The organism is Actinomadura sp. NPDC048021 (assembly GCF_040653135.1).
GTDB lineage: Bacteria > Actinomycetota > Actinomycetes > Streptosporangiales > Streptosporangiaceae > Spirillospora > Spirillospora verrucosospora.
In genome coordinates, this window is the sequence record NZ_JBEZJQ010000002.1 from 444,170 (window position 1) to 496,294 (window position 52,125).

A 52,125-nucleotide genomic window follows, 5' to 3' on the forward strand; every position below is an offset into this window, starting at 1 on the left:
GGAGCGACGTCCCGGACGACCCGAACACCGGCTACCTCCAGGACCGCGTCATCAACGAGCTGAAGTCGCTCGGCATCGACGAGCAGATGCTGGAGACCGGCGGCCTGAAGATCACCACCACGTTCCGCAAGGACCTGCAGGACTACACCAACAAGGCCGTCTCGCAGATCCGCAAGCAGAACGGGCTGAAGAACGACATCCAGTTCGGCCTCGCGGCGATCGACCCGAAGACGGGCGGCGTAGTGGCCGCCTACGGCGGACCCGACTACCGCAAGCAGCAGTTCGACAACTCCTTCCAGGGCAAGGTGCAGCCCGGTTCGTCGTTCAAGCCGATCGTGCTCGCCACGGCGCTCGACCAGGGCATCAGCCTGCGGACGACGATGGACGGCAGCTACAAGCGCACGATCAACGGCGCGTCCTTCACCAACGACAGCCGCTCGGAGAACGGGGTCTACAACCTCAAGCAGATGACGGCGATGTCGATCAACACGGCGTACGTCGACCTGGGGCAGAAGGTCCAGCTGGCCAACGTCGTGGACATGGCCAAGAAGATGGGCATCCCGGACGACACCCCGAACCTCTCGAACACCATCACGTCGCTGCCGCTGGGCGTCATCGACGCGAGCCCGGTCACGATGGCGTCGGTCTACTCGACGTTCGCGGCGGGGGGCAAGCACCGGGAGGCCCACGTGATCGCCAAGATCACCGACAACCGGGGCCGCTCCATCGTGAACAACAAGCAGAAGCCGCTGGAGAAGCTGCCCTGGCAGAAGCCCACGACGGCCTTCGACGAGGGTGTCGCGGCCGACGCCACGAACGCGATGCAGGCGGTCGTCACCAGCGGTACCGGTAAGCGCGCGAGCCTCGGGGCCCGCCCGGTCGCCGGCAAGACCGGTACCACCGACGAGAACAAGTCGGCCTGGTTCGTCGGCTACACGCCGGAACTCGTGACGTCGGCGGCGATGTGGCGGCAGGACAAGAACGGCAACCGCAAGTCGCTGATCGGCGTGGGAAGTTACAGCCAGGTCTACGGTGGTACGGTCCCGGCCGACCTCTTCAAGACCTTCATGCTGAAGGCCCTGGAGGGCAGGGACATCACGCCGTTCCCGCCGCCGGTCAACGGCGGCGAGGTCGCCCCGTGGGCGAAGGCGAAGCCGACTCCGACGGTGTCCTCGACCCCGACGCCGACCAACACCCCGACCTGCCAGCCGGGGCAGGGGCAGGGCCAGGGGCGCGGGCAGCGGCCGCCGGCCGGCTGCCAGTCGGAGACGCCCAAGCCGACGGAGACGCCGACCATCACCCCGCCGACGTCGGGCGACGTGCCGTGCAACCAGTACAACATGCCGCTCGGCTGCAACCCCGACCTGCCTCCGACCGGCGACAAGACCTGGTGGTGCGCGAAACCCGAGCACAAGAACGACCCGGCCTGCCGGAAGCAGGACCCCGCCACCAACAACTAGCGGCGCGTCCGCGACGCGACGGCCCGGAGCCCCACGGCTCCGGGCCGTTCCCGTTCTTGATCGCCCGCGCTCCCGGGCGAATAGGCTGCTGTCCATGTCGTCGTCCACGGAGAGGCTCACGATGTCCGCCGACAGCGACCGGGCGGACGCTCCCGGACGGCTGAAGCGGCTCGCGCCGGTGCTGACCGGGCTCACCGCCCTGACGTGCCTTCTCGGCTGGCTGCAGAAGCAGCCCTGCGCGTCGGCGCGGTTCGACTTCCTCAAGACGACGGCGAACGCCTGCTACACCGACGTCTATCCGCTCTACTACGTGCGCGGGCTCAGCGACGGGAAGCTCCCGTACTTCGACACGTTCACCGGTTCCGACATCCGGTACGTGGAGTACCCGGTGCTGAGCGGCGGCTTCATGCAACTGGTCGCGTGGCTGGTCAAGCCGTTCGGTGTGGACGGGCGCGGCCTCGCGTTCTACAACGTCACCGTCCTGCTCCTCGCCGTCCTCGCGGTCGTCGCGGTCCTCGCCACCGCGTACGCGGCCGGGCGCCGGTCCCTGCGCGCCGGACTGATGATCGCGCTGTCCCCCGCGCTCCTCCTCACCGCCTACATCAACTGGGACCTGCTGGCGGTCGCGCTGTCGGCGCTGGCACTGGCCGCCTGGTCGGCGCGCCGCCCGGCCCTGGCGGGCGTCCTCCTCGGCCTGGCGATCGCGGCGAAGTTCTATCCGCTGCTGTTCCTCGGGCCGCTCGTCCTGCTGTGCGTCCGGGCCGGGCAGTGGCGCCCCATGGGCCGCGCGCTCGCCGGAACCGCCGCCGGATGGCTGGCCGTGAACGTGCCGGTGATGCTCTTCGCGTGGGACGGGTGGAAGGAGTTCTACACCTTCAGCCAGAAGCGCGGCATCGACTGGGGCTCGATCTTCTTCGTCCTGCAGGACCACGGGCTGGACAAGCCCGCCTCCGACACCGGCCTCCTCAACCTGTACGGCACGGGGACGTTCCTCGTCCTCGCGGCCGGGATCGCCGTCCTCGCCCTGGCCGCCCCGCGCCGCCCGCGCCTGCCGCAGCTGATGTTCCTCGTGCTGGTCGCGTTCATGCTGCCGAACAAGGTCTGGTCGCCGCAGTACGTCCTGTGGCTGCTGCCGCTGGCGGTGCTCGCGCGGCCGAAGCTGCCGGCGTTCGTCGCCTGGCAGCTCGGCGAGATCGCCTACTTCTTCGGCATCTGGTGGTTCCTGCTGTCGGTGTCCGCCCAGACGCAGGGCGCCGACCTGGCCGGAACGCTGTCGGCGGTGCTGAGCCTGGACGCTCCGGACGGCGGGATCAGCAAGGACGTCTACACGCTGGCGCTGCTCGCCCGGTTCGTGACCGTCCTCCTCCTGGCGGTGCTGGTGGTGCGCGACGTCCTGGTCCCGTCCGCCGACATCGTCCGGTCGGACGGGGACGACGACCCGGCGGGCGGCGTCCTCGACGGCGCACCCGACGTGGTGGCGCTGGCACGCCGGCGCGGCGACCACCACGCCGGCGTGTCCCTGCCCACCTGAGTCAGCCGCGGGAGCGCAGCGCGTCGATGAACCACTGGTAGAGCGGCGTCAGCGTCGGCGGGACGGGCCAGCCGTTGATGAGGGCGAGCAACTGCCAGTACCGCTCGGTGCGCGGGTCGGTGCCGATCTCCAGCCGCCGCAGCAGATCGCGCCTGAAGGCGGCGTCGTCGGCGGCGTCCCAAGCGTCGGCGTAGGCGCGGACCAGTTCGTCGACGACGGGGCGGGCCGCCTCCGAGCCGGGCTCGATCCCGTCTGCGATGGCCTGTTCCGCCTTCTTCTGGGTCAGGTCGGCGAGGGCCGCGAACTGGTCCGGGACGGCTCCCTTCGCGACCTCGGCCGCCTGGAACTCGGCCATCCGGCGCACCGAGGCCCGGAATCCGGGGTCGCCGACCAGTTCGGCCAGCTCGACCCAGGCGTCGACCTGCTCGGGTTCGGGCTCGTCGGGCAGCTCCGGCAGCGCGGCGCGCATCTTCTCCGCGAAGCCGGGGTGCAGGTCGAGCCCGGCGAAGGACTCGTCGATGAAGTCGGTGATGATCCGGCGCCGCTCCTCGTCGGACAGCCGGGCGAGCTTGTGCATGAGTTCGATCTCCTCGGGGGTCGATCCGCGTCTGGCCACCGCCCGCAGCACGGCCCTGCGCAGCCTGAGCGTGCGTATCTGCACGTCCAGCGCGTCCGCGTGCGCCGCCGCGACCTGCCCGACGTCGACCTCCCGGTCCAGCAGGCGCCGGACGGTGGCGAGGTCGACGCCGAGGTCCCGCAGCGTCCGCACGAGGTCGAGGCGCGAGGCGGCGTCCGCGTCGTACAGCCGGTAACCGGCCTCGGTGCGGCGGGTGGGCGGGACGACACCGGCGTCGGAGTAGAACCGGATCGTCCGCACCGGCAGCCCGGTGCGGCGCGCCAGTTCGCCGATCGTGTACGTGGTGTCGCCGTCCATGCCCCTCACCCTGCGGCCTCCATCCGCTGGAGACTCAACCCGGAATCGCACGCTCTCACATCGGGCAGGGAAAGGGCCCGTCCGGGGATCGCCGGACGGGCCCGTGACGCTGCTGGGACCGGCTCAGTCCTCGTGGGCCGGATCGGCGACGGTGGGGGTGGTGCCCTCGCGGCGGGCGCGGCGGACGTCCTGGACGAACTCGCGGGAGAACATCGCCGACAGGGTGGCGACGCCGCCGCGGTGGACGCGGATCTCCCCGTGCCGGACCTCGCCGGTGACGCGGATCGCGCGGCCGTCGCCGTTCTCGCCGGTCCAGTCCTTGACGCGGCCGCGGCCGGTGTAGCGCAGGTCCCAGTGGTCGATCCGGGCGTCCTGCGGGACGAGCAGCTTCACCATCGCGTGGTCGAGGTCGACCTCGATCTCGATGTCGCCGTCCGGGATCCGCGGCGAGCGCAGGTCCAGCACGACCAGGCCGCGGCGGGCGCGGACCTCGAAGCGGCGGCCGGTCGTCCAGTGGCCGAGCTTCTTGACGTTCTCGTAGTGGGCCTGGACGCGGGTCGGCGTGCCGGTGGTGGTGGGCTTGGTGGTGGGCGTGGCGGTGGGCGTGGTGTCCATCTCTGTGTTCCTCTCGGAATCGGGCAACTACCTCGCTCCAAGAGTTGCTCGTTATCTGAGCATCTCTCTGTTCGAGAGAATAGGAGTCGGCGGAACCCCTGTCAAGACACGTGGATGCGCCACGGGCAGGCCTCGCCCGTCCCGCGGGAAGAAGGAGGGCAGGGGGGAGGGACGCGCGGTATAGCCGGAATCTTCCGGTTATGACGGGTTCCGTGGTGAGGGTGGGGGAACGGAACGCGGCGGACGGGGCGGCTCGCCCCGGGCCCCGCGCATCGGCGGGGAGCGGGAACTGCCGGGAGATGACGTGAACGCGGACCGAGCACTGACCGAGCTGCTCGCCGGGCGGCTGAGACCGGGCGTCTACCAGTGGCGGACGCCTCCCGTGCCGGGCGCCGTCGGCGACACGAGCTGGCTGGAGCGTGCCGACGAGGCCGGCTGGCGCGGCTTCTACCTCGACGGGCGCCGCGCCAGGGACAGGGACTCGTTCCTGCGGCTGTGCGGCGGCGTGTTCGAACTGCCCGAGGGCGCGGGCGCCGACTGGGACGATCTCGGCGAATGCCTCAAGGACCTGTCATGGACGCCCGCGAAGCACGGCTACCTGGTGCTCTACGAATCGTGGGCGGAACTGGCCGACACCGACCCGGCCTCGCTGCGCGCCGTCCTCGACGTGTTCGGGCGCGCGGTGAAGAACTGGCGGGACACCCCCACCCCCATGACGGTGCTGATGTCGAGCGTCGGTGTGGAAGTGGCGGGCGTCCCCCGGCTCCCCTGAGGAAGCCCGGATCAGTAGGTGCTGGTGGAGCCGGCGCTCGCCGCGAACATCGCGATCCCGAGGATGTAGAAGAGCAGGATCAGGAGCCAGCCCGCGGAGATCAGGTACCCGAGGATCAGGCCGGTGACGGCCATGCCGTGCCCGCCCTCGCCCGTCCGCTTGATCTGGCCGAGCGAGACGTGCCCGAAGATCACCGCGAGGACGGACGTCACGCCGCAGGCGAAGAAGCCGATCAGACCGCACACCAGCGACGCGGTGGCCATCCCGTTGGTCGGCGGGGCGACCGGCATCGACTGCCCGTAGTAGTGGTGCTGCACGGCCGGGGGCTGGGAGTAGGACTGGGCGTAGGGGTCCTGGGCTCCGTAGCCGTAGGGGTCGTAAGGGGGCTGTGCCATGTGCTTCCCGATCGATTCGCGCGCCCGCCGCCGGAGAGCACGCGTGCGCTGAGGGCTGGTTCCGGATTATGCCAGTGTGACGTGACCTTCGAAGTTTGTCGTCAGGCTGGGTCTACGCGCAGTTAGATGCCGCTCTCGCCACCGCGGTTCCCGGACACAGGCGACGATCCCGACTCTGCTTCGTCAGAGCTTGGAACGCAACCACGAGATGTCGTCGGCCTGGCCCGCCGCGGGCGTCTCCACCACGACCGGGGCGCCCGCCGCCCTCACCACGCCGAGGATGAGCTCCGGGTCGATGCTGCCGCTGCCCAGGTTGGCGTGCCGGTCGGCCCCCGACCCGAACGAGTCCCGGCTGTCGTTGCAGTGCACCAGGTCGATGCGGCCGGTTATGGCCTTGATCCGGTCGACGGCGTCGACGAGCTCCTCCCCCGCCGCGTGCGCGTGGCAGGTGTCGAGGCAGAAACCGAGCTTGGACTCCAGGCCCGGCACCCCGGAGAGCACCTCCCACAGCCGCGAGATCCGGTCGAACCTGCGCGCCATCGCGTTCCCGCCGCCCGCGGTGTTCTCGATGTAGACCGGGATCGGGCATTCGACCCGCTCGAACACCTTGCGCCAGTTCTCGAAGCCGGTCTCCGGGTCGTCGTCCTTCAGCACGTGACCGCCGTGCACGATCAGCGCCTTCGCCCCGATCGACGCGGCCGCCTCCAGCTGCTGGGTGAGGTTCTTGCGGCTCGGGATCCGGATCCGGTTGTTGGACGTCGCCACATTGATCGTGTACGGGGCGTGCACGTACACGTCCACGCCGGAACCCGCCAGCGCCCCCACGCCCTCGGGCAGCACAGGCTTCTTCCACCCCTGCGGATCGCCGAGGAAGAACTGGACGACGTCGGCGCCGACCGCGCGGGCGTTGTCGAGCGGGTTGTTCTGGTCGACGTGGGCTCCGATGCGCATGCCAACGAGACTAGCCGCGCCCTGCGACAGGCCGCGCGGTCACGCCGGCCCCCCGTCAGATCGAGAAGCCTCCGTGGCTCAGCGCGAAGCCGGCGCCGACGAACGAGGTGACCATCCCGATCACGTTCAGCCACCGCTCGTTCGTCGTCGCGGAGACCATCTGGGAGTACAGGGCGACGGGCAGGCCGATGACGCCGAGCAGCGTCCCGGCGAAGTGGGCCGCGGGGATCCAGCCGAGGACCAGCGCCGCGATCCCGATCGTCACCGCGGTTACCGCCAGCACGTCCTTCCGCCGATGGGGCTCGGCCTCGCTCTGGGCGCGGACGGCGCGCTTCGGAGCGCCGGCGCCGGTCGCCTGCTGGGACATCGGGATCCCTCCTCCAGCTCGAACTCCCGCGCCAGTGGCCGCACGGCGAGCGCGGGACCGAACGGACCATGCGGGTAAAGCAATTCCCAGCTGAGCCGGGGATCAACCGGTGGGCGGCGCGGAATGTCGGCGGCACCCGGTACGGTCGAACACGGATTCGAGAACACCGGCTCGGGTCCGTCCCCCGAGGGGAAGCGGGGGAAGAGCAGGAGGTGCACACCGTGAAACAAGCGGAGCTGGGGCTCATCGGTGACGCGGAGCTCGTCGAGGAGCTGTCGATGCTGACCACGCAGGCCGCCCGCATGCGCGCCCGCATGGCGGACATCATGGCCGAACTGGAACGCCGCCGCTGTAGCCGCCCCACCCAGTCCCAAGCAAGGCGCTAGGCCCGCCCATGCCGCACGCCTGGCCCGCACCTGCGCTCCGCACCGGAAACCGGCGTCCCTCGTGCCGGGGAGACCCCTGAACCCGGGTTCCCTCCACTCCGCCGGCGCTCAGCTCGGGGAACCGGCGTGTGCGCCTCCCAGTGTTGGTAGCCTGTATCGGTCTCGTGGCAGGTCCGCCCGGCGATCCGGGTCCGGCGCCGCCGCGACGGACGCAAGAGCCCTCCTGTCACGGAGAGACCGTGACCGCACCAGTCCAGAGGAGGTAGGGACACAGCATGCGTCGTTACGAACTCATGACCATTCTCGACCCCGCCATCGACGAGCGCACCGCGGGCGCGGCGCTCGACCCGTTCCTGAAGGTCGTCAAGGACGACGGCGGCAGCGTGGAGAAGGTCGACGTCTGGGGCCGCCGGCGCCTGGCGTACGACATCCAGAAGAAGTCCGAAGGCATCTACGCGGTGGTCGACCTGTCGGCTGAGCCTGCCACGGTCAAGGAGCTCGACCGGCAGCTCAACCTGAGCGAGTCGATCCTCCGTACCAAGGTCATCCGCCCCGAGGTCCACTGAGCCAGGCTCAGCCCTCACAGCAGCCGGAGCGAGCCCCATGGCAGGCGACACCGTAATCACGATCGTCGGGAACCTCGTCGAGGACCCGAATCTGCGCTTCACCCCGAGCGGCCAGGCGGTCGCCTCCTTCCGCATGGCCTCGACCCCGCGGTTCTTCGACCGCCAGGCGGGCGACTGGAAGGACGGCGAGGCGCTCTTCCTGACCTGCAACGTCTGGCGGCAGGCCGCCGAGAACGTGGCCGAGACCCTGCAGCGCGGCATGCGGGTGATCGTGCAGGGACGCCTCAAGCAGCGCTCCTACGAGACCCGCGAGGGTGAGAAGCGCACCGTCTTCGAGGTCGAGGTCGACGAGGTCGGCCCGTCGCTGCGCAACGCCACCGCCAAGGTCAACAAGACCCAGCGGCAGGGCGGCGGCGGTGGTGGCGGCGGCTTCGGCGGCGGCGGCCAGGGCGGCGGCGGCTTCGGCGGCGGCGGCCAGCAGGGCGGCGGCGGTTTCGGCGGCGGTCAGCAGGGCGGCGGCTTCGGCGGCGGCCAGCAGGGCGGCGCCCCGGCCGACGACCCCTGGGCCACCGGCGGCGGTGGCGGCGGCGGGTTCTCCGACGACCCGCCCTTCTAGGCCCGCCGCTCCGGCGCGACAAAGAGACAACGAGTACACGTCCATTCCCGCGTGAGCGGGGCTCTCCCAAAGGAGCACCACGATGGCGAAGCCACCTCCCCGCAAGCCGAAGAAGAAGGTTTGCGTTTTCTGTCAGGAGAAGATCTCCTACGTCGACTACAAGGACACGGGCCTGCTGCGGAAGTTCATCTCCGACCGCGGCAAGATCCGTGCCCGGCGGGTGACCGGCAACTGCACCCAGCACCAGCGGGACGTCGCCACGGCGATCAAGAACGCCCGCGAGATGGCGCTGCTGCCGTACACCAGCACCGCGCGCTGAGGCAGGGGGTAAAGAACATGAAGCTCATCCTGACCCAGCAGGTCTCCGGGCTCGGCGAGCCCGGTGACGTCATCGACGTCCGCGACGGCTACGGCCGCAACTACCTCGTCCCCCGCGGGTTCGCGATCAAGTGGACCCGGGGAGCCGAGAAGCAGGTCGACTCGATCAAGAAGGCGCGTTCGGCCCGCGAGATCGCGACCGTCGAGCACGCCCGCGAGGTCGCCGACCGGCTCGGCGGGCTGCGCGTGACGCTGCGCACCCGCACCGGCAGCAACGGCCGCCTGTTCGGCGCCGTCACGGCCGCCGACATCGCCGAGGCGGTCCGCGCCGCCAACGGCCCCGACCTGGACCGCCGCCGCATCGAGATCGGGAACCCGATCAAGACCGTCGGCACCCACCGGGTCAGCGTGCGACTGCACAGCGACGTCAACGCCACGATCGACGTCAACGTCGTCGAGGCCTGACGCACGACCGTTCGACGACCCCCGGACCCGCTCAGGGCCGGGGGTCGTCGGCGTTGGTGCTCAAACCGAAACCCGTTTTCGGCCTGGTCGCAAGGGCCGGGGATGCGGGGTCTGCCGGCGTTTGCCAGGCCGTGGATGTGCGGACTTCCCGTGAAACGCCCGTGAATCGCCGTGTGTTTGAGTGATCAGCTTTGCGGTGATTACGTTCCGTGATCATAGTGTCGCGGGACGAAGGGGGGCGGTGGTGATCGCGCATTCGGGGGAGGGCGCGCACGACCGGCGGAGCACGGGCAGGGCAGTGACACGCAGGGCGGCCATCGGCGGCGTCGTGGGCGCCGGGCTGCTGGAGATGCTGCCCCTGGGGACGTCCCGCCAGAATGAGGCCATGGCGGCAGATCTTACGGCGGGGGCCGACCGGGGGGCCGGCGACCGCGTGCTGTTCACGGCCGACGCCCCGCAGGTGTACACGCGGGCGCAGTGGAACGCCAGGGCGCCGAGGCGCGGGGCGGAGGTGGTCGACCGGCCGCCGGACCACATCATCGTGCACCACACGGCGACGGCGAACGCGCGGGACCGCTCGCTCGCGCACGCGTTCGCGCTGTCGCGGTCCATCCAGAACATCCACATGAACAAGAACGGCTGGGACGACGCGGGCCAGCAGCTCACGATCAGCCGCGGCGGCATCGTGATGGAGGGCCGCAACCGGAGCCTCAAAGCCATCCGGTCCGGCACCCTCGCCATCGGCGCGCAGGTCCTGCACCACAACCAGCACACCATCGGCATCGAGAACGAGGGCACCTACATGTCCGCGGCGGTGCCGGGCGCCCTGTGGAAATCGCTGACGGAGGTGTGCGTCTGGCTCTGCCAGAAGTACGACCTCGATCCGTCCGAGGCCATCGTGGGGCACCGCGACTACAACAACACCTCGTGCCCCGGGGACGTCCTCTACGCGCGGCTGCCCCAGTTGCGGCGCTCGGTGGCCGAACGTCTGGAGGGCGCGCCGAGCCAGAGTTCCACGAGCCAGAGCGGTGGTTCCGACGGCGGGTCGATCCTGTCGCCGCTGCTGCCGTCTCTCGACGACCTGGGCTGAGCCGCTACGTCTCGGGCGTCGTGTAGCGGGTGCGGCGGCGGGCGATCTCGGGATCGATGCCCTCGACGAGCGACCAGATGCCCGCCACCCGTTCGACCAGGGTCTCGGGGGGCAGGCCGGCGAGGCCCTCCGCCGCCAGGTCGTCGATCGCCTGAGTCAGCCGGGCCATCCGCTCGCCATGTGTGGAACACATGTTCGAATAGTAGCGGGAGTGACTGGCGGTGCGGCGGCAATCCGAGAATCGGGCCGGCCGGGCGCGTCCGTACCCACCGGGGTGGAGCCGGGGGCTGACCCTGTCGACCCCTGGGCTCCTGCGTCGATCTAGGTCCACAAGGGGCCGCGCGTATGGCCACACCTCCATGTGGAGGCTTACACTTCGGTGTATGACTCAAGAAACATCCTTCTGGGGGAGGCTCGGAAAGGCCGAGCGGGCGGCTCTGCTGGAGTACACGACCCGCGACGTCCTCCCGCCGGGTGACAGGCTGATCCGCCAGCGGGGCCGGTCCCGCTCGGTGATGATCATCCTGCGCGGGTGGGCGGCCGTCGTCTCCGAGCCCGACCCCAGGCCGGGAGACCCCCCCGCTCCCGGGGCCAACGGCAGGCTGCTGGCCTTCCGCGGAGAGGGCGACATCGTCGGGGACATGGCGGGCCTGCTCAACAGGCCGCGCTCCGCGTCCCTGCGCGCCCTGGACGAGGTCGAGGTGCTGGAGCTGGAGGACACCCAGTTCAAGGATTTCCTCTGGAACCACAAGGAGGCGTGGTGGGCCTACACGGAGATCCTCGCGGAGCGGGTCGACGAGCAGACCGCCAACATCCACTTCCAGAAGCACAAGACCTCCATGCAGATCCCGGAGATCCTGGTGAGCCTGGTCGAGAAGGTCGGCCGGAGCAACCGGGACGGCATCTGGCTCCCCTATCCGCGCACCCAGACCGAGTTGGGCAGCCTCATCGGCATCTCCCGGGAGTCGGTGTCCACCACCTGGTCCAGGCTCCGTGACGACGGCCTGGTGGCGACCCGCAACGGCAGGATGCTCGTCCTCGACCTCGAGGGCCTTCGCAAGATCTACTCCACTGACTCCTAAGTACGATCCCACTTGTATATGTGGAGAGCTTCACAAATGAATGTGGATGCTTTACCTTCAGGGTGTAGCGACCCGGAAGGAAGGTAGCCACCATGTCGCTGGACGTCGTTGGAGCGGTGTGCATCGCCATCGGTCTCGTAGGGGGGAACATGCAGATCGGGGGACTCCTGAACGTCCCCACACTGTCGAAGGTCAAGGTCATCGCACTGGTGACCATCGGGGCCGTGTTCATCGCGACGAGCGTGGCCCAGCACCTGATCGCTCCCGCCGAGGGCAAGAGAGCGGCTCAGGTCCAGGCGGAGTAGGAGGAGACGTGAGCACCAGGCCCGGAGAGGCAGATCTCGAAGCGTCGGAGTTCGAAGCGGCGTTCCTGTTGGTGGACATCCGAGGCTTCAGCCGGATCGTGTACGAACTGGGGCCGCACAACCCCAGGCGCGCCGGAGTCCTGGCCCGGAGCTTCTGGTCGAAGGTGGAGCCGATCGCCAAGTCCCTCGGTGGTGACATCTACGCGTGGCAGGGCGACTGCCTCCTGGTCGCCTACCGGGGGACCCCCCGCGAACGGGCTCTCCGCGCGCTCAAGACCGCGCAGGAGGCTCACGCGGTGGCATGGCAAGACCTGGTGCCCCAGTGCTGGGAACTGCTCACGGAGGCCGCACACGAAGTCCAGTACGCCGGCACGGGTCAGCCGCCCAGCCGGGCCACGGGGTTCGCCGTGTCCAGCGCCATCTCCGACGGTTCCGTGATCGCCGTCCCCCGGTCGGACGGGAAGCGGTACACCGAGGAACTGACCGGCGACACCGTCAACCTGGTCTTCTCCATCACGAAGGCGGTCGCGCCCTGGCACATCGGCGTGACGAAGCCGGTGTACGAGCGGCTGAAGGGGGACGAGTTCACCAAGGCCCTGGTGGACCAGTGGGAGGAGCGCTCCCTCGTCCTGTGCGGCGCGCCCAGGAACATCGCGTCGGTCAAGCTGCCGATGCTCGACAGTCCCGTGCCGGACATCAAGGCTTCGACCGCCTCCGCCTCCGCCTCCCCGCCGTCCGTCTCCTCGGTGCCCGCCTGACCTTCATGAGGGCCCCTCGCCGGGGTCAGCGGGCGGCGCCGGTGACCATCCAGCGGTCGCCGCGGGCCCGCAGGCTCAGCGTGATCATCCGGGTCAGCATCCACAGGCCGATCGCGGTCCAGAGGCCGACCAGGCCCGCGTCCGCACGGTGGGCGACGAGGGCGGCGGGCAGGAAGACGGCCGTGGCGACGAGCGTCGTCACGGCGAGGTAGGCGCCGTCGCCCGCCCCGATCAGGATGCCGTCCAGGACGAACACCACCCCGGCGATCGGCTGCAGCGCCGCCACGAGGAGCAGTGAGGCGAGCAGGAGGTTCCGGACGTCGCCGTCGGAGGTGAACAGGGCGGGCAGCCACGGCCGGACCACGAGCAGGGCCAGGCCGAACACGACGCCGCAGCCGACGCCCCACCACACCATCCGCCGCATGACGGCCCGCGTGGCGGCGGTGTCGGACGCGCCCAGATAGCGCCCTGTGATGGCCTGCCCGGCGATCGCGATGGCGTCCAGCGCGAACGCCAGCAGCGTCCACACCTGGAACCCGACCTGGTACGCGGCGATCTCCGGGTCGCCCATGCGCGCGGCGATCGACGTCCCGACGATGAGGACGACGCGCAGGGCGGCCGTCCGAACCAGCAATCCGAAACCGGTCGTGGCGGACGTCCGCAACCCGGCCCAGTCGGGGCGGAACGAGGCGCCGTGACGCCGGGCCGCCCGCAGCACCACGGCCACGTAGACGACGGCACTGCCGGTCTGGGCGAGGACGGTGCCCCACGCGGATCCGGCGATCCCCCACCCCAGCACGATGACGAACACCACGTTGAGCAGCAGGTTCAGCGAGAAGCCGCCGATCGACACGAGGAGGGGCGTGCGCGTGTCCTGAAGGCCGCGCAGCACACCGGTCCCGGCCAGCACGACCAGCATCGACGGGATCCCGAACAGGCTCACCCGCAGGTACGTCACGGCATAGGGCGCCACGTCCGGGGACGCTCCGAACGCGTCCACGATCCAGGGGATCAGCGGCCAGCCGGTCGCGATCAGAACCGCCCCGATCGCGACCGCGAGCCACATGCCGTCGATGCCCTGCCTGATCGCTCCCGGCAGGTCTCCCGCGCCGACCTGGCGGGCCACCCCGGCGGTCGTCCCGTAGGCGAGGAAGACGCAGAGGTAGACGAGCGTGTTGAGGGCCTGCCCGGCGACCCCGAGCCCGCCCAGCTGCGCGGTGCCGAGATGCCCGACGATGGCCGAGTCCGACAGCAGGAAGAGGGGTTCGGCGACGAGCGCGCCGAAGGCCGGCACGGCGAGGCGCAGGATCTCGCGGTCGTGCGCGCTCGCGAGCCGCCGGGGGGACGTCATCGCGCCGAGGCTATCAGGGTGTAACTCTCAAATGAAATAAAAGCCTTACAAGGCGTCCGGCGGGGCACTTTCTTTCCCGCACACCCGGTGGACGAGGTTATCCCAGCTCAGCACCCTGGATCTGGGGGTCGTCCCCGGAGAATCCACAGAGTTGTCCACAGGTCGTGCACAACCTGTACCGCGTGTCTGCACAGGTCGTCCACAGGCTTGTCCACAGGACGCTTTGCCCGCGGGGGCGCGCCCTCGCGAGAATGTCGGACGCGACAGGTAGACGTGGGGTGAACGGTCGGCGATGGGCGGACGGGGCGCCGGCGGGCCAGGACGAAGGGGGTGTGGCGGTGAGCGTTGCGGATATCGGGCCGCAGGAGCATGAGTTCGAGCGCACCCCCCCGCACGACATCTCGGCCGAGCAGGGCGTGCTCGGCGGCATGCTGCTCTCCCAGGACGCCATCGCCGAGGTCGTGGAGATGCTGCGCACCCCCGACTTCTACCGGCCCGCCCACCAGATCATCTACGACGTCATCCTCGACCTCTACGGCCGGGGCGACCCCGCCGACGCCGTCACCGTCGCCGGCGAGCTCACCAAGAACGGCGAGATCGGCCGCATCGGCGGCGCCCCCTACCTGCACACCCTGATCTCCCTGGTGCCCACCGCGGCCAACGCCGGGTACTACGCCAAGATCGTCCACGAGCGCGCGGTCCTGCGCCGCCTGGTCGAGGCGGGCACCCGCATCGTCCAGATGGGCTACGCCGCCGACGGCGCCGACGCCGACGAGGTCCTCGACCGGGCCCAGGCCGAGGTCTTCGCCATCGCCGAGAAGCGCGCCGGCGAGGACTACGTCGCGCTGAGCGAGATCATGCCCGGCGCCCTCGACGAGATCGAGGCGATCGGCAGCCGCGGCGGCCAGATGGTCGGCTGCCCCACCGGCTTCGCCGACCTGGACGCCCTCACCAACGGCCTGCATCCCGGCCAGATGATCGTCGTCGCCGCGCGGCCCGCCATGGGCAAGGCGCTGCACGTCGCCACGCCGCTCCCGACCCCGGCCGGCTGGACGACGATGGGCGAGGTCAGGCCCGGAGACCACCTGATCGGAGCCGACGGGAGACCGACCCGCGTGGTCGCGGCGACCGAGGTGATGCACGGCCGCCCCTGCTACGAGATCGAGTTCTCCGACGGCGAGGTCATCGTCGCCGACGCCCAGCACCAGTGGCGCACCACCGAGACCGGCGCCTCCCGAGACGCCTCCTCCCTTCCCGGCCGGCGTCCGATCGCGGGTGAGGCCCGGCACTCCGTTCCCACCGTCGCCGAAGCCGCCTGCCGCGTCCCTCTCGCAGGTCAGGGGAGCGCCCGCGTCCGCGCGACCGCGGGCGTGGGCGGAGGGCCGTACGCACACCGCCCGACCGCCGAAGCACGCCCCGCCCTGGCGCAGCAGCCCGGCTCCCGCCACGCCGAGCTCGTCCACGCCGCCAACCGCCGATCCTCGGCGACCGGCATCGGCGGCGGAACGCCTTCGGGCTCACCGGCCGGCGCTACGGAAGGCCCCGCCACCGCCTCGCCGCACGTGACCGCGCCCCGGATCGAGACCACCGAGCAGATCTTCGCGGCCCTGAACGGAGGCGCTCGCCGCGCGGTGGAGTTCGCCGCCGCGTTCGACCTCCCCGAGGCCGACCTGCCGCTCGACCCCTACGTCCTCGGTGCGTGGCTCGGCGCGGGTGACGATGACGAGGCTCGCGTCACCTGCCTGGACGGCGCGGTCATCACCCAGATCGCGGCCACCGGCCAGGAGGTCGCCGCAGAGGCCGTCTTCGGGTGCCACCTCCTGCCCGGCCTACGCGAGGGGCTCGCCTCGCTCGGCCTGCTCGACGGCAAGCACATCCCCTCCCGGTATCTGCGGGCTTCCGCCGATCAGCGCCGGGCGCTCCTGGCCGGGCTGCTCGACGTCTGCGGGCACATCTCCCTCGACGGCCGCGTCGACGTCGCCGTCCCGTCCGCGCGCCTCGCGGCTGACATCCGCGAGCTCTTCCTCAGCCTCGGTCACGATGCCGCCTTGGCCGCCGACCCCGCCGGAGAAGACCTCTGGCAGATCGGCCTCGTCCCTGCCGAGACGGTTTTCCGGCTGCCGCGCAAAGCGTCCCGGCAACGTGCGGCGGTCCGCACGCCCGTGCGGCACATCGTGGACGTCCGGCCCGTCGAGAGCGTGCCCGTCCGGTGCGTCCAGGTCGACAACGACGACCACCTGTACCTGGCGGGCCGTTCCTGCGTTCCGACGCACAACTCGACGCTCGCCCTCGACTTCGCCCGCGCCGCGTCCATCAAGCACGGGCTGACCTCGGCGTTCTTCAGCCTGGAGATGGGCCGCAACGAGATCACGATGCGCCTGCTGTCCGCGGAGGCGCGGGTGGCGCTGCACGCGATGCGGTCCGGCACCATGCAGGACGAGGACTGGACCCGCCTCGCCCGGCGCATGAGCGAGGTCGCCGAGGCGCCGCTGTTCATCGACGACTCCCCGAACATGTCGATGATGGAGATCCGCGCGAAGTGCCGCCGCCTGAAGCAGCAGCACGACCTGCGCCTCGTGATCATCGACTACCTGCAGCTGATGACGTCCGGCAAGCGCGTCGAGAGCCGCCAGGTCGAGGTCTCGGAGTTCTCCCGCTCGCTGAAGCTCCTCGCCAAGGAACTGGGCGTCCCGGTCATCGCGCTCTCCCAGCTCAACCGAGGCCCCGAACAGCGAACCGACAAGAAGCCCATGGTGTCCGACCTTCGCGAATCGGGCAGCATCGAGCAGGACGCGGACATGGTGATCCTGCTGCACCGGGAGGACGCCTACGAGAAGGAGTCGCCGCGCGCCGGTGAGGCCGACCTGATCGTCGCCAAGCACCGCAACGGCCCGACCGCCACCGTGACGGTCGCCTTCCAGGGCCACTACAGCCGCTTCGTCGACATGGCCCAGTAACCTCCCGCGGCGCGGGCCTGCCTCGTCGAAGACGCGTCATCGGGGCGTGCCCGGCTCTGACGGCCCGGACGTCCGAGGTGCTCGCTACGGTTCCCGCATGATCACCCGTCCTACCGAGGGCTGGCGGCGGCTCGGCACCTTCCCCGAGGTGTTCCTGGAGCGGGTCGACAGGGCGCTGCTCGCTTTCGAAGCCGAGGTGACGGCCCTGGGCGTCGCCTCTGACCAGGCCGTCATGGCCGCCGTCGAACACGTGGTCGTCGCGCTGAACCAGATCGACGGCACCGACGACCACGACATCGACACCGTCGACCGCGAAGAACTCTGCGAGTACATCGACGACGTGCTCACTCACGCCGGAACCGACGTCGAGGCGCTGGCGCGCCGGCGGGGCATCGACCCCGCCGAGCTCACGGACGAGTGGCGAGAGTGGTGACACGAGCCCCGGTTCTGCGTGGGTATACCTCCTGAAGTTGTGAGCGCGGTGCGTTCTGGCATCGCCGGAAGTTCTCCGTGGACGGGGGCGTCGGTTGATCGGATCTGTGCCTCAGGACGAGCCGTTCGGAGTGGCGGTGATCCTCACCGATCGCCTCGGGCGGGTCCTGATGCATCTGCGGGACGATCTCCCCGGCATCGCATGGCCGGGGTACTGGTCGCTGCCGAGCGGCCTGGCCGAACCGGGCGAGACCCCGGCGGAAGCGATGGCGAGGGAGCTTCGCGAGGAGACGGGCCTCCGCCTCCCCCTGACCCAACGGCTGGACTCTCCCCCGGGGCCTGACGGTGATCGTGTGGTGTTCTTCACCGGGTCCTGGCATGGGGATCCCGTGACGCTCCCGCTGACCGAGGGCGTGAAGCTGGAGTTCTATTCGCTCTCCGGTCTGGCGGGCCTGCGGGTGCCGCCGTTCGTCACCGAAGCTCTCCAGCAGCTCCGAGCCTCGGGGCTGCTCGGCGGCGCGGCGGACTAGGCCCAGACCGGAACGTCACGCGGCACCGGCAGGCCTTTCGCGCCTGCCCCGGGCGCGCTCTCGCGACGCGGTCATTCCGGGGTGGCGGGGTTGCGGAACTCGTCGATCAGGACCGGGTACTGCTCCGCTCCGTGCCCGGCGGCGATCGCGCGGTCGGCCATCGCCTTGAACAGCTTCGGCAGCGCGGCGTCGACGCCCGCCGCCTCGCTCTCCTCGACGAGGTGCGCCATCGCCCGCGCGTCGGTCTCCAGGGCCGAGACCTCGGCCGGGTAGGAGCCGCGGTCGATCTGCTCGGCGTATCCCGGCAGCCATCCGGCCACCACGCCGGCGATCTGCTGCGCGAACGGCGCATAGGTCGCGGCGTCGACACCGGCCGTCCCGAGCAGGGCGGTGCCCTGGAGCCAGGCGTTCAGGATGCTCCACATCATGGCCAGGCCCGCCACGTCGTAGAGGGACGCCAGTCCGGGGTCCTCGCCGAGGTGGGTGATGGTGCCGAGCGCGCCGAGCGTCGACTCGTGCTCCTCGAAGTCCCGTCGCGGCCCGCTGTGCAGGATCACCGCCTCGGCGGTGCCGATCGCCGGCGGGACGGCCATGATGGCGCCGTCCAGGTAGCGGGCGCCGCGCCGCTCGGCCCACCGGGCGGCTTCCCGTGCCTGCGCCGAGCTGCCGGAGGTGAGGTTGACCAGCGTCGTGCCGTCCGGCTCGCTCGCGTCGAGCACCTCCCGCACGGCCGGGTAGTCGGTGAGGCAGATGATCGCCAGCGGACCGCTCCTGAGCGCGTCGCCGGCCGTCGGCGCCGGCCGCGCGCCCGCGGCCACCAGCGGGTCGGCCTTGGATGCCGTGCGGTTCCACACGGTCACGGGATGCCCGGCCTTCAGGAACGCGCCGGCCAGTGCCTGGCCCATCAGGCCGAGTCCGAGGACCGTTACGGGGATGTCGCTGTTGTCGTCCATGGCAGCATCGTTAACGTTGATACCGGTGTGAAGGTCAAGTGGGGATGCGATGCGGATCGGGGAGTTGAGCCGTCGAACGGGCGTCAAGGCCCATCAGCTGCGCTATTACGAGGCGCAGGGCCTGCTGGAGGCGGATCGTGGGGCGAACGGTTACCGCGAGTACGGCGACGCGGCGGTCGTGCGGGTGAGGCAGATCAGGCACCTGCTCGGCGCCGGTCTGTCCTCCGAGGACATCGCGTACCTGCTGCCCTGCGCGGCCGGGGAGGCCCCGGACCTGCTCGGATGTCCCGAGCTGCTGGCCGCGATGCGGACACGGCTGCGGCGGCTGGACGATCAGATGGAGAGGCTCGCCCGGTCCCGCGACGCCCTCGCCGGGTACATCGACGCCGCTGAGCGGACGGACGGCGGGAGCCCGCCGGCGTTCGCCTGTGCAGAGCCCCTTCCCGCCTGAGACGGGCGGGACGCCGTGCCGCCGCCGAAGAGGCGGTCAGCCCTTCAGGGGGTGGCCGGCGGTGCGGCGGTCGAGGATGGTCAGGGTCTCCTCGCACCAGCGGAGGTTCTCGCGCTCGAACGCGAGGCCGCGCCTGAGGGTGAGGTAGGGGCCGATCCGGTCGGCGGTGGCCAGGTAGTCCTCTTCGGTGCGGCCGTTCAGGAAGCGGGCCTGGAGCCGCTCGAACCGGGCGATCTTGGATTCGGCCCAGGCCCGGCGCTCCCGGAGGGCGGCCATCACGGCCTCGACGTCCCCCGCGTCCACCGCCTGGACCTGCACCATCAGTTCCTCGCGCATCGCGCCGGGGCGCGGGGGCCGGGCGGTGAACTCGTGCAGGGCGCGGCGGCCCGCCTCGGTGAGGGAGAACAGGCGCTTGTTGGGACGGCGCTCCTGCTGGACGACGCGCGCCTGGATCAGCCCGTCGGCGGCCATCTTGTCCAGCTCCCGGTAGAGCTGCTGGGGTGTGGCCATCCAGAAGTTGGCCACGCCGGCGTCGAAGCTTTTGGACAAGTCGTACCCGGACGCCTCGCCCTCCAGAAGGGTCGCCAGGACCGCGTTCCGCAACGACATGGTTCCGAGCGTAGCGGCCCGTGATCGTCGCCACGCCGCCGCCCGGTGGACGGCCTCCGACCTCCCGGCTAGTGTAATTTGCACCTATTCAACAAGTTGGATATCTCGGGGGTGTGGCATGCATCCGTTCAGGCGGGCGGTGGAGGCCGGGGACACGGCGGCGATCGCGGGGCTGCTGGCCGACGACGCGGTGTTCACCAGCCCGGTCGTCTTCAAGCCGTACCACGGCAAGGCGATCACGGCGGCGATCGTGCGGGCCGCGGCGCGGGTGTTCGAGGACATCCGCTACGTGCGGGAGATCGTCGGCGCGGACGGCCGCGACCACGCGCTCGTCTTCCAGGCGACCGTGAACGGCCGCGAGGTGCACGGATGCGACTTCCTCCACGTCGACGAGGACGGCCTGATCGACGAGCTGACGGTCATGGTGCGCCCGCTGTCGGGGGCCACCGCGCTGGCCGAGGCGATGGGCGCGCAGTTCGAGCAGATCGAGCGCGAGCTCCTCGGCTCCTGACCGCCTCCCGACACCGGCGGGCGGCGGGCCCGGCCCGTGGGGCCCGAGGCCGCCGCCCTGGTCGCCTCCGGAGCTCACGAATGGACGGTGTCCTGGTCGGCGTGCCCGGTCGCCGTGCCCGTTGGGGCCGGTCCCGGGCGCGGGGCGCCGGCCCATCGGATGATCACGGTGGAGAGCCGCGGCATGACCACGTTCACCATGACCGTGACGAGCACCCCGCTGATGACCGCCGCGCGGGCGGCCATCGGCAGCGCGGCGAGCAGGTCGCCGAAGACCGCCAACAGCGCCATCACTACGGCGAACGCCGCCAGCCACGCCATGAGGGTCATCGCGAGCCTGACCCGCATCGGGGCGCTCACCGCTGCCCGCCGCCGTTGACCAGGATGTCGCCGCTCGTCTCCGGCGCCTCGATCACGCCGTTCAGGGTCATGAACTCCGGCACCACCAGCTCGCCCATGGTCAGGCCTCCCGCGTTCCGTTCGGTTCGACGGTTCGACGCTAAGCTGGCCCAGCATGATAAGTCCAAGACAGGTTTGCGCTCTCCGTAATAGCGTTTGTTTATGGAACTCCGGCAGCTCGGATACTTCGTCGCCGTCGCCGAGGAACGCCACTTCACCCGCGCGGCCGAGCGCGTCCAGGTGGCGCAGCCGGCGGTCAGCCAGCAGATCCGCCGCCTGGAGGCCGAGGTCGGCGAGCCTCTGTTCCGGCGCGATCGGCGCTCCGTCGCCCTGACGGCCGCGGGGGAGGCGCTGCTGCCCCATGCCCGCGCCATGCTCGCCGAGGCCGCCAACGCGAAGGAGTCGATCGCCGCGCTGTCCGGGCTGCTCACCGGGAGCCTCGCGGTCGGTCTGGTCCAGCCGCTGCCCGACCGGCGGGTGCTCGCACTGCTGGGCGCCTTTCACCGCCGCCATCCGCGGATCCGCCTCACCCTGCGCGAGGACGAGACCGACGGCCTGATCGCCGCCCTGGCCACCGGGGAGCTCGACGCGGCCATCGTCGGCCAGGGCCCGGCCGACACCCCGCTCGCCGCCGAGATGACCCCGCACGTGATCGCCCGGGAGGACGTCGTGGTCGCCCTGCATCCCGACCACCCCCTCGCCGCGCGGGACTCGCTCACCCTCGACGACCTGCGGGACGAACCCCTCGTCACCGCGCCCCGCACGAGCAAGCTCCGCACCAACATCGAGGCCGCCTGCGCCCGCTTCGGCTTCGTCCCGAACGTCGTCGCCGAGACCCGCGACCTCACCCTCGTCCGGCAGCTCGTCCTCCAGCGGATCGGCGTCGCCGTCCTCCCCGAATCCGCGCTCCAGGGGCCGCCCGCGCTCGCCCGGGTCCCGCTGGCCCGTCCGTCGCTGGAACGCCGGATCGTGCTCGCCGCCCGTCCCCATCACGCCAGCCCAGCCGGCCGCGCCTTCCTCGCCATGGCCCACCGCCGCCTCTTGCCCGACGACGCGAACGCACGGTGACGTAATGCGAGGCAAATGGTCGCCCCGACCTGGTGGCGTTCTAGCCCCATAGCCGACGAGCGTGGCGCCCGATCAAAGGAACATAATCGTCTGCATGACGCGGAAGCCGCGTGACAATGATCAGGACGACGGAGGCGCGCACGTGAGGGGCGGCGGGTGGATCGCGGCACGCTGATCGCGGGCAGGTACGAGCTGGTCGAGCGCCTCGGGCGCGGCGGAATGGGCGAGGTGTGGGCGGGACGCGACCGCGACCTGCACCGGGACGTGGCCGTGAAGTTCCTCCTCGACGGCGCCGACACCCCGCCGGACCTGCTGCGCCGCTTCGAGCGGGAGGCGGTGGCCGCCGCGCAGCCGGACGCCCCATGGAGCCGGAGCGGGCGCTCGACATCGCGCAGGCGATCTGCGAGGCCCTGGTCGCGGCGCACGGCGCGAAGGTCGTCCACTACGACATCAAACCGTCGAACGTGATGCTCACTTCCGATGGCCGCGTCAAGGTGGTCGACTTCGGGATCGCGGGCTTCTCCCACGCCCACACCTACACCGTCGCCCCGACCGCCATGCTCGCGCCCGCGGGCACGGCCTCCTACGGTGCGCCGGAGCAGTTCCTCGACCAGCGCGGCGACGAACGCTCCGACCTCTACGCCCTGGGCAGCGTCCTGTTCGCGCTGCTGGCCGGCGAGCCGCCGTTCACCGGCGCCAACGACCTCTCCGTCATCCGGCGCAAGACCGACGGCGAGGCGCCCCGGCTGAACGTCCTGCGGCCCGACGTCCCGCCGCACCTCGCCGATCTGGTGTCGGAGCTCCTGCAACGCGACCCGGACCGGCGTCCCCGCAGCGCGCGGGCCGTTCACGAACGCCTGCAGCGGGCGCGGTTCGCGACCGTTCCGGACCATGGTGAAGCACGCGCGGAGGCTGGCGGGCAGGGCCCGTCGACGCCGCCGATGCGGAACGTCCCGTCGGACGCCGGGGAACCGTTCGAGATCACTTGGTCCGGACAGGAGGCTCCCTCCACCTACACGGAAACGCTCAGAAAACCCCTGGTCGTTCGCTGGAGCGCCGTAGGGGCGATCGTCATCGTCGCGCTGCCGGTCGTTTGGCTGGGAGCGCGCTGGGGGGACGACTCGACGAGCGATCCGGTGGGCTTCGCGGCTCTCATCGCCATGTGGCCGGCGTTCCTCTGCGGCGTGGCCGCCCTGGTGTACGGGGTCCGTCTCGCCTTCATCACTCCGGCCTGGCTCCGCCATTCCCGCGGGCTGCCTCACCGGCGCCCATGGTCCCTCCACGTCGGGCCGCGCGGCATCGCCACCTGGGACCCGCGATGCGCCACCCCCTCCACGGGCCCCGCCGGACAGCGCGTCTTTCCCTGGGACGAGATCCAGACGGTGTCGCTGGAACGCACGGCAGCGGGCCGGACTCACCGCTGCGACACCCTCCGCGTCCGCTTCCGCGACACGGACCCGAACTCCAGCCGGTTCCGCCCCGCCGGATGGATCGCCCGTGACGTGGTGATCCCCGACCTGGAGGAAGACCAGAGCGAACGCAGACCCATCTGCGTTCTCGGCCCCATGAACGAGCAGCAGCACGCCGCCCTCATCGCGGCCCTCGTCAAGCACGCGGGACCGCGCTGGAGCCCCCGCATCGGCCCCTGACCCGCGCAGACAGACCATCCGCCATTTGCCGGGTCTTTCCTGCCAACCATCCGGGCTCGCTGCGGCGTTCAATGGGCGTGAGTGAACCGACGCAGGAAGCCGCGTACGCCACGTTCGCGGCCGCGGCGTGGAAACGCCACTACGGCCTGGCCACGCTGCTGACCGGCGACCCCCACCGCGCCGAAGAGCTCCTCCAGGACTGCCTGGTGAAGCTGTACGTGCGGTGGCGTCGGGTGGCCGACGGCGATCCGGACGCCTACCTCAAACGGATGCTGGTCAACGGCAACGTCAGCTGGTGGCGGCGCAGGCGGCGCGAGTTGCTGACCGAGGCCCCCGAACGCCTCGACGCGCGCTCCGACTCCCCGCGGGAACCGGACGACGAGCTGCGCCGGGCACTGCTCGCCCTGCCCCGCCAGCAGCGCGCCGTCGTCGTGCTGCGGCACTACGCCGACATGACGGAGGCGGCGACCGCCGGCCTTCTCGGATGTTCCGTCGGCACCGTCAAGAGCCAGCACTCCCGGGCGATGAAACGGCTCCGTTCGACGCTCGCCCTTCCGCAGACCGAGGAGATCACACGATGAGCGATGAGCAGCTGACCCGGATGCTGCGGTCGGCGGCCGGGGGGCACCCGATCCCCAGCGCGCCGATCGAGGCCGTGGTGCACCGCGGCCGGCGCGCCAGGCGCAGCCGCCGCACGGCCGCCGGCGCCCTCGGCACCGGCGCGATCGCGCTGGTCGCGGCCGCCGCCACCCTCGGCGGGAACCTCGTCTCCGGCGGCGGCGACGGTGATCGAGTGATCACCCCCGGACGCGGCGGCGACGTCACCCTGGCCGCGGCCACCGAGGCGACGGCGGGCACGACGTTCCACGTGAAACTGACCTGGACGCTGAGCTCGCGCGGGCGCCGCGAAACGGTGGAGACCTATCAGGGCGCCTTCGACGCCCCCCACCGGCGCGGCTACCTGCGCGGCCCCGGATCGGTGCCGATGGAACAGCGTTTCATCGGCGACGACCGCTATGTGCTGCGCGGCAAGGCATGGCGCAAGCTCGACCACGGGCTGAACGGGCTGACGCGCGGCACCACCGGCCCGCAGGAGCTGACCGCCGATCCCGGCCGGATGCTGCGGATGCTGGCCACGTTCGGGACGCTGACGCCCCAGGGCCGGTCCGGCAGCGGGGCGACGGCGGTGCAGACCTACGCGTTCTCCCACGCGGCCCGTCCCGCCGAGGGGTCGCCCGCCGGGACGCGGATCACGGGCACGGTGACGATCGGGATCGCGACGCGCAAGATCCAGAAGATCGTGCAGACCACCGTCATCACGACCGCGACCCCGGAGATCGCCGACCGGGACCCCGTCCGCTTCACCTCCGTCACCGAGTTCTCCGACTACGGGACGCCGGTGAACGTGACGCGTCCGTCCCTGTAGCGGACGACGCCGGCCCCGATGCGCGCGGCTCGGGGCCGGCGACCGGGCGCACCACCGTTCGCCGACTGTTCAGCCGCCCGTCGTGATCGACGAGGCCTCGGCCTCATCTGGGCCTGGTGCCCTGTGCCTGTTCGTCACCCACGAGGCCGGGCTGAACGCGGCCAAGCCTGGCGGCAGGCTGCTGGGGCTGTTCGCCGACGGCAACATGCCGCAGGAGTGGACCGGTCCGGCGGCCGAGGTCGGGGGTACCGACCCGGCCCGGTGCACGCCGAACGCGGACCCGAAGGCGGCACGCCGTGCCGCGGCCTTGTTGGAGGAGAGCAGGTGACGACCTCGGGGCATGCGCAGCTGTTGAAGTGGGATCGCCGTGTGCTGCACACAGGCTCAGGTGATGTGGGTAGTGTCAACGTGGAGCTGAGTACCTGACTAAGGGGGTGGGCTCTATGAGCGTGCAGCCGCTTCACCCAGAGCCGGATCCGCGGGACCCGCAGGTCATCGTGGACAGCCTCCCCGAGGAAGAACGGGATTTCTTCCTCTCCCAGTACAGGGAACGTGCCCACGCCGCAGCCGACGACCTCACCGGCTACAAGGCGCTCCAGCGGTTCTTGAATGTGTGGAGCATTCGGGCACGGACGCAACGTCCCTCCAGCAAGGAGATCGAAGACCGGATCCAGGAGATCCACGACGGCGCCCCCACGGTTCCGATCGAGGAAGTCCTCGCCCAGCAACTCGGCATGTCCCGCGCTGATGCCGCCGCCTGGTGGCAACAGAAAGTCGAACAAGCCGCAGAGGGTCGCTGAAGGTCGGCAAACTACGGCCCATGACCTACCGGGCCGAGCTCTCCCCAGAAGTGATCCGGCAGCTCGCCGGCATCCCCGAGCAGGCACGGTTCGCGCTCGCTGAGACTCTCAGCGTCATCGTCGCCGACCCTCACGACCCGACCACCAGCGAACCGACGCCGGACCCGCGGATCAGGCAGGCCGTCTTCGGTGGCGTGGGGCTCGTCGAGTACCTGATCTGGGACGAACTGCTCGTTGTCGTCGCGGTCGACCTCGTCTGGGGCGGCTGATCCCGGCTTCAGCGGGCGGGGCGTTCGTAGATGAGTTCTCGGCCGTCTTCTTCGTCCCATTGTTCGCCTACGTGGGTGAAGCCTTGGCCGGCGATGGTGGCCAGGGACGCTTCGTTGTCGGGGCTGATCGTGGCGCGGACGGTGGTGACGGACGGTTCGGCGGCGGCGCGTTCGAGGAGGGCGGCGAGCATCGCGCGGGCGTAGCCCTTGCGGCGGTGGGCGGGGTCGACGGAGTAGGCGATCTCGACGGTCCCGTTCTCGTCCGGGGCGCCGTGGAAGCCCGCGTGGCCGACGACCACGCCCTCCGGCTCGGCGACGGCGGCCCGGACGATCCAGGGGGCGTGGGACGGGTCGCGGTCGAGTTGGGCGAGGCGGAAGCGCCACAGGAACTTCGCGTCGCCGGTGGTGAAGTAGTCGGTGAGGGGGACCCCGGCGACCGCGCCGGCGCCCTCCAGGTCGTCCTCCAGCAGGGCCTTCATCGCGGCGGGCGGCAGTTCGGCGAAGCGGACGGCGGGGGGCATGGGCGGCTCCTCGGTCGGGGGCGATCACCTTAGGCGGGCCGGCCCGACGACCACCAGCGATTAACCGGGGCGGCGGTTCTCCGCATGGTGGTCGACGACGCGGAGCAGCAGGTCGGTGAGGCGGGCGCGCTCGTCCGGCGCCAGGGGGGCGAGCAGGTCGTCCTGGATGCGGCCGAGGACCTCGTCGAGTTCCACCAGGTGGCGGGAGCCCTCGGGGGTGAGCGTGATGACGTTGCGTCGCCGGTCGGACGGGTCGGGGGAGCGGTCGACGAGGTTCTTGGCGGCCAGCTCGTTCAGGGCGGCGACCACGTCGCTGCGGTCGATGCCCGAGCGGCGGCCGAGGTCGGCCTGGCTGGACGGGCCGTACTCGTCGAGGGCGGCGAGCAGCCGGTAGTGGTAGCCGCGGGCGCCGGCCGCGGCGAATCCCTCGGCGAGCAGGCGGTGGCTGTGCGCGGACGCCAGGTTGATCAGCCAGCTCGGGGTGTGCCGGAGCCGCGTGGGCGTCCGGTCGTCGGACGTCGTCATGCGGACAGTGTAGGGCTTGTTGGTGGGGCCAACGATCATCTAATGTTGGTAGTGCCAATGTTGGTAGTGCCAATGAATGGAGAATCATGGACGACCGTGCCGAGCTCGCCGCCCTCGTCAGCCGACTGGGAGCGTGGCTGGACGACAAGAGCCCCGGCGACGGGCGGACCGTCTTCACCGAGGACGTCGAGGCCCGCACGCTGGGCGGCGTCGCGAAGGGGCTCGAAGCCGTCGTCGCGCAGGCGCGCCGGAACCACACGGTGCCGACGCAGCACTTCATCACCAACCCCCTGATCGACGTGGACGGCGACCAGGCCGCGATCGGCGCGAACCTGCTGGTGGTCTTCGCTCGGGACGAGGGCCTGCGCCTGCTGGGCGAGCGCTACGAGTTGCGCGCCGCCCGGACGGTGGACGGATGGCGCATCAGGTGGGTCGAGGTCCGTCCGATCTGGGAGGCCGCGAACGTCTGAGACCGCCGGATCATGGAGACGTGAGCTCGTCGGAGAGGGCCTTCAGGCGGGCGCGGGCGTCGGAGTCGTAGGCCTGGGCGTTCGCGCGGGCCTCCTGGAGCCCGTCGAAGAAGCGGCCGGACACGGCGTCCAGGGCGGGGTCGGTGACGAGGCGGTGGGTCGCGCGGACGCCCTCCTCCAGAGTGCTGATCGGCGACGACACCATCTTGGTCGGCATGTAGGTGGCCGGGTGCAGGGCGTTCGCGGTGACGCCCGTCCCGGCCAGCTCGGCGGCGAGGTCGATCGTGAACAGGATCTGGGCGAGCTTGCTCTGGCAGTACGCCCGCGTCCCGCTGTACCCGCGAGTGATCATGACGTCGTCGAAGTCGATGGCCTGCTGGCCGAGGCTGCTGACGTTGACGATCCGGGCGGGCGCGGAGGCGGTCAGGGTGGGCAGCAGGAGCCGGGTGAGCAGGTAGCCGGACAGGTAGTTCACCTGGAACGTCAGCTCGTGGCCGTCCGCGCTCTCCCGCCGGGGGCCGTCGACGCCGATGCCCGCGTTGTTGACCAGGACGTCCAGGCGCGGGTGGTCGGCGCGGACGGCCTCGGCGAGCGCGCGGGTCTCGGCGAGCGAGGACAGGTCGGCGCGGTACCAGGAGGCCTTGCCGCCGATCTCCTGGAGGGTCGCCTCGCCGCGCCGGTCGTCCCGTCCGTGGACGAGGATCGTGGCGCCCTCGGCGGCCAGTTCGGCGGCCAGGGCGCGACCGAGCCCGTCGGTCGCGCCCGTGATGAGGATGGTCTGCTGATCGATGGGACGCATGTTCTCCATGGTGCCCGGCGCGCGGCGCTCAGGGACGGTCGAGGAAGTCCCGGACGAGCTTGACGAACTCGTCGGGCCGCTCGGCCATCGCCACGTGGCCGGTGTCGAGCTCGGCGTACTCGCTGCCGCTGATGCCCGCGGACAGCTCCCGGTGGTTCTCGACGGGGATCGTCTGGTCGCGGGTCGCACCGATGACCAGGGTGGGTGCCGCGACCCGGGGCAGCAGCGGCCGGATGTCGAGCCGCGCGACCAGGTCGATCTGCCGAAGCCGGTCGTCGTTCAGCTCCATGAACGCGTGCTGCTGCTCGACCGCGTCGTGCCCGATCCGGTTGAGGAACGCGCGGCTGAACGCGGTGAGCGTCGCGAACCGTCCGAAACTCTCGGGGGTGACGGCGAGGCTCGACCAGAGGGCCATGTGCTGCCGGACGTACTCGTCGCCCGCGTGGGACAGGCCCGCGACGGGCGCCAGCCGCCGGACGAGGTCCGGTCGCAGCGCCGCGGCCGCGACGGCGGTCGGGGCGCCGAGCGAGAACCCGACCACGTCGGCGGGGCCCGTGCCGGCCTCCTCGATCACGGCGTTGACCTGCGCGCCGAGCCCCTCGATGGTGAGCGGGGAGCCGTCGTCGCGGGCGGGGTCGCTGCCGGAGAGGTCGGGCAGGACGACGGTGCGGTGGTCGGTGAACCGGTCGAGCATCTGGTCCCACATGGCCGAGCCGGGCCCGACGCCGTGCACGAGGACGAGCGCGGGCCCGGAGCCCTCGACGCGGTAGGGGACGGTGGCGTTTCCAACTGTGACCTTCGGCATGGCGGTCGTCCTTCTCAGTGGTGTCGCTGGACGCCGTCAACGCTCGCAAGGCCGGGCCGCGATGAGAATCGGACGGTTCTGGCTAGGACAACCGGTCCCAGTCTCAGCTCTACGGGCATTCCGGACGGAGCGGAATCATGGGGGCATGGAGATGGACCGCAAGGAGCTCGCCGACTTCCTCCGCCGCTCCCGCGAGCGGCTGCGCCCGCAGGAGGTCGGGCTGGCGGCGGGCCCCCGGCGCCGCACCCCGGGGCTGCGCCGCGAGGAGGTGTCGCAGCTCGCCGGCATGTCGGCGGACTACTACATGCGTCTTGAGCAGGCCCGCAGCCCGCAGCCGTCCACGCAGCTGCTCGGCGCGCTCGCCCGCGCGCTGCGGCTCACGATCGACGAGCGCGACCACCTGTACGTCCTCGCCGGGCACCGCCCGCCCGCCGGGCCGTTCGCGGGCGAGTACGTCCGGCCGAGCATGCTGTACCTGCTGGACCGGCTGCACGAGACGCCGGCGCAGATCATCGGCGACCTCGGGGACCTGCTGGCGCAGAACGCGCTGGCCGAGGCCCTTTTCGGATGCGTCTGCACGGTGGAGGAGCCCAACCGGAACATCGTTTGGCGGTGGTTCACCGACCCGTTCGTCCGGGAGGCGTACCCGGAGGAGGAGCATGAGCCGCACGGCCGCCGGCACGTCGCCCAGCTGCGGGCGGCCGTCGCGCGGCGGGGCAACGACGCGGCCGCGTCCGCCCTGGTCGAACGGCTGCACGCGGCCAGCGACGAGTTCACCCGGGTCTGGGAACGGCACGAGGTCGCCGTCGAGCGCACCAGCCGGCTGAAGGTCGTGCACCCGGAGGTCGGCTTCATCGAGTTCGACACCGAGGCGCTGCTGACCCCGGCCGAGGACCAGCGGCTCTTCGTGTTCACACCGCCGCCCGGCACCGGCAGCATCGAGTCCCTCGACCTGCTGCGCGTCATCGGCCCGGAGACCGCGCACCGCAGCCACCGCTGACCGGCGTCACCCGGCGGTGAGCCGCCACAGGGACGTGGTCTCGGCGGCGCGGGCCGCGTGGAGGGGGTCGTCGGGATCGGCGGCGCGCGGGTGGCGCGGCGCGGTGTCGAGCCTGCCCGCGACCCGCAGGCCGGACGAGGCGATCATCTCCAGGAGCTCGTCCCGCGTGCGGAGGCCCAGGTGCTCGGCCAGGTCGGAAAGGATCAGCCAGCCTTCCCCGCCCGGTTCGAGGTGGTCGGCGAGCCCGGACAGGAAGCCGCGCAGCATCCGGCTGCCCGGATCGTAGACGGCGTGCTCCAGGGGGGTGCTGGGCTTGCCCGGAACCCAGGGAGGGTTGCAAACGGCCAGACCGGCGCGTCCGTCCGGGAAGAGGTCGGCTTGCACGACCTCGACGTTCACACCTAGACGCTCAACGTTCTCCTGGGCGCAGGCCAGCGCGCGCGGGTCCTGGTCAGTGGCGACGACGTGCTCAATGCCACGACGTGCCAGTACCGCTGCCAGGACGCCCGTACCGGTTCCTATGTCGAAAGCCGTTTTCGTCGGCGGAAGCGGTGCCTCGCCCACCAGGTCTACGTACTCGCCTCTGATCGGCGAGAAGACGCCGTAGTGGGGGTGTATACGGTCGCCGCCAAGCGCCGGGATCGAGACGCCCTTCTCGCGCCATTCGTGGGCGCCGATCAGGCCGAGCAGTTCTCGCAGTGAGGTGATGTAGGGCTGGTCGTCCGGCCCGTAGGCCTCCGTGCAGGCGTCCTGGACGTCCGGGGCCCGCCGTAGCGGAATCACGTGACCGGGGTCGAACGGTATGAGCAGCATGCCGAGCGTCCGCGCGCGCTGGGCGCGTGCCTGCCGGTACAGGTGGAACGCCTGCGCGCGGTCCGGTTCGGGCTTGTTCTTGCGCCGCCGTGGGGGACGGTCGATCCGGCGTGCCATGGCCTTGAGAAGCTGCCGCGCGTTCTGGAAGTCACCGCGCCACAGAAGCGCGGTGCCTTCGCACGCCAGGCGATAGGCGTCGTCCGCGCGCGTCTCGTCGTCGGCGACCACGATGCGCCGGGGCGGCGGGGCGCCGCTCTCCGACCGCCAGCGGACGCGATGGTCCCGGCCGCCCTCCTGCCAGGAGATCTCGTCCACAGGAGTACCGTATCGGCGTGCGTCTACCTGGGGCCTTGCATGCCGCCAACGAAGGCCTCGCCTTCCTGCTGGAACTCGCCGCCATCGCCGCGCTCGCCTGGTGGGGCTTCACGACCGGCGGGAACGTTCTGGTCAACATCGTCCTCGGGCTCGGTGCGCCCGCGGCCGCGATCGTCCTGTGGGGCATGTTCGCCGCGCCACGGGCCCGCTTCAAGATCCCGCTGCCGCTCGTGCTGCTGGTGAAGGCCGCCGTGTTCGGCGCCGGCGCGCTCGCCTTCCACGGCGTCGGCCACACCGCGGCGGCCGTCGCCTTCGCGGTGATCGCCCTGGTCAACACCGCCCTCGCCACCGCCGACCGCGACGCCCACTTCCGCATGGCCGCCGAGTGAGGCGGCCGCCGGCCCGCCCTCAGGCGAGGTCGGCGCTGGAGAGGTGCGCGGACGTCTCGGCCAGCCTGTGCAGCGCCGCCTCTGACGGCGAGCCCGGTTCGGCCGCGTAGAGCATGAGGCGGCTGAGGTCGGGGTCGCCGGGCAGGTGCAGGGTCTCGAACGGCAGGACGAGCCGTCCCACCTCGGGATGGTCGATGCGGGCCTCGCCGTTCGTCAGGTCCGTGACGTGGTGCGCCGACCACAGGCGGCCGAACTCCGGGCTCCGCTCCCGCAGGCAGTCGATGACCGCGCGCAGGTGCGGGTCGTCCGGGTCCTGGCCGGAGCGGAAGCGCAGGTAGGCCGCGTTGCGGCGGGCCACCGCCGGCCAGTTGCCGCCCAGCCGGGCCTTGTAGTCGGGGTTCAGGTGGATCTGGTGCGACCAGGTCCGCTCGTCCGGCGGGACGTTCGCCAGGTCGACGAACACGGCGGCGGTGAGCCGGTTCCACGCGACCACGTTCGTGTAGTGCCCGACGACGTAGGCGGGCGCGTGCGTGAACGCGTCGAGCAGGTGCTGCAGCGGGGCCCGCAGGCGCGGAGGCGCGGTGAGGGGCGCGCGGCGCGGCGGGTGGGCGAGCCGGTGCAGGTGGGCGTGCTCGTCGCCGTCCAGCCGCAGCGCCCGCGAGATCGCGTCCAGGACCTCGGTGGACACGCCGTCGGCCGTGCCCTGCTCCAGCCTGATGTAGTACGCGACGCTGACCCCGGCGAGCTGCGCCAGCTCCTCGCGCCGCAGGCCGGGGACGCGCCGCCGCGTCCCGTAGGAGGGCAGGCCGGCGTCGTCGGGACGGAGCCGCGCCCTCCGCGACTTGAGGAACTCGCCGAGTTCGCCGTTGCGCGCCATGCGGCCGAGGCTATCCGGGGCCGCCTCGCGCGAGGACCGACGGGTCAGGCGGTCCTGGTGGTGATGTCACCGTTGCTGGTGCTGACGTCGAGCCGGTACTCGGCGGACGGGTCGTTCGGAATGCCGAGCCGCCGGTCTCCGTCGCCGGTGTGCGTGCTCACGCGGTAGCGCCCCGCGGGCATGGTGACCGTGACCTCGCCGTTGTCCGTCTTCGCGCGGACGTCCTGGGGCGCACCGGGCGTGAGGGTGACGTCGCCGTTGGACGTCTCGGCGTCGACACCGCCCTTGAGACCGCTCCCCCGGATCTCGCCGTTGTCGGTCCTGACCTTGATCGGCCCCGCGGCCCCGTCCAGGCGGACCGAGCCCGAATTCGTGGACACATCCACCTTGCCCACCTTCGACAGGGTGATGGAGCCGTTGGAGGTGCTGCCGGACACGGGGACCCCGGCCGGGAGTTCGACCGTGTAGCTCACCGAGCAGCGGGAGCCGCAGCCGCGCAGGGTGAGGACACCGTTCTCGATCTGGTGCGTGGGCCCGTCGGGCTTGTCACCGCGGTACTTGACCTCGCGGTGCAGGGTCGTCTTGGACGACCCGCCGCGCAGCGTCACGCCACCGGACCCGATCTGGTCCAGTCGCACAGCGGTGATTTTGCCCTTCAGCGTGGCGTCGTCCTCGTAGGTGGAAGCGAATGCCACGTCGCATGCGCTGAGGGCGGTCACGCTGACCGCTGCTAGGGCGAGGGCGAGAACTTTGCCACGCACTGAAGCCTCCTGGTCGATCCGGCTGAACGCTGCTGAGCCTAGGGAGACGGGTCCCGGATGGCCGTCACGCCAGGGAGCCAGGTTGGCTCTCCCTCCCAGTGCCTGAGCCTGCTACTGGGAGTAGTACGAACGAGCGGGGACTGGGTAAGCGCGCACAGCGCAGCGAGGGTCTCTGCCATGACCGCACTCACGACCGCCGTGTCCGCTCCCCCAGAGCGGATGACGTCACGGCACAAGCTGGTACTGACCCTCCTGCTCGGCGCGCAGTTCATGCTCGCCATCGACTTCTCCATCCTGAACGTGGCGATGCCCGTCGTCGGCAGAGGACTGGGCTTCGGGCTGGACGAACTCCAGTGGATCGCCACGGCGTTCGCCCTCCCCGCCGCCGGATTCACGCTGCTGTTCGGCCGCGTGGCCGATCTGTCCGGCCGGCGCCGGATGCTGCTCGCGGGCATGGCGCTCCTGGCCGGAGGGTCCCTGGTCGGCGGGCTGGCCACCTCACCGGCGCTGCTGCTCACCGGGCGCGTCCTCCAGGGCCTCGCCACGGCGATCGCCACCCCGGCCGCGCTGTCGCTGCTCACCACGTCCTTCCCGGAGGGGCCGCTGCGGACCCGGGCGCTCGGGCTCAGCGGCGCGCTGATGTCGGCCGGGTTCACCGTCGGCGCGATCCTCGGCGGCCTGCTGACCGACCTGCTGAGCTGGCGCTGGGCCTTCCTCGTCAACGTGCCGGTCGCGGTGCTGATCTTCGCGGTCACGCCCGCCGTGGTCGCGGAGAGCCGGTCCCGGGACCGGGCGAGGCTGGACGTTCCCGGCGCGGTCACCGTGACCGGCGGCCTCCTCGCCCTCGTCTACGGGATCACGTCCGCCGGGTCGGCCGGCTGGGGCTCCCCGGCAGCGCTCGGCGCGCTGGCCGCGGCCGCGGTCCTGCTCACCGCGTTCATCCTGGTCGAGCGGCGGTCCCCGGCCCCGCTCGCGCCGCTGGACGTCCTCACCCGCCGCACCGTCACCTGGGGCAACGTGGGCGGGTTCGTCGCGTTCGCCACGGAGACGTCGCTGGTGTTCCTGATGACCCTCTACCTCCAGAAGGTCTTGGGCTTCTCGCCGCTGGCGACCGGGCTGGCGCTCGGCGTCCTCGGCGCCGGGACGTTCGCCGGAGGCGTCGCCGCGCCCCGCCTTATGGGACGGTTCGGCGGCCGGGCGACGCTCGTGTCCGGCCTCGTCCTGCAGGCCGCCGCCACCGCCGCGCTGCTGGGCCTCGGTGAGTCGCGCGGCGCCCTCGGCCTGCTGCTCGCCGCCACCGCCGTCGGGGGGTTCGGGAACCTCGTCGCGATCGTCGCTTTCATGGGGATCGCGACGTCCGGACTGCCGGACCGCGAGCAGGGCCTCGCGACCGGGCTCGCCACGATGACGCAGCAGGTCGCGATCACCCTCGGCATCCCGGTGATGAGCGCGGTGGCCACGGCGAACGCGTCCGTCCTCGGCGGCGTCCGCACGGCGACGGCCGTGAACGTCGCCGTCGTCCTCGCGGGAGCGGCCCTCGCCGGCGCGTTCCTGCGCCGCTCGTAGGGGACCGCCGTGGATCTCGAACTCGAAGGCAGGGTCTACGTCGTGACCGGCGCGTCCGCCGGGATCGGCGAGGCGACCGCCGCCCTCCTGGCCCGCGAGGGGGCCCGGGTCGTGCGGGTGGCCCGCTCCCCCGTCGACGTGGCCGCCGACCTCACCCGGCCCGAGGCCGCGCAGCACGTCGTGGACGTCGCGCTGGAACGGCACGGACGCCTGGACGGCCTCGTCAACAACGCGGGCGCTCTCGAATCCCGGATCGGGTTCCTCGACGTCACCGACGCCCAATGGCACGCGACGTTCGAGCTGAACCTGCACGCCGCCGTGCGCATGGCCCGTGCCGCGCTGCCCGCGCTCATCGACCAGGGGGCAGGGAGCATCGTGCACGTCTCAAGCGAGGCCGCCCGCTTTCCCGATACGCCACTGGTCGACTATGCGGCGTCCAAGACGGCGCTCCTGTCGGTGTCAAAGACGCTGGCGGGGGAGTTCGGTCGATGCGGGATCCGCTCCAACGTCGTCGCGCCTGGCCCGACCCGCACGCGGCTGTGGGACGAGCCCGGAGGGTTCGCCGACCAGCTCGCCGACCAGTACGGCCTACCGGTGGAGGAGGCGATCCAACGATTCGTCCAGGACGAACGGCGGCTCCCCACCGGACGCCTTGGCACGCCCCAGGACGTCGCACGGGTCATCACTTTCCTGCTGTCACCGCTGGCCGCCCAAGTTACCGGCGCCGAATGGGCCGTGGACGGGGGAGCGCTACGGCAACTCTGAGCCTGCGTGCCGGACGTCACGGGCGTCCGGCACGCTGCCCCTCTTCCGACACAGACCGGAAGGCCAGGTCAGGCCGGAACCTTGTCGAGGAACCCGGTGACCCGGTCGAAGCGGCCCTCGTCGTCGAACGTCGCCACGTCGAAGCCGACCACGATCGCCTCGCCGCCCTCCGGACCGAGCTCCCAGGTGAAACGGGCCACGTTGTGGTGGGCGTCCACCGTCCCCGCCGCACGGAACACCAGGCCGGGGAACTGCTGCTGGGCGGCTCCGACGAACGCGTCGATCGCGTCGCGCCCCTCCGCCACGCCGAGCGGGTCCACGTAGACGGGGCTCTCCGTCCACAGCTCGTCGATCGCGGCGCGCCGGGCGGCCGGGTCGGTCTCGTTCCACACGGCCAGGTAGCGCTCGACCCGCTGCTGCACATCGCTCATGTCATGACTCCCATCTGGTTCTTCGGGTTCGTCGCCCCGATGACCTCTACGGTGCCGGGCCCGCGGCGGAAGATCGATTACCTGGGAGGTCATGCCCGCGCGGCCGGTGACCTGGGCCGCGACGATGATGTCGGATTCCTGCCAGTGAAGACCCCTGACCATCGGTGATGCTGGAGGCATGCACGAGGACGTGGAAAGGTGCGTGCGGGCCTTCCAGGCGAAGGACGCCCGCTTCGATGGATGGTTCTTCGGCGGGGTCGTGACCACCGGGATCTACTGCCGTCCAAGCTGCCCCGTGGTCCCGCCCAAGCCGGAGAACATGCGCTTCTACCCGAGCGCTGCCGCCGCCCAGCAAGCCGGGTTCCGGGCTTGCAAACGGTGCCGTCCCGACACGTCCCCTGGCTCCCCCGAATGGAACCACCGCGCGGACCTCGTCGCTCGGGCCATGCGCCTCATCGCCGACGGCGTCGTCGACCGAGAGGGCGTTCCCGGCCTTGCGGCACGGCTCGGCTACAGCACACGGCAGATAGAGCGCCAGCTCAACGCCGAACTGGGCGCGGGCCCACTCGCCCTGGCACGAGCCCAGCGCGCACAGACGGCGCGGCTCCTCATCGAGACGACGGCCCTTCCCATGGGGGACGTCGCCTTCGCGGCGGGATTCGCCAGCATCCGCGCCTTCAACGACACCGTCCGCAAGGTTTTCGCGCTCACCCCGTCCGCCCTACGCGACCGCGTCGCGAAGGGACATCCGCCTGCCGGGGCCGGTGCGCTGTCGCTCCGGCTGCCGTTCCGGGCCCCGCTGTGCCCGGACAACCTGTTCGGGCACCTCGCCGCCACCGCCGTCCCGGGCGTCGAGGAGTGGCGGGACGGCGCGCTCCGCCGCGCCATGCGGCTGCCCCACGGGCACGGCATCGCCACCCTGCGGCCCCGGCCGGACCACGTCGCCTGCACGCTCAGCCTCAGCGACCTGCGCGATCTCCCCATCGCGATCAGCCGCTGCCGCTGGATGCTCGACCTGGACGCCGATCCCGTCGCCGTGGACGACCTCCTCCGCACCGACCCCGTCCTCGCGCCGCTCGTGGACAAGGCCCCCGGGCGCCGCGTGCCCCGCACCGTGGACGCCCCCGAGTTCGCCGTCCGCGCCGTCCTGGGCCAGCAGGTCTCGACGGCCGCGGCCCGCACCCACGCGGCACGCCTGGTCACCGCCTACGGCGACCCCATCGACGACCCGGGCGGCGGGCTGACGCACCTCTTCCCGACCCCCGCCGCCCTTGCCGAACTCGACCCGGAGTCCCTCGCCTTCCCCAAGACCCGCCGCACCACCCTCATGACCCTTGTCGACGCCCTCGCCAAGGGGGAGATCGACCTCGGCGTAGGGAGCGACTGGGACGAGGCCCGCGCGCGCTTGTCCGCCCTGCCCGGCTTCGGCCCGTGGACCGTCGAGACCATCGCGATGCGAGCCCTCGGTGACCCGGACGCGTTCATCCCCGGCGACCTCGGCATCAGGGCGGCAGCAGCGGCACTCGAACTTCCCGCCACACCTGCGGCCCTCACCCGACGCGCCGCACAATGGCGGCCATGGCGCGCCTACTCCGTCCAGTACCTGTGGGCCACCCTTGACCACGCCATCAACCTGCTCCCCGCAAACTGAAGGAACCGCTGTGGAAACAACGCACGTCGTCATAGAGAGCGTCGTAGGTCCGCTCACCTTGGTCGCCACCGACGGCGCCCTGTCCGGGCTCTACATGGAGATGCAGCGGCACCGTCCAGCCCAGGAGACCTTCGGCGCCCCAGGCGACCCCGAAGACGAACCCTTCGCCACCGTCGCCGCGCAACTCTCCGCGTACTTCGCAGGCGACCTGACCGAGTTCGAGTTGCCGCTCCGCCTCCGCGGGACGCCCTTCCAGGCGCGCGTCTGGGCCGCCCTCCAGGAGATCCCCTACGGGGAGACCGTCACCTATGGCGAGCTCGCCGCCGAGATCGGCAGCCCGTCCGCGTCCCGCGCGGTCGGCCTCGCCAACGGGCGCAACCCGGTCGGCGTCATCGTCCCCTGCCACCGCGTCGTCGGCTCCACCGGCTCCCTCACCGGCTACGGCGGCGGCCTCGACCGCAAGCGCTACCTCCTCGACTTCGAGCGCAAGGTCCGGGCCACCGAGAACGCGCTCTTCTGACCCTCGCGGAGGATTGTCGGAGCCGCGGGTTACCGTGCTCGTGATGGCCGTCCAACCGGAGAAGGGCTGATCGCAGTGGAGTTCCGAGTCGAGCGCCAGACGTTGGCCGACGCGGTGGCGTGGGCTGCGCGGACGCTGCCGGCACGTCCCGCGCTCCCCGTTCTCGCGGGCATGCTCATCGAGGTCACCGAGCAGGGCGGGCTCACCCTCGGCGCGTTCGACTACGAGGTGTCCGCCCACGCCACCGACGAGGCGGCCGTGGCGGAGCCGGGCCGCGCCCTCGTCCCCGGACGGCTGCTGTCCGACATCGTGCGCAACCTCCCGAACCAGCCCGTGGACGTCTTCACCAAGGGCTCCGAGGTCGTCGTCCGCTGCGGGCCCGCCGAGTTCGGCCTCCTGACGCTCCCCGTCGAGGACTACCCCACCCTCCCCGAGCCGCCCGCCGTCGCCGGCACCGTCCCCGGCGACCTGTTCGCCACCGCCGTCGCACAGGTCACCCCGGCGGCCGGACGCGACGACACCCTGCCCATGCTCACCGGCGTCCGGATCGACATCGAGGGCGACACGATGTGGCTCGCCTGCACCGACCGGTACCGCATCGCGGCCCGCGAGCTGACCTGGTCCCCCGCGGAGCCCGACTTCACCGCCGGGGTCGTCGTCCCCGCCCGCACCCTCGCCGACACCGCCAAGGCGATCAAGCGCGGCGCGGACGTCTCCATCGGCCTCGGCGGCACCGCCGACACCCTGATCGGCATCTCCGGCGGCGGCCGCAGCATGACCAGCCGGCTCCTCGACGACCAGTACATCAACTACCGGTCCCGCCTCACCGGCACCTGGACGTCGGTCGCCGAGATCCGCGTGGCCCCCTTCGTCGAGGCGATCAAGCGCGCCGCCCTCGTCACCGAGCGCGGCACGCCCATCCGGCTGGCCTTCACCGCCGACGAGGTCCGCATCCGCGCCGCCACCGGCGACTCCGCCCGCGCCAACGAGAGCGTCGGCGCCCACCTCGACGGCGACGACATCGACATCGCCTTCGCCCCCCAGTACCTGCTCGACGGCCTCGCGGGCATCGACACCGAGTACGCCCGCCTCGAATGCACCGGCCCCACCAAGGCCGCCCTCCTCACCGCCATCCCCGACAAGAAGGACGACGAGCCCGACCCCGAGAACACCGACACCGGCTACCGCTACCTGGCCATGCCCGTCCGCCTGACCAGCTAGCTGTGTTTCGCAGCCTCGGCCCACTTCGCTCGCCTGGCGGCTCGCTACGTGACCGGGCCCGGGCGAACGCGGCATCGCTTCGCGATCTGCCCGGCTCCGCTCGCCTCCGGCTTCGCTCCACCGGCCAGGTCACGCGTTCGCGCGTGCGGCCAAGGCCACTTCGAGACAGGCGCTGGCCCCCCGTCAGCCCAACAGCCCCACCTGCGCACCGCCACCCGGACCCGCCCTCACACGCTCGGCCCCCCGATGTGCTGAGGATTACCGCCTTGGCGCGCCCCACCACATCCCGTGTCGATGGTGGACGCGGTTCCAGTCGTCGCCGGGCACTGGGACGAGCATCGCTTTCGCCTCGGCGCACACGTGCTCGATCTGGCTCACCCTCAGACGTCGACAGTCCCAGAGCAACTCAGCCATCTCGGCCGCCAGCGGATCCTCGGGCGGTGTCGCCTCGGACAGGTCGGTGCCGGTGATGGCCGCGAGGTCGGCGGCGGGGATGCCGAGGGCGGTCGCGAAGCCGCCCACCCAGTCCGGTCTCAACGGAGTCGCGCCCGCGGCGATGCGGGCGTAGGTGGAGCCGGCCAGGTACATGCGACCTCGGGTCAGCAGGTGAAGCGTCTTGGCGGCGGCGATCGGGGAATGGAGGTTCCGGTTGGCGCACAGCATGGTGAGGAGCATCGTGCCCAAGCCACCGTCCCCCCGGTAGAAGTCGCGCGGCGGATCGGCCGGGCGGATGCCGGGCAGGTGGGGCAGTTGTTCGACCGTTTCGCGGATGTGGGTCCGCTGATCTGCCGGCAGGGCCATCACGACATGGATGAGGTGCACGAGTTCGGAGCCTGCTGACGCTTCGCAGGGCTGAAGGGGCTCCGGCACCGAGAGGCCGGCGATCACGAAGAGGTCGGCAGTGCGGAAACCCAGCGCGGCGGCAAGGCCCTCGACTTGCGACGCGGAGGGGGGCACGCCGTCGGCCACCGAGCGCACCTCGGATTCCGGGATGCCGGACGCCGAGGCCAGCCAGGCGATGTCCGTCTGGCGGGAGTTGAGGAGCCGCGTCAATAACACGCCAAAGTCGGGATCATTCGCCATGCCGCCACATTAATCCGACGAGGACCCAACGGCCGGACAGGCGCTGGACGTACACGATCTCCTTGGTGCCCGGGCGGAATTCGATGCGGCCTAGATGCGGAGCGCCTCGGTCGTGGCACGAGCGAGGGTGGCGACCTGCTGGTGATGGTCGGTCGGCCATGAAGCGAGCCGCCCCGTGATCGCCGTGCCGACCGCTTGCCTGAAGCGGGCGACCAACTCCCTGCCCCGCTCGGTGAGGACGACCTGAGAGACGCGGCGGTCGTCGGGGTCTGGCCGTCGCTCTACCAGCTCACGCCGTACCAGCCGATCGACCAGGCCGGTGATGTTCGCTTTGTCGCAGTGCATCTGGTTCGCCAACTCGCCATGGGTCAGCTCCTTCGGGGCCACCAGGGTGAGCAGCTGGGCCTGCTGGGGGGTGAGACCGAGTTCGCGACTGGCGGCGGCCCTGACTCCCTCGACCACGCAGCACAGTTCGAGCAGTGCCTCAGCAAGTTCCGGACCCTGTGACGCGTGTGCCATGGGTCGAGAGTAGTTGACAGTTAAGGAGTTCAACTATTTAGTATGTGATCTCAACTGTTGATATCCAATACTATTGGAGCGTCATGTCACTGGCCACGACCGATCGAGTAGCCGTTGTCACCGGAAGTTCGCGCGGGATCGGCCGGGCCGTCGCGCTACGGTTCGCCGCCGCAGGGACGGCCGTCGTGGTCAACTACCGCAGCGACGAGTCCTCGGCGAAGCGAGCGGTCGCCGAGATCGAGTCAGGCGGCGGCCGCGCCGTGATGGTGCGCGCGGACACCGCCGACCCGGCGGAACTCCGCACACTGTTCGACGCGGCCGAGCACCACTACGGTCGCCTGGACGTGCTGGTGCACAATGCCGCCGGCTTCGTGCGCGGTCCGCTGACCGCGGCCACCGACCGTGACTACCAGCACGCCTTCTCGCTGAACGCCCACGCCACATTCGTCGCGCTACGCGAGGCCGGGCGCACGATGCGCGACGGCGGCCGGATCGTCTTCATCTCCTCCGCGGCCACCCGCGTCAATCCGCAGGGAGAAGCCCTCTATGCGGCCAGCAAGGCCGCCGGTGAACACCTCGTCCGCGCCGTCGCCCGTGAGTTCGGCGCCCGCGGCATCACCGTCAACAGCGTGCTACCCGGACCGACCAACACCGATGGGTTCGCATCGGCGTCCGCTCCCGTTGAAGCGCTCATCGCCCAGACCCCGCTCGGCCGACTGGCCGAGCCGGAGGACATCGCAGAGGTCGTCAACTTCCTCGCCTCCGACGCGGCCAGATGGATCACCGGTCAAAGCATCACCGTCGACGGCGGCCTGTGCTGACCCGCTCACCACCCGACCCACGGGAAACTGCCCAGGCCCGGCCTACGCCCGGCGCACCCGCACTGGCCGACACGCAGTGCGCCGACCCGCTCACCCACACTCGGCAACCGGCCTGCCCGCGCACCCGCCCTGGTCAACGCTCTTGGCCGCCCTCGGCAGAACGGCGCCCGAACCGATCGCCCGCCTCGGGCTGTGGTGGTGCCGGACGTGTGGCGGTTCTGGTTGCGGTGGGAGGTGGTCAGAGGTCGAGGACGGCCAGGACGAAGCGGACTTCGCGGGTGCTCGCGTTGCCGTAGGAGTGGGGGCGGTCGCCGACGAAGACGGCGGCCGTACCGGCCTCGACCAGGTCGGACCGGCCGTCCACGCCCAGGGTGAGCGTGCCCTCCTGGACGTACACGATCTCCTTGGTGCCCGGCACGTGCGCGTCGCTCTCGCGCGTCTCGCCAGGCTGGAGCACCCAGTTCCACAGCTCCAGCGACGGGCGCGGGTCGCTGCCGGCCAGTAGCGTTCCCGTCCCGCCGTGCTCGCCCTCCCACAGCACGACGTGCCGCTCCGGGCGGAACATCCGCACCGGCGGCTCCTCCTCGACCTGGACGAGCCGGGTGAGCGGCACCCCCAGCGCGTCGGAGATCCGGATGAGCGTCCCCAGGTTCGGGTTGCCGCGCCCCTGCTCCAGCCCGACCAGCACGCCCTTGCTCACCCCGGCGCGCCCGGCGAGCTCGTCCAGGCTCCACCCGTGCCCGGCCCGCAGCGCCCGCACCGTCCGCGCCACGGCCTCGCCGATCGCCTCCTGACCGCTCAAGCGCCCTCCAGCCGCCTCGCTCCGGTCCGCCGCATGCCAGTCTCCCGCACGCGCGGGGCACGCCGACGTCGCGTGCCCCAACGTCGGCCACGTAAAGGACGGCCCCGAATGCCGCTGAGACGCGTCGACCGCACCTTCAGCGCTGGCGGTGAACTCCCTATCCAGGTCGGCGGCCGGGACTGGAAGCGGGCGGCCGGACGTTGCTTCACTTTGGATCCTCCGCCACGGTCGGTATGATGATATGTCGATGTCATTAAAGTGACCGTGCGGAGGATGGGGATGCTGGAGCGAATCGTGGTGGACGAGGCCGTGCGGGAGCTGCGTCCCGACTTCGCCGTGCTCGTCATGACCGCCGAGGGGCTGGAGAACGGGCCGAGCGACGAGACCGGCGAGGGATGGCTGGCCGAGGCGGCGAAGGCGGCGGACCCGGACGACCCGCACGTCGAGGCGTGGCGCGAGGCCTACCGCGCGTTCGGGGCCAAGCCGCAGCGGACCCGGCCCTCGGTGGACGCGCTGCTGCGCCGGGCCGACGCGCTCCCCTCCATCAACAGGGTCGTGGACGCCTACAACGCGGTGAGCGTCGAGTACGCGCTGCCCATCGGCGGCGAGGACCTGGACGCCTACCGGGGACCGGCGCGGCTGGTCAGGGCCACCGGCGACGAGCCGTTCGACGTGGTCGCGGGCGGTGAGCCCGCGGTCGAGCACCCGAACCCCGGCGAGGTCGTCTGGCGGGACGACCAGGGCGTCACCTGCCGGCGCTGGAACTGGCGCCAGTGCGTCCGGACGCGGCTGACGGAGACCACGAAGAACGGCCTTTTCCTCCTCGAACGCCTGGAGCCGTACCCCCTCGACCGGCTGGCCGAGGCCGGCGACCGGCTCGCGGAGCGGCTGCGGACGATCTCGCCCGGCGTGCGGATCGAGACCAGGCTGATCGGCGGGCGTTGATGGTCACGGTTCTCGCCCTGGCCGCCGCCCTCGCCTACGGGGTCGCCGACTTCCTCGGCGGGACCGTGACCCGTGGATCCACCGCGATCAGAGCGCTGACCTGGTGCGTTCCGATCGGGCTGGCGGTCGTGCTGGTGTCGGCGCTGCTCACCGGCGGTGACGTGAGCCCCGGGCCGATGGCCTGGGGGTTCGTGGCCGGCCTCTGCGGCGGCGGCGGGCTGATCGCTTTCTACCGGGCCCTCGCGCGGGGCCCGATGAGCGTGGTGGCGCCGGTGTCGGCGCTGGCCGCGGCCGTGATCCCGGTGGCCGTGGGCGTCGCCCAGGGCGAGCGGCTGGACGCGTCCGTCCTGCTCGGCGTCCTGCTCTGCCTCGTCGCGATCGGCCTGGTCAGCATGGAGGCCGGCGACGGACCGGCGGCTGAGGGGGCCGGACGGCGGCGTCTCCTGGACTCGGGCCCGGTGATGGCCGCCCTGTCCGGCAGTTGTTTCGGCGTCTTCTTCGTCCTGCTGAAGGAGGCGGGGGACGGCACCGGGCTCTGGCCGATCGTCGGCGCCCGCCTCGGCAATCTCGCCATCGTCGCGGTCGCGCTGCTGTTCCTGGCGGCCCGCGGCGGAAACGCGGGCCCGAGGCTGTCCGGCCGGAAGCTGATCGTCCTGGCGCTGCTGTCCGGGAGCCTGGACGCGGGGGCGAACGTGCTGTACTTTCTCGCGGTCCACCACGGCATGCTCAGCCTCGCGGCCGTCCTCACGTCCCTCTACCCGGCGATCACCGTCCTGCTGGCGAGAGTCGCCTACAGCGAGCGCCTGCGGGCCGTCCAGCGCGTCGGCATGGCCGTCGCCGTGGCGGGCGTGGCCCTCGTCACGGTCGGCTGACGGCTGCTCAGGATCGCCGAGCCCTTCCCAGGAGCTGCGACATCGCAGTTCCTGCCGAACCGGCCTCGGACTGCGGCCGGAGACCGAAGAGTGGAGGCCCGGCAGATCTGCCGGGCCCCAGACTGGGCGACAGCCGGCGCGTGCGCGCCGACTACCGCTGCTCCTCGTCGACGGTCGTGTCCGTCGTGTGCCGGGCGGCATCCGAGCCGGTCCGCCCGTCGCGGTCACCGGTCGAGACGCGGCTGCGGCCGCTGGCCTCGGTCTCGATCCCGTAGACGGTGGGGTTGGCGGGGTCGTCGAAGCGGTCGACGTTCGAGATCCCGAAAACGAGTTCGCGCATGGCAGTTTCACCTGTGTTTCTTGTCTGTTCGTCTCGTCCGGTCGATGTCCGGACGAGCCAGCCGTGTGGTTCGGCTGTAGATGACTGTGCGGCTACGGCGGAAGAACGCAAGCACGGGCGGCGGCGGGCCTCGAAAGGCGCCAGGCGCGCGAGCGAGGCGTGTCCATCCCCGTCTCATGCTCAGACAGAGCAAGGCGCGGGATTATTGCCGACCGGCCTCGCCCCTGAGGAGTGGCGTGTTCCGGACGCGTTCGAGGGCGTTATTCATGAACTCGTTCGCGTGCATCTCGTCAACGGCCGCCACGGCTGGAAGCCGCCCGGTTCCGCCGTTATGAGGACACCGGAGTCCGTCGAATTCCTGGAAAGATGCGGCGGTCTAGATGATCTCTGGAAAAGGGGGCGTCCGGCGGTGTATGCATGGTCTGACGTTCTTGGACGGTCAGGGGAGGGGCAGTGCGTGCCGGGCTGAGACTGGCGGACAGGTACCGGCTCGACTCCCTGCTGGGACGCGGCGGGATGGGCGAGGTGTGGCGCGGCCTGGACGAGCGGCTCGGCCGCCCGGTCGCGGTCAAGCTCCTCACGGCGCCGGCGGGGGCGGACGCCCGGCTGGTCAGCCGGTTCCGCCGGGAGGCGGAGATCATGGCCCGGCTCCGCCATCCGGGAATCGTCGTCGTCCATGACGCCGGCGAGGACGAGCAGCTGCTCTTCCTGGTGATGGAGCTCCTCGACGGGGAGGATCTGTCCGCGCTGCTGAAGCGCCACCCGCAGGGCCTGCCGGTCGACCGGGCGAGGCGGCTGACGGCGGAGATCGCCGACGCGCTGCACGCGGCTCACCAGCAGGGGGTGGTGCACCGCGACGTCAAGCCCGCCAACGTGATGGTCCGCCCCGGTGACCGGGTGACCGTCATGGACTTCGGAATCGCCCGATACGCCGACCAGGTCACGGAGCTGACCGGCAGCGCGATCCTCGGGACGCCCGCCTACATGGCGCCGGAACAGTTCGAGAAGGCGCACGAGCCAACGCGGCAGACGGATCTGTACGCGCTGGGCGGGTTGCTGTTCGCGCTGCTCACCGGCCGGACGCCGTTCGACGGGGACAGCCTGCGCGCCTTGATCCGTGAGATCGTTCTCACCGATCCGCCGAGGCCGCGTGGGGTGCGTCCGGACGTCCCCGAAGATCTCGACGAACTCGCGCACGCGCTGCTGGCCAAGGATCCGCGTGACCGGCCGCCGGACGCCCGCACCGTCGCCGAGCGGCTCCGGGCCGTTCCCGCGCCCCAGCCGGCGGCGAGACCGTCAGTGCCGGGGCAGGCCTCGTTCCAGGATCAGGCGCCGGTACCGGGGCCGGTGCTCCCCCCGCCTTCGCCTCCGCCCCCGGGCCTGGGGACGGGGCCGACGGTGGAGGCCCCGCCGGTGCCGGCGTCCGCGACGGTCGTCGGGGAGCAGGAATCGTCGACCTCTCTGAGGGGCGTGCTCCTGACGGCGGCCGGGATCCTCGCCGTGATCACGGGCGGCGGGTTCCTGCTGCAGAACCCCATGGGGCTCTGGGTGGACGACGGAAAGTTCTCCACGCTCCCCGCGTGCGGTCGTCTCCCGACGCCCAGTGTTCCGGACGCGGAGGTCTCTCTGACGAAAAGTCCGCAGGGCACCAAGGATTCGGCGAAGTGCACCTGGTCGGTCCTGCCCAAGGACTTCGCTGACAGGGGCAGCATCTCCCTTGAGTTCAAGCGCTACGGCAAGAAGAACTGGGAGTCGGGAGCCGACAACGCGCACGCGGCGTTGGTGAGAGAGAGCGGAGGGATGAACACCCTCTCCGGAGTGGGGGACGAAGGGAATCACATAGATCCGCCGTCCTACTTGGATGAGCCGCAGGTGATGTTCCGCGTGGACAATCTCACGGCTGACATCAGCATGAACGACCGCGAAGAGCAGGACGTCACTGAGAAGAACGAAGTCGCCTATGCCAGAAAACTCGCGGCGGCCCTTCTCAAGGAATCCGCGCGCTGACCGGGGCGAGAGGCCCCCAGCGCACGAGACGCCTCGAAACGGGCGGCTCGACCAGGGTGCGGCGGGCTGGAAAGCGTCGAGGGCGGGACCGTTGGTCCCGCCCTCTGTGCGTCTGGCCAGGTGGACGGCCATCCGGGTGGCGGTGGTGGTGGGATTCGAACCCACGGAAGCTTGCACTTCACACGCTTTCGAGGCGTGCGCCCTCGTCCACTAGGCGACACCACCGCGGGAGAGCCTACCCGACTCTGCGGCGCGCGAAGAACTCGATTAGCGGGGCGGCGCACTCGTCGGCCATCACCTCGGCGATCACCTCGGGGCGATGGTTGAGGCGCCGGTCGCGGACGACGTCCCACAGCGACCCGACCGCGCCCGCCTTCGGGTCGACGGCGCCGTAGACGACGCGGTCCAGCCGGGCCTGGACGGACGCGCCCGCGCACATCGTGCACGGCTCCAGCGTCACGACGAGCGTGCAGCCGGACAGCCGCCACTCGCCGAGGACCGCCGCCGCCCGCCGCATCGCGACGATCTCCGCGTGGCCGGTCGGGTCGGCGGTCCGCTCGCGCTCGTTGCGGCCCGTTCCGATGATCTCGCCGGTCGCGTCGAGGACGACGGCGCCGACGGGGATCTCGCCGTCCGCGGCCGCCTCGCGGGCCGCGTCGAGGGCCCGGAGCATCGCCGGCCGGAACGTCGCGACGACCGGATCGCGCGCGTCAGTCACGGAGGCGGTCGAACTCCTCGCCGAATCCGGCCTGCTCGGCGACGGCGAGGAGCGCGTCGCCGGGCAGGGCGCGCTCGCCGAGCTCGCCGAGCCGCCCGGCGTCGACCCCGAGGTCCTCCAGCAGGGCCGCGTCGCCCGCGGCGTCGCCGTCCGGCACCTCGCCGACGAGCTGCTGGAACAGCGAGGCGAGCCCGTCCTCGCGGACGGCGGAGATGTAGGGGCGCGGCTCGCCGTCGCGGTCGAGCCGGACGATCGCGAACCAGTCGTCGTCCTGCTCGACCAGCAGCACGACCGGGTCGCCGTAGGACTCGACGGCGGCCTCCCGCATCAGGTCGGCGACGTCGTCGACGTTCTCCGCCTCGTCGAGCACGGCCTCGGCTCCGACCCAGCCCTGGGGGGTCTGCGCGAACACGGCGGCGAAGTAGGACACGTGCTCATTGTGACCCACGCCGTCTGCCCGGTCACACCCCCCTTGTGCGGAATCGGCGCCCGGCTGCCCGGAAGCGGTTGTGAATAAACTTCGCGTTCTTGTCCGGTGACGGACGTCCGGCGTCCTTCCCTCGGTTCACGCGAGTCCGCATACTGCTCAGCGATCGCCATCCCGGGAGGAGTGTCATGGGTGCGGACGAACTGACCAGGCGCGGGTTCCTGGCGGGGACGGCGGGCGCCGCGGCGATCATCGCGGCGGGCACCGCCTCCGGATCGTCGGCCCAGGCCCACGCGGCGGAACTGGCCGCCGCCCGGCGCGCCCCCGTCGCCGACCTCCCCGATCCGGAGGAGTCCGGCATCGACCACATCGTCGTGGTGATGATGGAGAACCGGTCCTTCGACCACTACATGGGCTGGCTGCCCGGCGCCGACGGCCGCCAGGCCGGACTCACCTTCACCGACGCCGGCGGCAACGAGCACGACACCCACCACCTGAAGGTGCCGTGGGGGTGCGGCTTCAACGACCCCGACCACTCCTACCAGGGCGGACGGACCGAGTACAACGGCGGCCGGTGCGACGGATGGCTGCGCGCCGGCGACAACGACGTGTTCTCCATCGGCTACTACGAGGCTCCCGACCTCGGCTTCCACGGCCGCGCCGCCCTCGACTGGACGGTCTGCGACCGCTACTTCCCGGCGATCATGTCGTCCACCTTCCCCAACCGGATCTTCCAGCACGCCGGGCAGACCGACCGGATCTCCAACTCGCTGACGATCTCGGAGACCACCACGATCTGGGACCGGCTGAAGGCCAGGGGGATCTCCTGCCGGTACTACTTCAGCGACGTGCCGTTCACCGCGCTGTGGGGCCTGCGGCACCTCGACATCAGCCGGAACATCGCCGAGTTCCGCGCCGACGCCCGCGACGGCCGGCTGCCCGCGGTCAGCTTCGTCGAGCCGGGCTTCCTCGGCGAACTGTTCCTGCCCGGCATGTCCGAGGACGAGCACCCGCTCGCCGACATCCGCTTCGGCCAGGCGTTCCTCAACGAGGTCTACACGGCGCTCGTCACCTCGCCGAACTGGCCCCGGACCCTGTTCGTCATCAACTACGACGAGTGGGGCGGGTTCTTCGACCACGTCCCGCCGCCGGAGGGGCCCGACCCGCGGCCCGACCTCGGCACCGGCCTGCGCGGCTTCCGCGTCCCCTGCCTGCTGATCTCCCCGCGGGCGCGGCGCGGGGCCGTCGCGCACGAGGTGTACGACCACACGTCCGTCCTGAAGGCGATCGAGTGGCGCTGGGGCCTGGAGCCGCTGACCGTGCGGGACGCCGCGGCCCGCAACATCGCCGAGGTCCTGAACTTCGCCGACCCGCCCGACACGCGCGCCCCCCGCTACGACGCCAAGCGCCCGATCAGCCTCGGCTGCCTCGACCCGCAGCACAGCCACACCGGCGACGACTGGGCGGGTCTCAGCGCTTACGCACGGCGCAGCGGCTTCCCGGGCTGACCCTCGGCCGGGGCGGCGGGCAGGGCGGCGGCGGCCGGGTCAGGGGACGGCGTCGAGGGCGCGTTCGAAGGCCGGGGCGAAACCGATGCGGCCGGCGATGCTGAGGAGCATCTCGTCCGGGTAGAGCTCCAGGTCGCCGGAGATCGCGCCGAGCTCCATCTCGTCCAGCCCGAGGTCGGCGAAGATCGACATGTCGCCGACCGGGAGGACCTGGTCGAGCTCCTCCTCGTCCGGGATCGGGATGTCGAGGTAGTCCAGGACCTGGCCGGCGAGCGGCCAGTCGACCGACGCCGTCACGTCCGACAGGAACACCATGACCTCGTCGCCGAGCAGGCGGATGGCGACGAAGAAGTCGTCGCCGACCGACACCAGCCCGACCGTGCCGCCGAGGCTCGGCTGCTGGCGCAGGGCATGGATCAGCCCCGCGAGGTCCTCGGTCAGCGCGACCGGAAGGATCTCCGCCTCCCAGCCCTCGTCTTCCCGGTACACCACCACGGCGAAGTCCGTCGCGTCCACATCCGTCATTTCCACCCCACCGGCACGTCTCCTGCCAGGGCATGGTCGCAGATGCGGCGCGCACTCGCGTGCCCCACCACCAAACTCGCCGCCGCACCCGGAGATGAGGCCGGGAGCCTGCGCCGATCACGGTGCCCGGCGGCATGAACCTAACCGATCTGGATCAATTGATGCGGAACGTGCGCCGGCGAAGTGCCGCGTGGATCCGCGCGCGGCGCGACCGGTGCGGCGTCACGCGGCGGCGCAGCTCGCGGGCCTCGGCGAGTTCGCGCAGGAAGACCGCCCTGCGGCGCAGGTGCTCGCGCACCTGCTCGGGGGAGATGTCGCCCTGGGGCCCGGGGCGCCGCGCGGCGTCCTCGGCTGTGACTTCGGTCACCGCGGGGTCGCCGGACGGGGGATGGTCGTCGGGGGCCGACGCGCGAGCGGGCGGATCGGGCGCGGATTCCCGGGCCCGCGAGCCGCTCGGCTGCTGATCGCTCTCGCTGTTCATACCGCCATCCTGCCCAGCTCAGCGGCGACCTATCCTGGCGCCCCGAACCGCCCGGCGGGGTGGGCTACCGTGAGCGCATGCAGACCCTCGCCGTCGACCACCCGCTCGTCGCGCACAAGCTCACGACCCTGCGGGACGTCCGCACCGACTCCCCGACGTTCCGCCGCCTGGCCGACGAACTGGTCACCCTGCTCGCCTACGAGGCGACCCGCGACGTCAGGGTCGCCGAGGCCACCGTGCAGACGCCGCTCGTCCCGGCGCAGGGCGTCCAGCTCGCGAGCCCGAAGCCGCTCGTCGTGCCGATCCTGCGCGCGGGCCTCGGGATGCTGGACGGGATGACGCGGCTGCTGCCCACCGCCGAGGTCGGCTTCCTCGGGATGATCCGGGACGAGGGGACCCTCCAGGCCCAGACCTACGCGTCGCGGCTGCCGGACGACCTGTCCGGGCGGCAGTGCTACGTCCTCGACCCCATGCTCGCGACCGGCGGGACGCTGGCCGCCGCCATCCGGCTGCTGTTCGAGCGCGGCGCCGACGACGTCACGGCGCTCTGCCTCCTCGCCGCCCCCGAGGGGCTGAAGTACCTGGAGCAGGCCTTCTCCGACATCTCGGCGCCCATCAAGGTGGTCACGGCCGCGATCGACTCCCACCTCAACGAGCAGGGCTTCATCATGCCCGGCCTCGGCGACGCGGGGGACCGGCTCTACGGCGTCGTCTGATCCCTCCGGCAGGGGCCGGTTTCCCCGACTGACCTGCGATGTTCGTTCCCGACGGCAGGGGGTACCACAACCTCTACGGAACGCGAGCGCGCGTTCCCCTCCGCCGTCCCGGCACAGGGGACCGTCACGGACCGGGCGGCGCGAGCGAGCTTCGGGGACACATGATGGCTCACCCAGGGGATGGCGACCTTCCGCGCTACATCGAGATCGGTGAACGGCTCACCGAGGAGTTCCGCGACACCCACAGCGCCGACACGGTGGAACGGTGCGTGGCCGCCGCGCGCCACGGCGCCGAGGAGGTGACCGGATCGGCTCCGTCCGACCTCGTGGAGCGGATCGCGCGCCGGCATCTGGAGGTGCTGGCGACCGTCGCGGCCGAGAAGCGCCGCAAGGCGCGCCGCTCCTCGCTGGACAACGCACCCTGACCCCGCGGGCGGGCGCCGCGCGCCGTCGCGCTGCTTTGCCGCCCGTGTGGGCTGTGCGAAACTGCTACCGGGGTCCGTGGGTCTACGCTCCGGGAGGCAGTCGTGCCGGCCAAGAAGTACCTCACGTGGGCCGCTGCGGCTTTCGTGGCGTTCTATGTCATCACGCAACCGAACGGCGCGGCCCGGACGGTGGACACCGCCGCAACGGGCATCTCCTCCGCCGCCGACTCCATCGCCACCTTCGTCAACTCGCTCGCCTGAGGCCGCATGAGACTCGTCACTCCCGGCGACTCCGCGCCGGCGTCCGTCAACAAGTACCTGCTCCCCCACGAGAACCAGGTGATCACGGTACGGCGCCACCCGGCCGTGCTGATGGTCCCGGTCGGGCTCCTGCTCGGCGGCCTCATCCTCGCGGGCCTGCTGAGCCAGACGCTCGCCGAGAGCGGCGGCGCGGTGTTCAGCTGGGTCTGGTGGGGCTGGCTGATCCTTCTC

The 52,125-nt window shown here is 71.3% G+C and carries 66 protein-coding genes, 1 tRNA gene and 1 pseudogene (2 of these 68 only partly in view); 41 read left to right on the forward strand and 27 right to left on the reverse strand.

The genetic code is table 11. The features are described from left to right. On the forward strand, nt 1-1,460 hold the 3' portion of the coding sequence (locus AB0C87_RS05340; RefSeq protein ID WP_360576626.1) for a transglycosylase domain-containing protein. 994 nt of this gene lie to the left of the window's left edge; only the last 1,460 of its 2,454 coding nucleotides appear in the window; the start codon falls outside the window, past its left edge; the stop codon is at nt 1,458-1,460. 94 nt (nt 1,461-1,554) lie between these two features. Beyond that, a complete protein-coding gene (locus tag AB0C87_RS05345; RefSeq protein WP_353833960.1) occupies nt 1,555-2,991 on the forward strand; it encodes a glycosyltransferase 87 family protein in 1,437 nt (478 codons plus the stop codon). A 1-nt stretch (nt 2,992) separates the two neighbouring features. Here AB0C87_RS05345 and AB0C87_RS05350 read toward each other — a convergent pair whose 3' ends face one another. Continuing rightward, nucleotides 2,993-3,925 (reverse strand): MerR family transcriptional regulator, encoded by a 933-nt coding sequence (locus AB0C87_RS05350; protein WP_360576627.1) that lies wholly within the window; start codon nt 3,923-3,925, stop codon nt 2,993-2,995. 123 nt (nt 3,926-4,048) lie between these two features. Continuing rightward, the gene (locus AB0C87_RS05355; RefSeq protein ID WP_360576628.1) at nt 4,049-4,540 is read right to left on the reverse strand and encodes a hypothetical protein; all 492 of its coding nucleotides are present in this window, start codon (nt 4,538-4,540) and stop codon (nt 4,049-4,051) included. Between the two features lie 304 nt (nt 4,541-4,844). Here AB0C87_RS05355 and AB0C87_RS05360 point away from each other — a divergent pair, with 304 nt between their 5' ends. Continuing rightward, nucleotides 4,845-5,312, forward strand: coding sequence for a barstar family protein (locus AB0C87_RS05360; protein ID WP_345178691.1), 468 nt, complete (start codon nt 4,845-4,847; stop codon nt 5,310-5,312). A gap of 11 nt (nt 5,313-5,323) precedes the next feature. Here the strand turns inward: AB0C87_RS05360 and AB0C87_RS05365 are convergent, their stop codons facing one another. The 3 genes from AB0C87_RS05365 to AB0C87_RS05375 form a co-directional block, all read right to left on the reverse strand. After that, nucleotides 5,324-5,707, reverse strand: coding sequence for a DUF4190 domain-containing protein (locus tag AB0C87_RS05365; RefSeq protein ID WP_345178694.1), 384 nt, complete (start codon nt 5,705-5,707; stop codon nt 5,324-5,326). A 183-nt stretch (nt 5,708-5,890) separates the two neighbouring features. Beyond that, entirely contained in the window at nt 5,891-6,658 is a 768-nt protein-coding gene (locus tag AB0C87_RS05370) for a deoxyribonuclease IV (RefSeq protein ID WP_345178695.1), read from the reverse strand. Between the two features lie 55 nt (nt 6,659-6,713). After that, the gene (locus AB0C87_RS05375; RefSeq protein ID WP_345178697.1) at nt 6,714-7,025 is read right to left on the reverse strand and encodes a hypothetical protein; all 312 of its coding nucleotides are present in this window, start codon (nt 7,023-7,025) and stop codon (nt 6,714-6,716) included. A 221-nt stretch (nt 7,026-7,246) separates the two neighbouring features. Here AB0C87_RS05375 and AB0C87_RS05380 point away from each other — a divergent pair, with 221 nt between their 5' ends. The 6 genes from AB0C87_RS05380 (at nt 7,247) to AB0C87_RS05405 (ending at nt 10,466) form a co-directional block, all read left to right on the forward strand. After that, nucleotides 7,247-7,411 carry a hypothetical protein gene (locus tag AB0C87_RS05380; RefSeq protein ID WP_345178699.1) on the forward strand — a complete coding sequence of 55 codons (165 nt, stop codon included), beginning with the start codon at nt 7,247-7,249 and terminating at the stop codon, nt 7,409-7,411. Between the two features lie 275 nt (nt 7,412-7,686). Continuing rightward, nucleotides 7,687-7,977 (forward strand): 30S ribosomal protein S6, encoded by a 291-nt coding sequence (gene rpsF / locus AB0C87_RS05385; RefSeq protein WP_345178700.1) that lies wholly within the window; start codon nt 7,687-7,689, stop codon nt 7,975-7,977. A 37-nt stretch (nt 7,978-8,014) separates the two neighbouring features. Next, on the forward strand, nt 8,015-8,593 hold the full coding sequence (locus tag AB0C87_RS05390) for a single-stranded DNA-binding protein (protein WP_345178703.1): 579 nt from the start codon (nt 8,015-8,017) through the stop codon (nt 8,591-8,593). Between the two features lie 82 nt (nt 8,594-8,675). After that, nucleotides 8,676-8,912 (forward strand): 30S ribosomal protein S18, encoded by a 237-nt coding sequence (gene rpsR, locus AB0C87_RS05395; protein WP_019631633.1) that lies wholly within the window; start codon nt 8,676-8,678, stop codon nt 8,910-8,912. 17 nt (nt 8,913-8,929) lie between these two features. After that, nucleotides 8,930-9,376, forward strand: coding sequence for a 50S ribosomal protein L9 (gene rplI / locus AB0C87_RS05400; RefSeq protein ID WP_179845259.1), 447 nt, complete (start codon nt 8,930-8,932; stop codon nt 9,374-9,376). Nucleotides 9,377-9,620: 244 nt separating this feature from the next. Next, a complete protein-coding gene (locus AB0C87_RS05405) occupies nt 9,621-10,466 on the forward strand; it encodes a peptidoglycan recognition family protein (RefSeq protein WP_360576629.1) in 846 nt (281 codons plus the stop codon). Nucleotides 10,467-10,470: 4 nt separating this feature from the next. Here the strand turns inward: AB0C87_RS05405 and AB0C87_RS05410 are convergent, their stop codons facing one another. Next, complete coding sequence (locus tag AB0C87_RS05410; RefSeq protein WP_052357975.1) at nt 10,471-10,659, reverse strand: hypothetical protein; 189 nt, start codon at nt 10,657-10,659, stop codon at nt 10,471-10,473. 190 nt (nt 10,660-10,849) lie between these two features. Here AB0C87_RS05410 and AB0C87_RS05415 point away from each other — a divergent pair, with 190 nt between their 5' ends. The 3 genes from AB0C87_RS05415 (at nt 10,850) to AB0C87_RS05425 (ending at nt 12,611) form a co-directional block, all read left to right on the forward strand. Beyond that, nucleotides 10,850-11,548, forward strand: a complete 699-nt coding sequence (locus AB0C87_RS05415) for a Crp/Fnr family transcriptional regulator (protein ID WP_360576630.1) — start codon at nt 10,850-10,852, stop codon at nt 11,546-11,548. 149 nt (nt 11,549-11,697) lie between these two features. Further along, nucleotides 11,698-11,853 (forward strand): hypothetical protein, encoded by a 156-nt coding sequence (locus tag AB0C87_RS05420; RefSeq protein WP_345178709.1) that lies wholly within the window; start codon nt 11,698-11,700, stop codon nt 11,851-11,853. Nucleotides 11,854-11,861: 8 nt separating this feature from the next. After that, nucleotides 11,862-12,611: a hypothetical protein gene (locus AB0C87_RS05425; protein ID WP_360576631.1), complete on the forward strand. Its 750-nt coding sequence runs from the start codon at nt 11,862-11,864 to the stop codon at nt 12,609-12,611. Nucleotides 12,612-12,636: 25 nt separating this feature from the next. On the opposite strand, the gene AB0C87_RS05430 is transcribed toward AB0C87_RS05425, so the two are convergent. After that, the gene (locus tag AB0C87_RS05430) at nt 12,637-13,962 is read right to left on the reverse strand and encodes an MATE family efflux transporter (RefSeq protein WP_360576632.1); all 1,326 of its coding nucleotides are present in this window, start codon (nt 13,960-13,962) and stop codon (nt 12,637-12,639) included. A gap of 338 nt (nt 13,963-14,300) precedes the next feature. Here AB0C87_RS05430 and dnaB point away from each other — a divergent pair, with 338 nt between their 5' ends. From dnaB to AB0C87_RS05445, 3 genes are all read left to right on the forward strand, one after another. After that, nucleotides 14,301-16,919, forward strand: a complete 2,619-nt coding sequence (gene dnaB, locus AB0C87_RS05435; RefSeq protein WP_360576633.1) for a replicative DNA helicase — start codon at nt 14,301-14,303, stop codon at nt 16,917-16,919. Nucleotides 16,920-17,016: 97 nt separating this feature from the next. Then, entirely contained in the window at nt 17,017-17,352 is a 336-nt protein-coding gene (locus tag AB0C87_RS05440; protein WP_360576634.1) for a hypothetical protein, read from the forward strand. Between the two features lie 136 nt (nt 17,353-17,488). Beyond that, nucleotides 17,489-17,881 carry an NUDIX domain-containing protein gene (locus tag AB0C87_RS05445; protein WP_360576635.1) on the forward strand — a complete coding sequence of 131 codons (393 nt, stop codon included), beginning with the start codon at nt 17,489-17,491 and terminating at the stop codon, nt 17,879-17,881. 71 nt (nt 17,882-17,952) lie between these two features. Here AB0C87_RS05445 and AB0C87_RS05450 read toward each other — a convergent pair whose 3' ends face one another. Then, nucleotides 17,953-18,834, reverse strand: a complete 882-nt coding sequence (locus AB0C87_RS05450; protein WP_360350122.1) for an NAD(P)-binding domain-containing protein — start codon at nt 18,832-18,834, stop codon at nt 17,953-17,955. Between the two features lie 49 nt (nt 18,835-18,883). Here AB0C87_RS05450 and AB0C87_RS05455 point away from each other — a divergent pair, with 49 nt between their 5' ends. Beyond that, nucleotides 18,884-19,285, forward strand: a complete 402-nt coding sequence (locus tag AB0C87_RS05455) for a MerR family transcriptional regulator (protein ID WP_353833970.1) — start codon at nt 18,884-18,886, stop codon at nt 19,283-19,285. Nucleotides 19,286-19,321: 36 nt separating this feature from the next. Here the strand turns inward: AB0C87_RS05455 and AB0C87_RS05460 are convergent, their stop codons facing one another. Then, nucleotides 19,322-19,894 (reverse strand): helix-turn-helix transcriptional regulator, encoded by a 573-nt coding sequence (locus AB0C87_RS05460; RefSeq protein WP_353833971.1) that lies wholly within the window; start codon nt 19,892-19,894, stop codon nt 19,322-19,324. Between the two features lie 118 nt (nt 19,895-20,012). Between AB0C87_RS05460 and AB0C87_RS05465 the strand changes: the two genes are divergently transcribed. After that, nucleotides 20,013-20,405 carry a nuclear transport factor 2 family protein gene (locus tag AB0C87_RS05465; protein ID WP_353833972.1) on the forward strand — a complete coding sequence of 131 codons (393 nt, stop codon included), beginning with the start codon at nt 20,013-20,015 and terminating at the stop codon, nt 20,403-20,405. Between the two features lie 74 nt (nt 20,406-20,479). Here the strand turns inward: AB0C87_RS05465 and AB0C87_RS05470 are convergent, their stop codons facing one another. Then, a complete protein-coding gene (locus AB0C87_RS05470) occupies nt 20,480-20,764 on the reverse strand; it encodes a hypothetical protein (RefSeq protein WP_345178730.1) in 285 nt (94 codons plus the stop codon). Nucleotides 20,765-20,965: 201 nt separating this feature from the next. Here AB0C87_RS05470 and AB0C87_RS05475 point away from each other — a divergent pair, with 201 nt between their 5' ends. From AB0C87_RS05475 to AB0C87_RS05505, 7 genes are all read left to right on the forward strand, one after another. Continuing rightward, nucleotides 20,966-21,871 (forward strand): LysR substrate-binding domain-containing protein, encoded by a 906-nt coding sequence (locus AB0C87_RS05475; RefSeq protein ID WP_360576636.1) that lies wholly within the window; start codon nt 20,966-20,968, stop codon nt 21,869-21,871. Between the two features lie 230 nt (nt 21,872-22,101). Continuing rightward, nucleotides 22,102-23,520 carry a serine/threonine-protein kinase gene (locus AB0C87_RS05480; protein ID WP_360576637.1) on the forward strand — a complete coding sequence of 473 codons (1,419 nt, stop codon included), beginning with the start codon at nt 22,102-22,104 and terminating at the stop codon, nt 23,518-23,520. 77 nt (nt 23,521-23,597) lie between these two features. Continuing rightward, nucleotides 23,598-24,101 (forward strand): SigE family RNA polymerase sigma factor, encoded by a 504-nt coding sequence (locus AB0C87_RS05485; protein ID WP_345178740.1) that lies wholly within the window; start codon nt 23,598-23,600, stop codon nt 24,099-24,101. Continuing rightward, on the forward strand, nt 24,098-24,946 hold the full coding sequence (locus AB0C87_RS05490; protein ID WP_360576638.1) for a hypothetical protein: 849 nt from the start codon (nt 24,098-24,100) through the stop codon (nt 24,944-24,946). The genes AB0C87_RS05485 and AB0C87_RS05490 overlap by 4 nt, the downstream gene beginning before the upstream one ends. A gap of 82 nt (nt 24,947-25,028) precedes the next feature. Further along, nucleotides 25,029-25,274, forward strand: coding sequence for a hypothetical protein (locus AB0C87_RS05495; RefSeq protein WP_360576639.1), 246 nt, complete (start codon nt 25,029-25,031; stop codon nt 25,272-25,274). A gap of 115 nt (nt 25,275-25,389) precedes the next feature. Beyond that, on the forward strand, nt 25,390-25,746 hold the full coding sequence (locus tag AB0C87_RS05500) for a DUF6247 family protein (protein ID WP_345178746.1): 357 nt from the start codon (nt 25,390-25,392) through the stop codon (nt 25,744-25,746). A 20-nt stretch (nt 25,747-25,766) separates the two neighbouring features. Further along, complete coding sequence (locus AB0C87_RS05505) at nt 25,767-26,015, forward strand: hypothetical protein (RefSeq protein ID WP_360576640.1); 249 nt, start codon at nt 25,767-25,769, stop codon at nt 26,013-26,015. 8 nt (nt 26,016-26,023) lie between these two features. Here AB0C87_RS05505 and AB0C87_RS05510 read toward each other — a convergent pair whose 3' ends face one another. Together AB0C87_RS05510 and AB0C87_RS05515 are read right to left on the reverse strand one after the other, a co-directional pair. Then, the gene (locus AB0C87_RS05510; RefSeq protein ID WP_345178750.1) at nt 26,024-26,536 is read right to left on the reverse strand and encodes a GNAT family protein; all 513 of its coding nucleotides are present in this window, start codon (nt 26,534-26,536) and stop codon (nt 26,024-26,026) included. 60 nt (nt 26,537-26,596) lie between these two features. After that, nucleotides 26,597-27,061: a MarR family transcriptional regulator gene (locus tag AB0C87_RS05515; RefSeq protein ID WP_353833980.1), complete on the reverse strand. Its 465-nt coding sequence runs from the start codon at nt 27,059-27,061 to the stop codon at nt 26,597-26,599. An 86-nt stretch (nt 27,062-27,147) separates the two neighbouring features. Between AB0C87_RS05515 and AB0C87_RS05520 the strand changes: the two genes are divergently transcribed. After that, nucleotides 27,148-27,531 carry a nuclear transport factor 2 family protein gene (locus AB0C87_RS05520; RefSeq protein ID WP_360576641.1) on the forward strand — a complete coding sequence of 128 codons (384 nt, stop codon included), beginning with the start codon at nt 27,148-27,150 and terminating at the stop codon, nt 27,529-27,531. Nucleotides 27,532-27,541: 10 nt separating this feature from the next. On the opposite strand, the gene AB0C87_RS05525 is transcribed toward AB0C87_RS05520, so the two are convergent. Then, nucleotides 27,542-28,330: an SDR family NAD(P)-dependent oxidoreductase gene (locus tag AB0C87_RS05525; RefSeq protein WP_360576642.1), complete on the reverse strand. Its 789-nt coding sequence runs from the start codon at nt 28,328-28,330 to the stop codon at nt 27,542-27,544. A gap of 28 nt (nt 28,331-28,358) precedes the next feature. Next, entirely contained in the window at nt 28,359-29,135 is a 777-nt protein-coding gene (locus AB0C87_RS05530; RefSeq protein ID WP_360576643.1) for an alpha/beta hydrolase, read from the reverse strand. 145 nt (nt 29,136-29,280) lie between these two features. Here AB0C87_RS05530 and AB0C87_RS05535 point away from each other — a divergent pair, with 145 nt between their 5' ends. After that, nucleotides 29,281-30,135, forward strand: coding sequence for a helix-turn-helix transcriptional regulator (locus tag AB0C87_RS05535; protein ID WP_345178759.1), 855 nt, complete (start codon nt 29,281-29,283; stop codon nt 30,133-30,135). 6 nt (nt 30,136-30,141) lie between these two features. On the opposite strand, the gene AB0C87_RS05540 is transcribed toward AB0C87_RS05535, so the two are convergent. Next, nucleotides 30,142-31,263 (reverse strand): methyltransferase, encoded by a 1,122-nt coding sequence (locus AB0C87_RS05540; protein WP_353833982.1) that lies wholly within the window; start codon nt 31,261-31,263, stop codon nt 30,142-30,144. A 17-nt stretch (nt 31,264-31,280) separates the two neighbouring features. On the opposite strand from AB0C87_RS05540, the gene AB0C87_RS05545 reads away from it, so the two are divergent. After that, entirely contained in the window at nt 31,281-31,652 is a 372-nt protein-coding gene (locus tag AB0C87_RS05545) for a DUF2568 domain-containing protein (RefSeq protein ID WP_353833983.1), read from the forward strand. A gap of 19 nt (nt 31,653-31,671) precedes the next feature. On the opposite strand, the gene AB0C87_RS05550 is transcribed toward AB0C87_RS05545, so the two are convergent. Both AB0C87_RS05550 and AB0C87_RS05555 read right to left on the reverse strand, forming a co-directional pair. After that, nucleotides 31,672-32,529: a helix-turn-helix domain-containing protein gene (locus tag AB0C87_RS05550; protein WP_353833984.1), complete on the reverse strand. Its 858-nt coding sequence runs from the start codon at nt 32,527-32,529 to the stop codon at nt 31,672-31,674. A gap of 44 nt (nt 32,530-32,573) precedes the next feature. Then, entirely contained in the window at nt 32,574-33,224 is a 651-nt protein-coding gene (locus AB0C87_RS05555; RefSeq protein WP_360576644.1) for a DUF4097 family beta strand repeat-containing protein, read from the reverse strand. A 243-nt stretch (nt 33,225-33,467) separates the two neighbouring features. On the opposite strand from AB0C87_RS05555, the gene AB0C87_RS05560 reads away from it, so the two are divergent. Beyond that, entirely contained in the window at nt 33,468-34,856 is a 1,389-nt protein-coding gene (locus AB0C87_RS05560) for an MFS transporter (protein ID WP_360576645.1), read from the forward strand. 9 nt (nt 34,857-34,865) lie between these two features. Further along, nucleotides 34,866-35,621, forward strand: coding sequence for an SDR family oxidoreductase (locus AB0C87_RS05565; protein WP_360576646.1), 756 nt, complete (start codon nt 34,866-34,868; stop codon nt 35,619-35,621). Between the two features lie 68 nt (nt 35,622-35,689). On the opposite strand, the gene AB0C87_RS05570 is transcribed toward AB0C87_RS05565, so the two are convergent. Then, nucleotides 35,690-36,052 (reverse strand): nuclear transport factor 2 family protein, encoded by a 363-nt coding sequence (locus AB0C87_RS05570; protein WP_185029635.1) that lies wholly within the window; start codon nt 36,050-36,052, stop codon nt 35,690-35,692. 178 nt (nt 36,053-36,230) lie between these two features. Here AB0C87_RS05570 and AB0C87_RS05575 point away from each other — a divergent pair, with 178 nt between their 5' ends. The 3 genes from AB0C87_RS05575 (at nt 36,231) to dnaN (ending at nt 39,444) form a co-directional block, all read left to right on the forward strand. Further along, the gene (locus AB0C87_RS05575; protein ID WP_353834645.1) at nt 36,231-37,703 is read left to right on the forward strand and encodes an AlkA N-terminal domain-containing protein; all 1,473 of its coding nucleotides are present in this window, start codon (nt 36,231-36,233) and stop codon (nt 37,701-37,703) included. A 10-nt stretch (nt 37,704-37,713) separates the two neighbouring features. Then, nucleotides 37,714-38,223 carry a methylated-DNA--[protein]-cysteine S-methyltransferase gene (locus tag AB0C87_RS05580; protein WP_345178776.1) on the forward strand — a complete coding sequence of 170 codons (510 nt, stop codon included), beginning with the start codon at nt 37,714-37,716 and terminating at the stop codon, nt 38,221-38,223. A gap of 75 nt (nt 38,224-38,298) precedes the next feature. Beyond that, complete coding sequence (gene dnaN, locus AB0C87_RS05585) at nt 38,299-39,444, forward strand: DNA polymerase III subunit beta (protein WP_345178777.1); 1,146 nt, start codon at nt 38,299-38,301, stop codon at nt 39,442-39,444. 258 nt (nt 39,445-39,702) lie between these two features. Here the strand turns inward: dnaN and AB0C87_RS05590 are convergent, their stop codons facing one another. Beyond that, entirely contained in the window at nt 39,703-40,527 is an 825-nt protein-coding gene (locus AB0C87_RS05590; RefSeq protein WP_360576647.1) for a hypothetical protein, read from the reverse strand. Nucleotides 40,528-40,617: 90 nt separating this feature from the next. Further along, a complete protein-coding gene (locus AB0C87_RS05595) occupies nt 40,618-41,046 on the reverse strand; it encodes a MarR family transcriptional regulator (protein ID WP_360576648.1) in 429 nt (142 codons plus the stop codon). Between the two features lie 44 nt (nt 41,047-41,090). Here AB0C87_RS05595 and AB0C87_RS05600 point away from each other — a divergent pair, with 44 nt between their 5' ends. Continuing rightward, a complete protein-coding gene (locus AB0C87_RS05600; RefSeq protein ID WP_360576649.1) occupies nt 41,091-41,867 on the forward strand; it encodes an SDR family oxidoreductase in 777 nt (258 codons plus the stop codon). Between the two features lie 238 nt (nt 41,868-42,105). Here AB0C87_RS05600 and AB0C87_RS05605 read toward each other — a convergent pair whose 3' ends face one another. Continuing rightward, on the reverse strand, nt 42,106-42,669 hold the full coding sequence (locus AB0C87_RS05605; RefSeq protein WP_345178783.1) for an XRE family transcriptional regulator: 564 nt from the start codon (nt 42,667-42,669) through the stop codon (nt 42,106-42,108). 279 nt (nt 42,670-42,948) lie between these two features. Between AB0C87_RS05605 and AB0C87_RS05610 the strand changes: the two genes are divergently transcribed. Both AB0C87_RS05610 and AB0C87_RS05615 read left to right on the forward strand, forming a co-directional pair. Beyond that, entirely contained in the window at nt 42,949-43,614 is a 666-nt protein-coding gene (locus AB0C87_RS05610; RefSeq protein ID WP_345178786.1) for a phenylalanine--tRNA ligase beta subunit-related protein, read from the forward strand. After that, a complete protein-coding gene (locus AB0C87_RS05615) occupies nt 43,614-44,486 on the forward strand; it encodes an EamA family transporter (RefSeq protein ID WP_360356498.1) in 873 nt (290 codons plus the stop codon). The genes AB0C87_RS05610 and AB0C87_RS05615 overlap by 1 nt, the downstream gene beginning before the upstream one ends. A 151-nt stretch (nt 44,487-44,637) precedes the next feature. On the opposite strand, the gene AB0C87_RS05620 is transcribed toward AB0C87_RS05615, so the two are convergent. Next, nucleotides 44,638-44,826, reverse strand: a complete 189-nt coding sequence (locus AB0C87_RS05620) for a hypothetical protein (RefSeq protein ID WP_345178791.1) — start codon at nt 44,824-44,826, stop codon at nt 44,638-44,640. Between the two features lie 453 nt (nt 44,827-45,279). Between AB0C87_RS05620 and AB0C87_RS05625 the strand changes: the two genes are divergently transcribed. Continuing rightward, nucleotides 45,280-46,833 (forward strand): serine/threonine-protein kinase, encoded by a 1,554-nt coding sequence (locus AB0C87_RS05625; protein ID WP_345178793.1) that lies wholly within the window; start codon nt 45,280-45,282, stop codon nt 46,831-46,833. Nucleotides 46,834-46,970: 137 nt separating this feature from the next. Here the strand turns inward: AB0C87_RS05625 and AB0C87_RS05630 are convergent. The 3 genes from AB0C87_RS05630 to AB0C87_RS05640 form a co-directional block, all read right to left on the reverse strand. Further along, nucleotides 46,971-47,058: transfer RNA gene (locus AB0C87_RS05630), tRNA-Ser, on the reverse strand. Nucleotides 47,059-47,068: 10 nt separating this feature from the next. Continuing rightward, nucleotides 47,069-47,506, reverse strand: a complete 438-nt coding sequence (gene tadA, locus AB0C87_RS05635; RefSeq protein ID WP_345178986.1) for a tRNA adenosine(34) deaminase TadA — start codon at nt 47,504-47,506, stop codon at nt 47,069-47,071. A 37-nt stretch (nt 47,507-47,543) separates the two neighbouring features. Then, nucleotides 47,544-47,981 carry a hypothetical protein gene (locus tag AB0C87_RS05640; RefSeq protein WP_353834652.1) on the reverse strand — a complete coding sequence of 146 codons (438 nt, stop codon included), beginning with the start codon at nt 47,979-47,981 and terminating at the stop codon, nt 47,544-47,546. Nucleotides 47,982-48,166: 185 nt separating this feature from the next. Between AB0C87_RS05640 and AB0C87_RS05645 the strand changes: the two genes are divergently transcribed. Next, nucleotides 48,167-49,486 (forward strand): alkaline phosphatase family protein, encoded by a 1,320-nt coding sequence (locus AB0C87_RS05645; protein WP_353834653.1) that lies wholly within the window; start codon nt 48,167-48,169, stop codon nt 49,484-49,486. Nucleotides 49,487-49,525: 39 nt separating this feature from the next. Here AB0C87_RS05645 and AB0C87_RS05650 read toward each other — a convergent pair whose 3' ends face one another. Together AB0C87_RS05650 and AB0C87_RS05655 are read right to left on the reverse strand one after the other, a co-directional pair. After that, a complete protein-coding gene (locus AB0C87_RS05650; protein ID WP_345178799.1) occupies nt 49,526-50,011 on the reverse strand; it encodes a tRNA adenosine deaminase-associated protein in 486 nt (161 codons plus the stop codon). A 154-nt stretch (nt 50,012-50,165) separates the two neighbouring features. Beyond that, nucleotides 50,166-50,492: a hypothetical protein gene (locus tag AB0C87_RS05655; protein ID WP_353834654.1), complete on the reverse strand. Its 327-nt coding sequence runs from the start codon at nt 50,490-50,492 to the stop codon at nt 50,166-50,168. A gap of 77 nt (nt 50,493-50,569) precedes the next feature. Here AB0C87_RS05655 and upp point away from each other — a divergent pair, with 77 nt between their 5' ends. From upp to AB0C87_RS05675, 4 genes and pseudogenes are all read left to right on the forward strand, one after another. Continuing rightward, nucleotides 50,570-51,208 (forward strand): uracil phosphoribosyltransferase, encoded by a 639-nt coding sequence (gene upp, locus AB0C87_RS05660; protein ID WP_345178803.1) that lies wholly within the window; start codon nt 50,570-50,572, stop codon nt 51,206-51,208. Between the two features lie 164 nt (nt 51,209-51,372). After that, nucleotides 51,373-51,633, forward strand: a complete 261-nt coding sequence (locus AB0C87_RS05665; protein WP_345178987.1) for a hypothetical protein — start codon at nt 51,373-51,375, stop codon at nt 51,631-51,633. 102 nt (nt 51,634-51,735) lie between these two features. After that, entirely contained in the window at nt 51,736-51,894 is a 159-nt protein-coding gene (locus tag AB0C87_RS05670) for a hypothetical protein (RefSeq protein ID WP_345178805.1), read from the forward strand. A 6-nt stretch (nt 51,895-51,900) separates the two neighbouring features. Continuing rightward, nucleotides 51,901-52,125 (forward strand): annotated as a pseudogene (locus AB0C87_RS05675) (PH domain-containing protein); its annotated part runs 285 nt beyond the window's last position; the annotation flags it as partial.

What these genes read in the sequence shown, in the direction of transcription:
- AB0C87_RS05590 (WP_360576647.1), bottom strand. Translation starts at nt 40,527, where the DNA reads ATGGCGAATGATCCCGACTTTGGCGTGTTATTGACGCGGCTCCTCAAC.
- AB0C87_RS05655 (WP_353834654.1), bottom strand. Translation starts at nt 50,492, where the DNA reads ATGAACAGCGAGAGCGATCAGCAGCCGAGCGGCTCGCGGGCCCGGGAA.
- AB0C87_RS05615 (WP_360356498.1), top strand. Translation starts at nt 43,614, where the DNA reads ATGGTCACGGTTCTCGCCCTGGCCGCCGCCCTCGCCTACGGGGTCGCC.
- AB0C87_RS05475 (WP_360576636.1), top strand. Translation starts at nt 20,966, where the DNA reads ATGGAACTCCGGCAGCTCGGATACTTCGTCGCCGTCGCCGAGGAACGC.
- AB0C87_RS05450 (WP_360350122.1), bottom strand. Translation starts at nt 18,834, where the DNA reads ATGGACGACAACAGCGACATCCCCGTAACGGTCCTCGGACTCGGCCTG.
- AB0C87_RS05550 (WP_353833984.1), bottom strand. Translation starts at nt 32,529, where the DNA reads ATGGCGCGCAACGGCGAACTCGGCGAGTTCCTCAAGTCGCGGAGGGCG.
- AB0C87_RS05460 (WP_353833971.1), bottom strand. Translation starts at nt 19,894, where the DNA reads ATGTCGTTGCGGAACGCGGTCCTGGCGACCCTTCTGGAGGGCGAGGCG.
- AB0C87_RS05535 (WP_345178759.1), top strand. Translation starts at nt 29,281, where the DNA reads ATGGAGATGGACCGCAAGGAGCTCGCCGACTTCCTCCGCCGCTCCCGC.
- AB0C87_RS05455 (WP_353833970.1), top strand. Translation starts at nt 18,884, where the DNA reads ATGCGGATCGGGGAGTTGAGCCGTCGAACGGGCGTCAAGGCCCATCAG.
- AB0C87_RS05570 (WP_185029635.1), bottom strand. Translation starts at nt 36,052, where the DNA reads ATGAGCGATGTGCAGCAGCGGGTCGAGCGCTACCTGGCCGTGTGGAAC.
- AB0C87_RS05410 (WP_052357975.1), bottom strand. Translation starts at nt 10,659, where the DNA reads ATGTGTTCCACACATGGCGAGCGGATGGCCCGGCTGACTCAGGCGATC.
- AB0C87_RS05525 (WP_360576642.1), bottom strand. Translation starts at nt 28,330, where the DNA reads ATGCGTCCCATCGATCAGCAGACCATCCTCATCACGGGCGCGACCGAC.
- AB0C87_RS05595 (WP_360576648.1), bottom strand. Translation starts at nt 41,046, where the DNA reads ATGGCACACGCGTCACAGGGTCCGGAACTTGCTGAGGCACTGCTCGAA.
- AB0C87_RS05610 (WP_345178786.1), top strand. Translation starts at nt 42,949, where the DNA reads ATGCTGGAGCGAATCGTGGTGGACGAGGCCGTGCGGGAGCTGCGTCCC.
- AB0C87_RS05375 (WP_345178697.1), bottom strand. Translation starts at nt 7,025, where the DNA reads ATGTCCCAGCAGGCGACCGGCGCCGGCGCTCCGAAGCGCGCCGTCCGC.
- rplI (WP_179845259.1), top strand. Translation starts at nt 8,930, where the DNA reads ATGAAGCTCATCCTGACCCAGCAGGTCTCCGGGCTCGGCGAGCCCGGT.
- AB0C87_RS05620 (WP_345178791.1), bottom strand. Translation starts at nt 44,826, where the DNA reads ATGCGCGAACTCGTTTTCGGGATCTCGAACGTCGACCGCTTCGACGAC.
- AB0C87_RS05350 (WP_360576627.1), bottom strand. Translation starts at nt 3,925, where the DNA reads ATGGACGGCGACACCACGTACACGATCGGCGAACTGGCGCGCCGCACC.
- AB0C87_RS05415 (WP_360576630.1), top strand. Translation starts at nt 10,850, where the DNA reads ATGACTCAAGAAACATCCTTCTGGGGGAGGCTCGGAAAGGCCGAGCGG.
- AB0C87_RS05515 (WP_353833980.1), bottom strand. Translation starts at nt 27,061, where the DNA reads ATGACGACGTCCGACGACCGGACGCCCACGCGGCTCCGGCACACCCCG.
- rpsR (WP_019631633.1), top strand. Translation starts at nt 8,676, where the DNA reads ATGGCGAAGCCACCTCCCCGCAAGCCGAAGAAGAAGGTTTGCGTTTTC.
- AB0C87_RS05440 (WP_360576634.1), top strand. Translation starts at nt 17,017, where the DNA reads ATGATCACCCGTCCTACCGAGGGCTGGCGGCGGCTCGGCACCTTCCCC.
- AB0C87_RS05505 (WP_360576640.1), top strand. Translation starts at nt 25,767, where the DNA reads ATGACCTACCGGGCCGAGCTCTCCCCAGAAGTGATCCGGCAGCTCGCC.
- AB0C87_RS05345 (WP_353833960.1), top strand. Translation starts at nt 1,555, where the DNA reads ATGTCGTCGTCCACGGAGAGGCTCACGATGTCCGCCGACAGCGACCGG.
- AB0C87_RS05355 (WP_360576628.1), bottom strand. Translation starts at nt 4,540, where the DNA reads ATGGACACCACGCCCACCGCCACGCCCACCACCAAGCCCACCACCACC.
- AB0C87_RS05650 (WP_345178799.1), bottom strand. Translation starts at nt 50,011, where the DNA reads ATGACGGATGTGGACGCGACGGACTTCGCCGTGGTGGTGTACCGGGAA.
- AB0C87_RS05490 (WP_360576638.1), top strand. Translation starts at nt 24,098, where the DNA reads ATGAGCGATGAGCAGCTGACCCGGATGCTGCGGTCGGCGGCCGGGGGG.
- AB0C87_RS05465 (WP_353833972.1), top strand. Translation starts at nt 20,013, where the DNA reads ATGCATCCGTTCAGGCGGGCGGTGGAGGCCGGGGACACGGCGGCGATC.
- AB0C87_RS05420 (WP_345178709.1), top strand. Translation starts at nt 11,698, where the DNA reads ATGCAGATCGGGGGACTCCTGAACGTCCCCACACTGTCGAAGGTCAAG.
- AB0C87_RS05645 (WP_353834653.1), top strand. Translation starts at nt 48,167, where the DNA reads ATGGGTGCGGACGAACTGACCAGGCGCGGGTTCCTGGCGGGGACGGCG.
- AB0C87_RS05500 (WP_345178746.1), top strand. Translation starts at nt 25,390, where the DNA reads ATGAGCGTGCAGCCGCTTCACCCAGAGCCGGATCCGCGGGACCCGCAG.
- AB0C87_RS05520 (WP_360576641.1), top strand. Translation starts at nt 27,148, where the DNA reads ATGGACGACCGTGCCGAGCTCGCCGCCCTCGTCAGCCGACTGGGAGCG.
- AB0C87_RS05665 (WP_345178987.1), top strand. Translation starts at nt 51,373, where the DNA reads ATGGCTCACCCAGGGGATGGCGACCTTCCGCGCTACATCGAGATCGGT.
- AB0C87_RS05510 (WP_345178750.1), bottom strand. Translation starts at nt 26,536, where the DNA reads ATGCCCCCCGCCGTCCGCTTCGCCGAACTGCCGCCCGCCGCGATGAAG.
- AB0C87_RS05370 (WP_345178695.1), bottom strand. Translation starts at nt 6,658, where the DNA reads ATGCGCATCGGAGCCCACGTCGACCAGAACAACCCGCTCGACAACGCC.
- tadA (WP_345178986.1), bottom strand. Translation starts at nt 47,506, where the DNA reads ATGCTCCGGGCCCTCGACGCGGCCCGCGAGGCGGCCGCGGACGGCGAG.
- AB0C87_RS05530 (WP_360576643.1), bottom strand. Translation starts at nt 29,135, where the DNA reads ATGCCGAAGGTCACAGTTGGAAACGCCACCGTCCCCTACCGCGTCGAG.
- rpsF (WP_345178700.1), top strand. Translation starts at nt 7,687, where the DNA reads ATGCGTCGTTACGAACTCATGACCATTCTCGACCCCGCCATCGACGAG.
- upp (WP_345178803.1), top strand. Translation starts at nt 50,570, where the DNA reads ATGCAGACCCTCGCCGTCGACCACCCGCTCGTCGCGCACAAGCTCACG.
- AB0C87_RS05575 (WP_353834645.1), top strand. Translation starts at nt 36,231, where the DNA reads ATGCACGAGGACGTGGAAAGGTGCGTGCGGGCCTTCCAGGCGAAGGAC.
- AB0C87_RS05560 (WP_360576645.1), top strand. Translation starts at nt 33,468, where the DNA reads ATGACCGCACTCACGACCGCCGTGTCCGCTCCCCCAGAGCGGATGACG.
- AB0C87_RS05365 (WP_345178694.1), bottom strand. Translation starts at nt 5,707, where the DNA reads ATGGCACAGCCCCCTTACGACCCCTACGGCTACGGAGCCCAGGACCCC.
- AB0C87_RS05430 (WP_360576632.1), bottom strand. Translation starts at nt 13,962, where the DNA reads ATGACGTCCCCCCGGCGGCTCGCGAGCGCGCACGACCGCGAGATCCTG.
- AB0C87_RS05390 (WP_345178703.1), top strand. Translation starts at nt 8,015, where the DNA reads ATGGCAGGCGACACCGTAATCACGATCGTCGGGAACCTCGTCGAGGAC.